Genomic DNA, 55344 nt, shown 5'->3' on the forward strand with positions numbered 1-55344 from the left:
GCGTAATCTGATGAAATCTCATCGATCAGATGGTGCTAACTTGGGGGAAAGGTCAAGTGCGATTCGGGCGGAGGCCGCGGGCGGACTCCGGTTCATCCCTGAACGCCTGTTATTAATAGTCAGTATGCTGATCTATTGGCGGAAGCTGACCGCTCCAATGAGGATCAAGAGCAATTGTTGTGCCAGCCCCAGGCCCGCCAATGTCCGACTTTTTTGTATACTAGAGCACTTTATTGGTGCTATTGCACCGCTTTGATTCATATGGCGGGTCGGTTGCCCGCCTTTTTACCGCGCCGGCAGGCCGGCGGCGTTTAAAGTTTCAAAAGCCGCTTGGCGTTGTCGCGGCACACCTTGGCGCGCACTTCGTCGCTCATCGGCGCATCGTCGATAAAGCGGGTGGCCAGCTCCGTGGATTCGTAGGGGTAGTCCACGGAGAACAGCACGCCGTCCTCGCCCATCTCGCCGATGGCCGCCATCAGGGTCGGCGCCGAGCACACCCCGGACGTGGTGATCACGATATTGCGGCCGAAATACTCGGACGGTGCCCGCTCCAGCGTCACGCCCTGGGCGTACACCGGGAAGCGGCTGTCGAAACGCCAGCGCATGAACGGCAGCCCCTCGCCCATATGGCCGAGGATGATTTTCAGGTTCGGGAAGCGATCAAAGACACCGCCGAACAGCAGCCGCAGGGCGTGGGTGCCGGTTTCCACGCCCCAGCCCCACACGGCGCCGGCCAGTTCCGGATGGCCGCGCATGGAGTCCACTTCCTTCCAGGGATTGATCGGGTGCAGATACAGCGGCACGTCCAGGTCCTGCATGCGTTCCCAGAAAGCGTCGTAGGCCGGATCGTCGTAATAGACGCCGTTGGTATGGCCGTTCACCAGTGACCCCTTGAAGCCCAGTTCGCGCACCGCGTATTCCAATTCATCGGCGGCCGCCGCCGGGTCCTGCATGGCCAGGGTGGCGAAGCCGGCAAAGCGGTCGCCGTGGGGGGCGATGCGGTCGGCCAGATAGTCGTTGTTTTCCCGGGCGCGGCGAATCGCCCGTTGGGTGTCGGCTTCCGCCTGCACGCTCGGGCCGGACTGGGACAGCACCACGGTTTCGATGCCGTGGCGATCCATTTCTTCCAGCCGCAGCTGGTCGAAGTCGTCCAGTCGGGCGGCCAGTTCCCGCTGATCCGCCGATTCGATCTTGTCGAAGAACATGGCGGTGTATTCCTGGAAGCCCGGCGCCATGAAATGTTCTTCCAGGGCGATTTTCTTGATCGTGGTCATGGGGTCGTTCCCGCTTGCTTGAGATGGTCGAGGAAATCGGCGGTGTCGATCACATCGCCGTACTTGCCGTTGATGTCGAACAGGTTGGCCTCGTGGGGCGCCGGGTGGCGGTCGCCGACGGCGTCGCGCAACACCATCACGCGGAAGCCGTGTTGCAGGCCGTCCACCGCCGAGGCGCGAATGCAGCCGCTGGTGGAGCAGCCCACCAGCACCAGGGTGTCCACGCCCAGGGCGGTGAGCGTGGCGGCCAGGGAAGTGCCGAAGAAGGCGCTGGCGTATTGCTTGGTGATCACCAGCTCGTCGTCGAGGGGCAGCACCTGTTCGCAGAATTCCGCCAGCGGATTGCCGTTCACCATGGCTTTCATCACCGGCGCTTTCTTTACCCAGACGCCGCCGTCCAGGAACCGGCCGGGCTGATAGCGGATGTTGGTGTGGATTACTGGCAGGCCGGCGTCGCGGGCGGCGGCCAGGGCACGGGCGGCCGGGGGCAGGGCGGCCACCACGCCGGGGGCGTACAGATCGGCGCCGTCGGTGGTGTAGGCCTTCATGAAATCGATGCTGATCAACGCCGGGCGCCGGCCGAAGCCGATGCGCGTGTCCCAGACGCCGGCGTAGTTGTCGCTGGCGGAGGTCATGACGCCTTTGCCTCCGGGGTCGGGTAGCGGCCGCTCAGCAGGGCGCCGGCACCGGGCACCACGGGCTCCAGGCCAAGCCGGTCGAGCATGCCGCGTACCGTGCACACGGCGGTGGACACCACCGGAACGCCGAGCGCGTCCTCCACGGTCTGGATCGCCGGCAGCGAGGGCATCTGCACGCAGGCGGACAGCACCACCGCGTCCACGCCGCTGGTCTTCAGCTCGGCCACGTCCTCGATCAGTTTGAGCGGGTCGCGGCGGCCCACTTCCAGGTTGTCGGGAATTTCAAAGCAGCGCCAGTCAGTGACCTGCACGCCTTCGTGCTCGATGTAGGCCACCACTTTTTCGGTGAGCGGTTTCATGTAGGGCGCCAGCAGGGCCACTTTCCTGGCGCCCAGAATGTGCAGCCCTTCGACCAGCGCGCCGGCGGAGGTCATCACCGGCGCGTCGCAGTGATTTTCCCGGGCGGCCTGGCGCAGCTCTTCCTCGGTCTGGCGGTGGTAGCCCAGCCCCTGGGCCATGATCGCCACCAGGCAGGCGGTGCTCATCACGTCCACCCGGGCGTCGGCCAGCTCGGCGGCGCAGCGCACGCCCTGGGCGTTCATGGCTTTCAGCTCCTCCGGGGTCACCTTGTGCATGCGCATGCGGCTGGAATGGAAGGTGAAGCGCTCCGGGAAGCGGCTTTCCCGGGCGCGCAGCATGGCCGGGATTTCCGTTTCCATGGTGGTGTTGGAGCTGGGGACGATCTGTCCGATGCGATAGGGGGTCATGGCGTGGGTCCTCTTCTTATACGGGCCGTTGTACCCGGGGCGGTTAAAGCGGCTGATCGAGCAATTCGGAGAGGGCGCGGAAGAAACCTTCCAGATCGTCCCAGGGGATCATGTGCCCGGCGTCCGGCGCGCGGCTGATGCGCAGGTCCGGCAGTTGCTCGCGCAACTCCGCTTCGTCCTCGGGCAGGATCACATCGCCCCGGCCGGCCACCATCAGGCCGGTGCGGATACCGGTCAGGGCGGGCAGATCGGCGTGCACGTCGTCCTGGTGAAAGCCGTCGTAGCTGGTGCGAATGGCGCGCAGGTCGCAGGTGTGCAGCCACTCCGCGCGCAGGCGCAGCTGCTCCTCGCTCCAGGTGGCGCAGTAGTGGCGCATGCGCTCCGCGTCGATGCCCTGCTGGCATTCCCGAATGGAGTCCTCATACCAGGGCCAGGCGCTGGGGTAGGCCCGGCGGCCCGGGCCGGAGACCGGCGGGTCCACCATGATCAGGTGCGCGATACGGCTGTCCGCGCCGCCTCGCTTCACGGCGCGGATGCCGTGGCGGCCGCCCATGGAATGGCCGACCAGGATTACCTGGTGCAGGTCCTGGGCGCGGATCAGGGCCAGCACGTCGTCGGCGCAGGCGTCCAGGCCGTAGTCCAGATGTTCGCCGCTCTCCGACAGGCCACGGCCACGCACGTCCAGCACCCAGGTGTCGAAGTGCCGGCCCAGGCGTTCCGCCACGAAACCCCAGGTCACCGCCGGGCTGGTGATGCCGGGCACCAGCAGCAGGGCCGGGCCGTGGCCGCCGTAACGCAGTACGTGCTGGCGGATACCGTTGGCGTGGACATGGCGCCCGTACAGAAAGGTGGTGCCGGTCATGGACTGCTCCTGATTATTCCGCGATTGCTCGCAATATATATCAGTATACTTCCTAATTTCAAGGAAGAGTCCGGCGCCAGATTTCTCTATAAGTTATTGTATTTTATAGTTTTATCCATTGTTGGCGGCTTTTCGTGTCCGGCTAATAGTCAGTGTGCTTCCCAAATGACAAGACCCGGACGGAAAACGGCGCGGCTCGGCTCAGGTGGGATGGAACACGGCGCGGCCCAGGTGATTGTTGGCGCTCACCAGGCGCATCAGCATCATGATGAAGGCGTTCTGGTCTTCCGGCGGCAGCGGTGCCAGCAGCTTGTCCTGGGCGCGGCGCATGCTGTCGTACATCCGCCGGGTGATGCGCTCGCCTTCCTCGGTGAGGCGGCTGAGCTTCATGCGGCGATCGCGCTGGCTGGGGTGGCGGCTGACCAGGCCACGTTTTTCCAGGCGGCGCAGGATGTCGGCGGCGTTGCTGCGGTCGATGCCCACTTCCTGGGCCAGGGAGATCTGATCAATGTCCGGATGCTCGCGCAGCTCGGTGAGCACGCCGTACTGCACCGGGGTCAGGTCGAATTCCTCGCATTCGCTGAGGAACATGGCGTAGTGGATCTGGTTGAGCCGGCGGATCAGAAAACCGGCCCGGCTCCATAGCGGCATGGTTTCCGAATCCAGTGGCAGTGGATTCATGGGGGCGCTGTCTTGCTTCTTCATTACCCGGATTTCCTCCGATGATGGTGGCCGGCGAAGGCGCCGGCAGGGGCGGTCGGACGGACCGCCCGGTCTCTGGGCTTGCAAATATTGCCTATTTTTCAATCCGTCGTCGAACCGCCGGCCCGGTCGGCGCCGTGATCGCCCATTTGGCCCGCCGCCCCGGGACGTTTATCATAGGCGCCCCTTTCTCCCCGCACGCTTTCGCAGGAGCGGCTGACCATGTTCACAGGCATCATTGAGGCCCAGGGCCATATCGCGGCGCTGCTGCCCGACAACGGCGACGTGACCTTGCGCATCCAGAGCGCGGAACTGGACTTCGGCGACGTCAAGCTGGGCGATTCCATCGCCGTCAACGGCGTCTGTCTGACGGTCACCGCCCTGAGCGGCGGCGACAGCTTCAGCGCCGACGTGTCCGGCGAGACCCTGTCGCTGACGTCCCTGAAGCAGCTCAAGGCCGGCAGCCGGGTGAACCTGGAGAAGGCGATGACGCCGTCCACCCGCATGGGCGGCCACCTGGTCAGCGGCCATGTGGACGGTCTCGGCACGGTCCGGTCCCTGACCCGGGACGCACGCTCCGTGCGCATCGACATCGAGGCGCCGGCGGAGCTGGCCCGCTACATCGCCCAGAAGGGCTCGATCACCGTGGACGGCATCAGCCTGACGGTGAACAGCGTGGACGGCGCGGTGTTCTCCCTGAACATCATTCCCCACACCCAGCAGGTCACCACCATCCAGGATTGGGCGGTGGGGACGCCAGTGAATCTGGAAGTTGATATTATTGCGCGCTATCTGGAGCGGTTGCTGCTCGGCGAGCGCGCCGCCCAGGCCGGCTCCCAGGGCATTTCCATGGCGTTTCTGGCCGAGCACGGTTTTCTGAACGGCGTCTGACCCGGGGTCGGACGCGGACAAAGGCAGCTACATGCAACTCAACAGTATTGAAGAACTGATCGAGGACATCCGTCAGGGCAAGATGGTGATCCTGATGGACGACGAGGACCGGGAAAACGAGGGCGACCTGGTGATGGCCGCCGAGCACGTGACCCCGGAAGCGATCAATTTCATGGCCAAATACGGTCGCGGCCTGATCTGCATGCCCATGTCCCGGGCCCGTTGCGAGCAGCTCGATCTGCCGCTGATGGTGCGCGCCAACGGCAGCGGCTTCGGCACCAAGTTCACGGTCTCCATCGAGGCCCGCGAAGGCGTCACCACCGGCATTTCCGCCGCCGATCGGGCGCGCACCGTGCAGGCCGCGGTGGCCCGTGACGCCAAGGCATCGGACATCGTCCAGCCCGGCCACATTTTTCCGCTGATGGCGGAGCCCGGTGGCGTGCTGCGCCGCGCCGGCCACACCGAGGCGGCCTGCGACCTGGCGGTGATGGCCGGCTGTGAAGCCGCCGGCGTGATCTGCGAGGTAATGAACGAAGACGGGTCCATGGCGCGCCGCCCGGACCTGGAGGCGTTCGCCGAGCAGCACGGCATCAAGATCGGCACCATCGCCGACCTGATTCAGTACCGGGCGCTCAACGAGCAGACCATCGAGCAGGTTTCCGAGCACCCGCTGGACACCTGGTACGGTGAGTTCCGGCTGGTGGCCTTCAACGACACCGTGGACGGGCACCTGCACGTGGCGCTGGTGAAGGGCGAGATCCGGGAAGACAAGGAGGTGCTGGTGCGGGTGCATCAGGTGGACCCGCTGCGCGATCTGATGAGCGCCAAGCTGGACGGCCGCACCGGCTGGAACATGCACCGGGTGCTGGAAGCCCTGTCCGAGGCGGAGGCCGGCGTGGTGATCCTGCTGGCCCAGGACGAGGACGCGGAGCCCACCCTCAACCGCCTGCGGGCGTTCTTCGAGGGGCAGACCCAGGCGCCCAAGGGGCAGTCCCGGGCCTACCGCAATATCGGTACCGGCTCGCAGATTCTCAAGGCACTGGGTGTGCGCAAGATGCGCCTGCTCAGCTCGCCGATGCGCTTTAACGCGCTCTCCGGCTTCGGCCTGGAGATTACCGAATACGTGGAAGCGGACAGCTGACAGAGACGGCACTCGCGCGCCGCGCGGGCCAAAAAAGGAAACACGACATGCACGACATCAAGACCTTCGAAGGCACCCTGAACAACGTGGGCGGCCGTTACGCCCTGGTGGTGACCCGTTTCAACAGCTTCGTGGTGGAAGCCCTGCTGGCCGGCGCGGTGGATGCCCTGGTGCGCCACGGTGTGAGCCGTGACGACATCGAAATCATCCGCGTGCCCGGTGCCTGGGAACTGCCGGTGGCGGTGAAGAACCTGCTGGCCAAGCGCGACTACGACGCGGTGGTGGCGCTGGGCGCGGTGATCCGTGGCGGCACCGCCCATTTCGAATACGTGGCCGGCGAAGCGGCCAAGGGCCTGGCGGCGGTCCAGAACGACTCCGGCGTGCCGGTGGCGTTCGGCGTGCTGACCGTGGACAGCATCGAACAGGCCATTGAGCGCAGCGGTACCAAAGCCGGCAACAAAGGCGCGGAAGCCGCCCTGTCCGCGCTGGAAATGGTTTCCCTGCTCAAGGCGCTTTGATGACCGTTCCGTCTTCCCCCTCCGCGCGCCGCAAGGCGCGCCGTTACGCTCTGCAGGCGCTGTATCAATGGCAGCTGGCCGGCAGCGCGCTGAGCGACATCGAGGCGCAGTTCCTGGCCACCAACGATATGGAAAAGGTGGACCGCGTCTATTTCCACGACCTGCTGCACGGCGTGCCGGGTCAGGTCGGTGAACTGGACGAGGCGCTGCGGCCGTTTCTGGACCGCCGCGTGGAGGAACTCTCCCAGGTGGAGAAAGCCCTGCTGCGACTGGGCGCCTTCGAGCTCAAGGAGCGCCTGGACGTGCCCTACCGGGTGGTGATCAACGAGGGCATCGAGCTGGCCAAGGTGTTCGGCGCCGAGGATTCCTTCAAATACGTCAACGGCGTGCTCGACAAGCTGGCGCGGCGCCTGCGCTCCGCGGAAACCGCCCATCGCCGCCGTGAGCCGGACAATACGGATCAGGACAGCGGCGACCGGGACGGCGGCGACGCCTGAGCCGCCCGGGAGCGGGCCATGGATGAATTCTCCCTGATCGAACGCTACTTTCGCCGTTCCGGTGGCCCGGGCGGCGAAGGCGTGCTGCTGGGCCCCGGCGACGACGCCGCGCTGCTGGCCCCGCCCGCCGGCGAACAGCTGGTGATGACCCTGGACACCAGCATTGCCGGTCGCCACTTCCCCGAGGATCTGCCCGCCTTCGAGACCGGTCACCGCTGTCTGGCGGTGAACCTGTCCGACCTGTACGCCATGGGCGCCCGCCCGCTCTGGTTTCTGCTGTCGTTGACCCTGCCCCGGGTGGAGGAAGCCTGGCTGGCGGAGTTCAGCCGGGGCCTGTTCGCCCTGGCGGACCGGGCCGGCATCGAGCTGGTGGGCGGGGACATCACCCGGGGCCCGCTGAGCGTGGCGATTCAGGCCACCGGCGCGGTGCGCGCCGACCGGGTGCTGCGCCGCGACGGCGCCCTGCCGGGGCAGGTGCTGGCGGTGGGTGGCGTGCCCGGCCTGGGCGGGCTGGGGTTGCGTCACTGGCAGGCCGGTCGCCGGGATTCGTTCAGCGCCCGCCATTTCGCCGCCCCGGACCTGGACCTGACCCTGGGCCAGCGCCTGGCCGGCCGCGCCGGCGCCTGCATCGACATCTCCGACGGCCTGCTCCAGGACCTGGGCCATGTGCTCAAGGCCAGCGGCGGGCTGGGCGCGGTGATCGACACCGCGGCGCTGCCGGTGAACGAGGAACTGGCCGCCCTGGACGCGGACGATCGGTTGGCGCTGCAGCTGTCCGGCGGCGACGACTACCGGCTGCTGTTCACCTGGCCCGCCGACGAGCCCCTGCCGGAGGGCACCGTTGCCATCGGCCGCATTACCGGCCCCGGCCCGGTGCGCCTGCGCGACCCGGACGGCACCGAGCGCCCCGCCGACATCCCCGGCTGGCGCCATTTTTCGTAGAAACGCCGCTCCTGCAATAGCCGCACGGAATCCAACCAAGGAAACGCCCTATGCATCCGGAATCCTTTCTCGTCCTGCTGGCCCAGGGCCTGGGCGCCGGTCTTTCCCCCTGGGCGCCGGGCACGGTGGCCTCGTTGCTGTTTCTGCTGCTCTGGTGGCCGTTGGCGAGGCTTTCCCGGCCGCGCTATCTGCTGGTGGTGTTGCTGGTGGCGGTGGCCGGCGTGCCGCTCTGCGGGCTGGCGTCCGGGACGCTGGGCGTCCATGACGCGGCCTCGGTGGTCTGGGACGAGCTGGGTGGGTTGCTGCTGGCCCTGGCGGTGGTGCCCCGGCATCCGGGCTGGGGCCTGGCGGGCTTCGCGGCGTTCCGTTTCTTCGATGTGCTCAAGCCGGGCCCGGTGGGCTGGGTGGACCTGCACCTGAACGGGGGGCTCGGCATCGTGCTGGACGATCTGGTGGCGGGCGGGCTGGCCCTGGTGGTGCTGTGGTTGATGGTATGGGGGCGCGGCAGGGGCGGTTTTAGCCGAGATGGCCATACAGATTGATCGCGGCTAAAGCGGATTGCCACCCAGCCGCTCCTGCTAAACCGGACTGTCGTCATGGCTACCACCGCCGTTGTGGCGGAACGCCGCCGCCCGCTCTACAACGGCGCCTGCCGCTAAGCGGACTCAGGCCCGGTGGGGCAGGGCGCTTTCCAGCCGCTTGAGGCGTTCGCGCACGCTGGCCTCGATGCCGGCGGCGTCCAGGCCGTGCTGGGCCAGCAGCTCGTCGCGCTTGCCGTGATGGATAAAGTGGTCCGGCAGCCCCAGATTGAGCACCGGCACCGCCAGGCCCTCGTCCAGCACCAGTTCGTTCACCGCCGAGCCGGCGCCGCCCATGCGTTGATGGTCTTCCAGGGTCACCAGCAGGCTGTGGCGGGCGGCGGCGTCCAGCACCGCCTCGCGGTCCAGGGGTTTCACCCAGCGCATGTCGATGACGGTGGCGTCCAGCTTCTCCGCCGCCTCCCGGGCCGCCGGCACCAGGGCGCCGAAGGCGAGCAGGGCGGCCGGGCCCTTGCCCTGGCGCAGGGTGCGGCTCTCGCCCACCGGCAGGGCGGTCATGGCGTACTGAATGGCGGCGCCGGGGCCGGTGCCGCGCGGGTAGCGCACCGCCGCCGGGCCCTCATGCAGCCAGGCGGTGTAGAGCAACTGGCGGCACTCGTTTTCGTCGGAGGGCGCCGCCACGATCATATTGGGCACGGTGCGCAGGTAGGCCAGATCGAACACGCCGCCGTGGGTGGCGCCGTCCTCGCCCACCAGGCCGGCCCGGTCCAGGCCGAAGGTCACGTCCAGGTTCTGCAGGGCCACGTCGTGGATCAGCTGATCGTAGGCGCGCTGCAGGAAGGTGGAGTAGATCGCCACCACCGGCTTGCGGCCCTCGCAGGCCATGCCGCCGGCCAGGGTCACCGCGTGCTGCTCGCAGATCGCCACGTCGTGGTAGCGGTCCGGGAAGCGACGGGCGAAGTCCACCATGCCGGAGCCTTCACACATGGCCGGGGTGATGCCGATCAGCCGTTCATCCTTCTCCGCCAGGTCGCACAGCCAGTCGCCGAACACCTGCTGGTACTTGGGCCCCTTGGGCGCCGCCGGTTTGGCCACCTGGACCTTGGGTTTGGGCTCGATCTTGTTGATCGCGTGGTAGCCCACCGGGTCCGCCTCGGCGGGGCCGAAGCCCTTGCCCTTGGTGGTGTAGACGTGCAGCAGCTGCGGGCCTTCCAGGTCGCGCATGGTGGCCAGGGTGGCGGTGAGCTCGTCCAGGTCGTGGCCGTCGATGGGACCGATGTAGTTGAAGCCGATGGCCTCGAACAGCATGTCCGGGCTCACCATGTTCTTCATGCTCTCTTCGGTGCGGCGCGCGAAGTCCCAGGCGGCCGGCATGGCGGAGAGCACCTTCTTGCCGCCCTCGCGCAGGGCGATATAGGTCTTGGAGGCCCAGATGCGGGCGAAGTAGTTGGCCAGCCCGCCCACGTTGTGGCCGATGGACATGGTGTTGTCGTTGAGCACCACCAGCAGGTTGGCGCGGGTGTGGGCGGCGTGGCTGAGCGCCTCGAAGGCCTGGCCGGCGGTCATGGCGCCGTCGCCGATCACCGCCACCGTGCGGCGCTTCTCGCCGGCGTTTTCGGCGCCCAGGGCCATGCCCAGGGCGGCGCTGATGGAGGTGGAGGAGTGGCCCACGCCGAAGGTGTCGTACTCGGATTCACCGCGCTTGGGGAAGCCGGACGGTCCGCCCTGCTGACGCACCTTGAGCAGGTCGTCGCGGCGGCCGGTAAGAATCTTGTGCGGGTAGCACTGGTGGCCCACGTCCCAGACCAGCCGGTCGTGGGGCGTCTCGAACAGGTAATGCAGCGCCAGGGTCAGCTCCACCACGCCCAGGCCGGCACCGAAGTGGCCGCCGCTGCGGCCCACCGCGTAAAGCAGGTAGGCGCGCAATTCGTCGGCCAGCCGCTCCAGTTGCGCCTCCGGCAGCTGGCGCAGGTCCGCCGGCGCCGCGATGCGGTCCAGCAGTGGCGTGTTCGGGCGGGTCAACGGAATGTCGGTGAACGTCTTTGGCATGGATTCGAGCCTGAATCAGTCAGCGGCGGCATGACAAGGGCGAAGTATAACGGTCACGGCCGGGGTGCGTCAGTGGCCGCGCCGTCAGTGCGTGCGCTGCACGATAAAGTCCGCCAATTGTTGCAGAGGCCGGGCGGCGGCGCCGTAGCCGTCCAGGGCGGCGAGGGCCTGCTCGCACAGGGCCTGGGCCCGTTGGCGGCTGGCGTCCAGGCCGAGCAGGGCCGGGAAGGTGCTTTTACCGTGTTTTTCATCGGAGCGGCTGGGCTTGCCCAGCTGATCGGTGTCGGCGGTGACGTCGAGAATGTCGTCCTGAATCTGGAAGGCCAGGCCGATGGCGTCGCCGAAGGCGATCAGGGCGGCTTCCAGGTCGGCGTCGGCGCGCTCCGCCGCGTGGTAGCCGAGCAGCAGGCTGGCGGTGATCAGGCGCCCGGTCTTCAGGTAGTGCATGCGTTCCAGGGCGGCCAGGTCCTGCAGGCGGCCGTGGGCGGCCATGTCCAGCATCTGGCCGGCGGCCATGCCGGTGCCGCCGGCGGCCCGGCACAGCACCCGCACCATGGCCACCCGGGCGGCGTCGGAGTAGTCGCCGCTGCCGGCCAGCAGATCGAAGGCCAGGGTGTGCAGGGTGTCGCCGGCGAGAATCGCGGTGGCCTCGTCGAAGGCCCGGTGGCAGGTGGGTTTGCCGCGCCGCAGGTCGTCGTCGTCCATGGCGGGCAGGTCATCGTGAACCAGGGAGTAGGCGTGGATCGCTTCCACCGCCACCGCCGCCACGTCGGCGCGCTCCGGCTCGCCGCCGGCCAGCCGGCAGGCGGCGTACACCAGCATCGGGCGGATGCGCTTGCCGCCATTCAGCGCCGCGTAGCGCATCGCCTCGGCCAGCCGCGGGCTGGCGCTGGTGGCCGGGTCCGGCAGCAGGCGCTGCAGCGCCGCCTGGAGCCGGGCGCGGGCTTCGTCGGCGAACGGCTCGAGCCGGTTCGGGTCACTGTTCATCGCGGTCTTCGAACGGCGCGGGCTCCGCGTTCGGGTCCTGGTCGAGCAGAATGCGCACCTTCTGCTCGGCCCGGGTCAGGGCCTGCTGGCATTCGCGGGTCAGCTTGACCCCCTGTTCGAAGGCCGCCAGCGATTCCTCCAGGGTCAGGTCACCGGACTCCATCCGCTCCACCAGGGCTTCCAGGCTGTCCAGGGCTTCTTCCAACTGCGGGGCTTTACTGGCCATGGGTCTCTCTCTCGGAATGCGGCGCAACAGTACTGGAGCGCCGTGGGGCGGTCAATCCGGCGGGGGTTCCGGTGCTAGGCGCCCGGGAGCCCGGCGTACTTCTTGGCGCCGATGCCGGGCTCGTACCATGCGGCCCGGTCTTCCCAGAAAATGTGGTCGTTGGGGTCCATATCCGGGGACTGATCCAGGCCGCCGGCGGGGATTACCGCCACGTCGCTGCCCCGACTCAGGTGGGGCACCATGCTGCCGCACTCACTGCAGAACGCCCGGGAGAAGGACTTCGCTTCGGGCAGGTCAAAACGCCGCACCAGGTCCTCGCCGCTGAGCCATTCCAGGCTGTCCGCGGGGGCCATCAGGTTGGCGGCGTGGGCGGTGCCGCTGAAGCGCCGGCAGCGGGAGCAGTGGCAGAGGTGAAACTGATGAAAAGGGCCATGGATCCGGTAACGCACCTTGCCACACAGGCAACCGCCATCATGGGTACTCATGGGCAAAATCCTCATTCCAAAAGGGTCTAACCACGGCCTTCCGCCGGGGTGCCGGGCCACCTATAGTGAAATGCCCGCCGGGTCGTCGCAAGCGGCTTCTTCCTCTGATCTCCTTATATCTATGGCGTTTCGCTTGCGGTGCCGGCGGGGTCTCAATGCTGCATTGTTTTACCTTTGCGCGCTTGGCGTCCGCCCCGCGCCCTTCCTAGACTGACCCGGAACGTTTCAAAAACACGGCCGCAGGACGCGGTCCGTCCGTCGACGACGAAGGAGTGCATCATGAGCGACGAACATTTTCCGCCGCAGCACCAACAGCACCAGCCGGGCCAGGAACACCGCATGGACCCGGAACCGAAATACATCCGTGACGATTACCGGGGCGCCGACAAGCTGAGTGGCCGGGTGGCGCTGATCACCGGCGGCGACAGCGGCATCGGCCGCGCCGTGGCGCTGCATTTCGCCCGCGAGGGCGCGGACTGCGCGCTGGTCTATCTGGACGAGGAAACCGACGCCGAGGACACCGCCCGGCTGGTCCGCGAGGAGGGCCGCCGTTGCCTGACCCTGCGCGGCGACGTGGGCGACCCGGACTTTTGTGAGGAGTCGGTGCGACGCACAGTGGAGGAACTGGGCGGCCTCAACGTGCTGGTTCTCAACGCCGCCGAGCAGTACGACTGGAAGCGCATCACCGAACTGGAAAACGACCAGTTGGAGCGTACCTTCCGCACCAATGTGTTCAGCCATTTCTACCTGACCAAGGCGGCGCTGCCTCACCTGGAGGAAGGCGACAGCATCATTTCCACCTCCTCGATCAATGCCTTCAAGGGCAACGACACCCTGCTGGACTACACCGCCACCAAGGGGGCGGTGCAAGCGCTGGTGCGGTCGTTTTCCGGCGCCTTGCTGGAGCGCGGCGTGCGCGTCAACGCGGTGGCACCGGGGCCGATCTGGACGCCGCTGATCCCGGCCAGCTTCGACGCCGACAAGGTGGCGCAGTTCGGCGGTCAGGTGCCGATGAACCGGGCCGGCCAGCCCTGCGAGGTGGCGCCGGCTTATGTGTACCTGGCCAGCAATGACGCCAGTTACATCACCGGCCAGACCATCCACGTCAACGGCGGCGCCGTTCTCAACACCTGACCGGGCTCAACCGCGAAACGGGTGCTAGACTACGCGCCCATGAAACTGATCCTCGCCCCCATGGAGGGCCTGGCGGACTACTGGGTCCGTCAGGCCCTCACCGCCTCCGCCCGCTACGACTGGTGTGTCAGCGAATTCGTCCGCGTCAGCGGCGAAGTGCTGCCGCCGCGCGTCTTTTATCGCTGGTGCCCGGAGCTGCGCCACGGCGCCCGCACCCTGGCGGGGACGCCGGTGCATTTGCAATTGCTCGGCTCCGACCCGGCCTGCGTGGCGGACAACGCGGCGCGGGCGGTGGAGCTGGGGGCGCCGGCCATCGACCTGAACTTCGGCTGCCCGGCGAAAACCGTGAACCGCCATCGCGGCGGCGCCGTGCTGCTGGACGAACCGGAGCTGGTGCACGCGGTCACCGCCGCCGTGCGTGCCGCCGTGCCGGCGGCGGTGCCGGTGTCGGTGAAGATGCGCCTGGGCAATGCCGATGACGGCCGGGCTCTGGACAACGCGGTGGCGGTGCAGGACGCCGGCGCCGCCTGGCTGACCGTGCACGGGCGCACCAAGCGCCAGGGCTACCGGCCGCCGGCCTACTGGGATCGCATCGGCGATATTCGCCGGGCGGTGGCCCTGCCGGTGATCGCCAATGGCGAGATCTGGACCCGCGAGGACGCCCGCCGCTGCCAGCGCGAGAGCGGCTGTGACGATCTGATGCTGGGCCGGGGCGCGGTGGCCGATCCGCTGCTCTGCCGGGAAGTGCGTGGTGGCCCGGCGGCGGGTTGGGACGAGGTGCTGGCGGTGCTTTGCCGGTTCGCCGATGCCATCGTCGACACCGGCACCGACGCCCAGCTGTGCGGTCGGGTCAAACAATGGCTCAGCTATTCCCGACGCCGCTGGCCGGAAGCCGGCCCCCTGCTGGAATCCGTGAAACGGGAAACCCGTCTTGCCCCTCTGACCGCCGCGCTGTACCGCGCCGCCGGTACCCAGCCGGCCTGAGCCCGCGCCGCCCCTCCCCTGCGTTCGACTAAAGTCATACTGTGGCCGCTCGCGCCTTTGTTTAGTCTCTGCGGCAAGACTCGCAAGAGTTTTTCAGTCAGTACGCAGAGGGGTAGACCAATGAAAGAAGAAAATGCCCGCGCCTACTGGGCCGCCAACGTCCGGTTGATTCTGAGTTACCTGGTTGTCTGGTTCGTCGTGTCCTACGGTTGCGGCATCCTGCTCGCGGATGCGCTCAACAACATTCAGTTCTTCGGTTTCAAACTGGGCTTCTGGTTCGCTCAACAAGGCTCGATCTATGTGTTCCTGGCGCTGATCATCATGTACGCGCGCTCGATGAACAAACTGGATCGCAAATTCGACGTCCACGAAGAGTAATAAAAAGAGGACCGGAAAAATGGATGTTCAACTTCTGACTTATCTGTTTGTGGGCGGGTCGTTCGCGCTGTACATCGGCATTGCGATCTGGTCCCGGGCGGGTTCCACCAAAGAGTTCTATGTGGCCGGTGGCGGCGTGTCGCCGCTGGCCAACGGCGCGGCCACCGCCGCGGACTGGATGTCGGCGGCATCCTTTATCTCCATGGCGGGGATCATCGCCTTCGCCGGTTACGATGCGTCGGTTTACCTGATGGGGTGGACCGGCGGCTATGTGTTGCTGGCCATGCTGCTGGCGCCCTATCTGCGTAAGTTCGGCAAGTTCACCGTGCCGGACTTTATCGGCGACCGTTACTATTCCAACGTGGCCCGCACCGTGGCGGTGATCTGCGTGATCTTCGTTTCGTTCACCTACGTGGCCGGGCAAATGCGCGGCGTCGGCATCGTGTTCGCCCGCTTCCTGGAAGTGGATGTGAACGTGGGCGTGATCATCGGCATGGCGATCGTGTTCTTCTATGCGGTGCTGGGTGGCATGAAAGGCATCACCTACACCCAGGTGGCGCAGTACTGCGTGCTGATCTTCGCCTTCCTGGTGCCGGCGGTGTTCCTGTCCATCATGATGACCGGCCATGTGCTGCCGCAGACCGGCTTCGGCGCCACGGTACTCGATGCCGCCGGCAACGACACCGGCGTATACCTGCTCGACCGGCTGGATCAGATCGTTCAGGACCTGGGCTTCGGCGCCTATACCGACGGCTCCAAGAGCACCATCGATGTGTTCTTCATCACCGCCGCCCTGATGTGCGGTACCGCCGGTCTGCCCCACGTGATCGTGCGCTTCTTCACCGTGCCGACGGTACGCGACGCACGCATCAGCGCCGGCTGGGCCCTGTTCTTTATCGCTCTGCTGTACACCACCGCGCCGGCGGTGGGCGCCTTCGCGCGCACCAACCTGATCGAGACCGTCAACAACACCGAGTACCAGGAGCTGCCCGGCTGGTTCTATAACTGGGAAAACTCCGGTCTGATCGGCTGGCTGGACAAGAACAACGACGGCCGCGTGCAGATGGCCGCCGGCGACCCCTTCAAGGGCGCGCCGACCTTCGCGGGCAGCCGTGAGGAAGCCACCGGCGACGTGGGTCAGCGGGTGATCACCAACGCGCCCACCGACAACGCCTCCGAGATCTACGTGGACCGGGACATCATGGTGCTCGCCAACCCGGAAATCGGCAATCTGCCGGCCTGGGTGATCGCCCTGGTGGCCGCCGGTGGCGTGGCCGCGGCGCTGTCCACGGCGGCCGGGCTGTTGCTGGTGATCTCCTCGGCGGTGTCCCACGACCTGCTCAAGAAGACGCTCAAGCCGGACATCAGCGAGAAGCAGGAGCTGTTGGCCGCGCGGCTGGCGGCGGTGGTGGCGATCATCATCGCCGGCTACTTCGGCATCAATCCACCGGGCTTCGTGGCGCAGGTGGTCGCCTTCGCGTTCGGCCTGGCGGCGGCCAGCTTCTTCCCGGTGATTCTCATGGGCATCTTCTACAAGCGCATGAACAAGGAAGGGGCGATCGCCGGCATGGCCGTGGGCCTGGCCTTCACCTTCTGCTACATCGTTTACTTCAAGTTCGTGTCGCCGGAGCTGAACACCGCGGACAACTGGCTGTTCGGGGTGTCACCTGAGGGCATCGGTACCGTGGGCATGATCCTCAACTTTATCGTCGCCCTGGTGGTGTCCCGCGTGACCGCGCCGCCGCCGGAGCACATCCAGCATATCGTCGAGGACATCCGTGTACCGCGCGGCGCCGGAGCGGCCCAGGCCCACTGACGCCCGCCACGGTAAACGGAGTAAACTGAAATCGGGGTGGCGCGTGGCGCCGCCCCGATTGCCGTTTGGACACCGGTGCATCGCCATGATCGACGTGGATTTCGAGCAACTGCCGTTCTCCCTGCTGGAGGACGAGCACCGCGAGCGTCTCAAGGCGGCCATGGAAATGGCCTTCTTCGAGGCCGGGCAGGTGTTGCTGGAAGCACGCCGGCCCGCCGATTACGTGTACGTGGTGCACAAGGGCGCGGTGCTGGAGCTGGACCCCACCCTGCCGGCGGACGCCGGCCGGCTCGGGGTCTACACCGCCGGCGATGTGTTTGGCGCGCTGAGCGTGCTGAACGGCCGCAGCCGGTACCGGTTCGTCACCGAGGAAGAAACCCTCTGCTATCTGATTCCCGCCGCTCTGTTCAAAACCCTGTGCGATGAACAGCCGGCGTTCGCCGACTATTTCCGTCAGCGCCTGGCCAGCAAGAACCGCCTGCTCGCCGAGCGCCGCGAGGGCGGCGTCACCATGGCCGGTTTCATGCTCGCCAACGTGCACCAGTGCATGCGCGAGCCGCTGGTGCTGCCCAGCGGGGGCACCGTGCAGCAGGCGGTGGCGGCGCTCAATGAACGGCAGGCGGACAGTCTGCTGGTGGAGCGGGACGGCCATGTCGGCGTGATCACCAAAACCGACCTGCTGCGCGGGCTGGTGGACGAAGGGCTGACGCCGGCCTCGCCGGCCCTGTCCCTGGCCACCTTCCGGCTGGTCAAGGTGCCGCCGGACGAATACCTGTTCGCCGCCCTGGTCAGCATGACCCGCCATGAGGTGGAGCGGGTGGTGGTCATGGAAGGGCGCAAGCCGGTGGGGGTGGTGGAGCTCACCGATGTGCTCAGCTTCTTCTCCAGCCGCTCCTATGTGGTGGGGCTGGAAGTGGAGCGCGCCGACAACCTGCAGGCGCTGTCGCTGGCCAGCGCGCGCCTGCCGGAGCTGGTGCGGGCGCTGATGGCCCAGGGCGTGAAGATGCGTTTCGCCATGGACCTGCTGGCCGCGCTCAATGGCCGCATCATCAGCAAGGCGTTCCAATTCGTGGTGCCGGAGGCCCATCAGGAACACGGCTGCCTGCTGGTGTTGGGCAGTGAAGGGCGCGGTGAGCAGATTCTCAAGACCGACCAGGACAACGCCCTGATCCTCGACGACGCCGCGCACTGGCCGGAGCGCGACGAACACATGCGCCGTTTCACGGAAACCCTGCTGACCCTGGGCTACCCCCGTTGCCCCGGCAATATCATGGTGTCCAACCCGGAATGGGTGGGGTCGCTGTCGGACTGGCGCGAGAAGGTGTCGCGCTGGGCCGGCCAGGGCGACGACGCGGCGATGATGAACCTGGCGATTCTGATCGACGCCCATCCGGTGGCCGGCCGGGCGGAACTGGTGGAGTCGCTGCGCGAGACCCTGTTCCAGCGCTGCAGCGGCGACCAGATCCTGCTGTCCCGGTTCGCCCGGCCGTCGCTGAAGTTCGCCACCCCGCTGAACTGGTTCGGCGCCCTGAAAAAGCCCGACCAGGGCATCGACATCAAGAAGGGCGGCCTGTTTCCGGTGGTGCACGGGGTGCGCGCCATGAGCCTGGAGCATCGGGTGCGGGACACCGGCACCCTGGCGCGGCTCAACCGGCTGGTGGACGCGGGCCAGATGGACGCGGGCTTCGCCGAGGAACTGGGCGAGGCCATGGCCCTGTTCGCGGAACTGCGCCTGCGCCAGCAACTGGCCCGTCTGGAAGGCGAGGGCGGCCAGGACCCGGCGGGGTTGCCCGGCAATCAACTGCTGGTGGACCGGCTTTCCGCCCTGGAGCGGGACCTGCTGCGCGAATCCCTGCAGGTGGTCAACGAATTCAAGAAGCGTTTGTCCCGGCGCTTTCATCTGGAGTATTGAGCGATCCGGAGTATCGATGTGCTGAAAAGACTGGTACAGAAACGGCGCCACGGCAGCGGGCCCTACGGTCATTTGTTCCGCACGCCCAATGGCCGGGAGCTGATGGCCCTGGATTGCGAGACCACCGGGCTGGACCCGCGCCGGGCGGAGCTGGTGTCGGTGGCGGCGGTACCGATCCGCGAAGGCCGGGTGCGCGCCGGCGCCGCCCTGGAGCTGCACCTGGCGCCGCCGGCCAGCCTCAGCGGGGACTCGATCCGCATCCACCGCCTGCGTGGCGTGGACCTGGAACAGGGGGTGACCGTCGACCACGCCCTGGAGCAACTGCTGGCGTTCATCGGCAACCGGCCGCTGGTGGGCTGGTGCCTGGACTTCGACCTGGCGGTGATCAATCGTTACCTGCGGCCGGCGCTGGGCTTTGACCTGCCCAACCCGGTGGTGGAGCTGTCCGATCTGTACCGCAAGCGCGAACGCTACCGCAGCCCGGACGCGCTGCCGGACCTGCGCTTCGAGCGCGTGGCCGGCAAACTGGGGGTGCCGGTGATCGGCCGGCACACCGCCCGCGGCGACGCCACCACGGCGGCGCTGATGTATCTGAAACTGAACCCCGCCGTCGCCGACCAATAAGGAGAATCCTCATGGCGTACCTGCAAGGCGTGCTGTTGCTGCTGGGCCTGACGCTGGTCCTGTTCGCCTACGGACATTACATTCATCGCACCGGCGACTGGGGCGGCGTGCTGCGTTTCTGGACCCGGGGCATGACACTCTCGGTGGTGGAGTTCAAGATTCAGCGCGCCGGCCTGTTGGTGCTGATCCTGGCGGTGGTGGTACGGTTCTGTCAGGTTCTGTTTCAGTGGTGATCCCTTGCTGAGTCTATGGCAGCTCGGCCTGCTGGCCCTGTTGTATGTGATGGTGCTGTTCGTGATCGCCTGGTGGGGCGACCGTGCCGAGCGGCGCGGCCTGCCGGTGGTCAACAACGCCTGGACCTACAGCCTGGGGCTGGGGGTGTACTGCACCTCCTGGACGTTCTACGGGGCGGTGGGCGAGGCGGCCCACAGTGGCTGGACCTACCTGCCCATTTATCTGGGCCCGATTCTCACCATGCTGCTGGGTGGGGAGCTGATCTACAAACTGGTGTCGGTGGGCAAGCAGCACCACATCACCTCCATCGCCGACTTCCTGGCGGCGCGCTACGGCAAGTCCCGGCAACTGGCGGTGCTGGTCACGGTGGTGGCCATCGTCGGCGTGCTGCCTTACATCGCCTTGCAGCTCAAGGCCGTGACCCTGTCCTTCGAACATGTGGTGGGCATCAACGCCACGCCGCCGCTGGACATCGCCCTGGCGGTGTCCGCCCTGATGGCGGTGTTCACCCTGCTGTTCGGCACCCGCCATATCGACGCCACCGAGCACCAGTCCGGGCTGATGCTGGCGGTCAGCTTCGAGTCCTTTATCAAGCTGGTGGCGTTCGTGATCATCGGCCTGTTCTGCCTGTTCGTGGTGTTCAACGGTCCTCTGGATCTGTGGCGCAACATGATGGCCTCGCCGCGGATTCGCGGCACCTTTGAACCGGCGCTGTTCTCGCAGAACTTCGTCACCGCGCTGCTGCTGTCGATGCTGGCGATTCTCTGCCTGCCCCGGCAGTTCCACGCCGGGGTGGTGGAGAACAACGACCTGCAGCATTTGCGCAAGGCGCGCTGGCTGATGCCGCTCTATCTGGGCTTGTTCGCCCTGTTCGTATTGCCGATCGTGGCCGCCGGCCTGCTCACCCAGTCCCACGGCGGGCCGGCGGACATGTACATGCTGTCGCTGCCCATGGCCACGGGCAACAACGGCATGATGCTGCTGGCCTTTATCGGCGGCATCGCCGCGGCCACCGGCATGGTGATCATGTCGACCATGGCCCTGGCGATCATGCTCACCAACGAGGTGCTGATGCCGGCCTGGGTGCAGTATCGGATCCAGGGCGACGAGGAGCTCTCCGACCTGAGCAATCAGGTGCGTCTGCTGCGGCGGCTGAGCATCGTGGTGCTGCTGGCGCTGGCCTTTCTGTTCCACATTCTGATCGACCGTTTCGAGGGCCTGGCGCGCATCGGTTTGTTGTCGTTCGCGGCGGTGGCGCAGCTGGCGCCGGCGCTGCTGGGCGGCCTGTACTGGCGGCGCGGCCATCAGAGCGGCGCCTTTGTCGGCCTGATCCTCGGTTTCCTGGTCTGGTTCTATTGCCTGCTGCTGCCGCTGGTGCTGCCGGTGAGCTGGGTGGACTACCTCAACCAGAGCGGGCTGCTGGGCCTGGGCATTCTGCGGCCCTATGCTCTGTTCGGTATCGAGGGCCTGGAACCGCTCACCCACGGGGTGTTCTGGAGCCTGAGTCTGAACCTGCTGGCCTATGTGTCGTTCTCCCGCCGCGCCCGGCACAGTCCGCTGGACGAAACCCAGGCCACCCGCTTCGTCGATACCCCCACCGACTGGTGGCGGGAGGGCATGGGCCACCCGCTGATCACCACCGGTGAACTGCTGCAGGTGTGCGAGCGGGGGCTGGGTCACCCCCGGGCCCGGCCGCTGTTCTTCGATTATCTGCACCGGCGTCAGATCTCCGAGGACCCGTCGCTGCCGGCGCCGCTGCATCTGGTGCGCTATGTGGAGCGCCTGCTGGCCGGCGCCATGGGCGCCTCCACCGCGCGCATCGTGATGGGCTCGCTGCTCAGCAAGCAGAGCGTGCGCCGCGACGACATGGTGCGGATCATGGACGAGGCGTCCCAGCTGATTCAGTTCAACCATCAGCTGCTGCGCACCACCATCGAGACCATCAGCCAGGGCATCTGCGTGGTGGACCGGGACCTGAACATCGTCGCCTGGAACCAGGCCTACGTGGCCCTGTTCGGCTACCCGGAAGGTTTTATCCGGCTGGGCCGGCCCATCGAGGAGGTCTACCGGCACAACGCGGAGCGCGGCTTCTACGACGGCCGTGATCTGGATGAGGACGTGCGCAAGCGCGTGCAGCTGCTGCGCGAGGGCAGTGCCCACCGCTTCGAGCGGGAGCTGCCCAACGGCGTGATCGTCGAGGTGCGCGGTAACCCCATGGAAGGCGGCGGCTTCGTCAGTACCTATATGGACATCACCGAGCGTAAGCGCGACGAGATCGCCCTGCGTCAGATCAATGAGAACCTGGAGCAGATGGTCTCCGAGCGCACCCGGCGTCTGTCCGAGGTGAACAGCCAGCTGGAGCAGGCCAACGAGGGCAAGACCCGCTTTCTGGCCGCCGCCGGCCACGACCTGATGCAGCCGCTCAACGCCGCCCAGCTGTTCGCCTCCTCCCTGGCCCAGCGGCTCGGCCAGCGCGGCGACGAGTTTGGCTATGAAAGGCAGGTGCTGGGCCATATCGACAGCTCCCTGCGCGCCGCCGAGCAGATCATCTCGGCGTTGCTGGAAATCAGCCGCCTGGACACCGGCACCATGCAGGCCCATCCCTCGGTGGTGGCGGTGCGCCCGCTGATGGAACAGCTTGGCGAGGAATTCAGTGTGCTGGCCCGGGCCGAAGGGCTGGATCTGCACACCGTGTTCAGCGACCTGCGGGTGCGCACCGACGAGGCGTTGCTGCGGCGGGTGCTGCAGAATCTGCTGTCCAACGCGGTGCGCTACACCGAGCGGGGGCGGGTGCTGTTCGGCTGCCGCCGGCGGGGCGACACCCTGCGCATCGAAATCTGGGACACCGGCCCGGGCATCCCGGAGGATCAGCACACCCGGGTGTTCCATGAGTTCATGCGGTTGCCGCAGCAGGGGCGCCGGCAGGTGAAGGGCCTGGGCCTGGGGCTGGCCATCGCCGACCGCATCTGCCGGCTGCTCGGGCATCGCATCACGGTGGACTCCTGGCCCGGGCGGGGCACGGTGTTTTCCGTCTATGTGCCCCTGGCCGGGGCGGAGGCGCCACCGGCCCTCCCGGCGGCGCCCGCGCCGGCGGTGGAGGACCGCCGCCATCTGGCCGGTACCCGGGTGTTCTGCGTGGACAACGACCCGGGGCTGCTGGCCAGCCTGGAGGCGCTGCTGCGCGCCCTGGGCTGCGACCCGGTCACCGCCCGCTCCCGGGAGGAAGCCCTGCGCCGGGCCGCCGGCGCCCCGGAACCGGATCTGCTGCTGGTGGATTATCAACTGGATGACGGCGAGAACGGCTTCCAGGTGATCGAGGCGTTGGACGGTTACTGGGAAGAGGTGGTCCCGGCGGTGCTGATCACCGCCGACCGGCGCGTGGAGATCCGCGCGGAGGCCGAGGAGCGGGGCGTGGGCTTTCTGCAGAAGCCGGTCAGCGAGGAAGCCATTCTGCGTGTGCTGCGGGGGCTGTAGCCCCCCGGGCTCATTCCAGCCCGGGGGGCTCGATGGCCAGGTCCTTGAGCGCCAGCACCGCCTGGGTGCGGTTGCGCACGCCGAGCTTGCGGAAAATGGCGGTCATGTGCGCCTTCACGGTGGCCTCGGACACCTCCAGTTCGTAGGCGATCACCTTGTTCTGCATGCCTTCCATCAGCATGCCCATGACGCGGAACTGTTGCGGCGTGAGCTGGGTGATACGCTCGCGCATGCCGGCGAACTCTCCCGGGTCCGGCGGCGCGTGCCGGCGGGCGTACTCCGGCACCCAGCGTTCGCCGCCGATGATCCGGGACAGGGCCCGGGTCATGGCGTCCACCGAGGCGGATTTGGGGATGAAGCCGTCGGCGCCGAACTGCAGGGAGCGCTGCACCACTTCCACCGCTTCGTTGGCGGAGATCACCACCAGCGGTACCTTGCGATACAGCTCGCGCAGATAGATCAGGCCGGAAAAGCCATGGGTGCCGGGCATATGCAGATCGAGCAGGATCAGATCGAAGGGCACCTGGTCCTCGCCCAGTTTTTCCAGGGCGGCCAGGGAGTCGGCTTCGACAATGTCGGCGCGCGCGAAACTGACGTCCACGGCCTGGCGCAGAGCGGCGCGAAATAAGGGATGGTCGTCGGCGATCAGTATTTTCATTATTGGGGCCTGTGACTCGTTATCCCGCCAGTATACACGGCCAGGACCCGGCTGCCGCGCCCTTGACCGGCATCCGGCGGAGGTCGGCGCCGGGCAAAAAAACGGAGCAAAAAAAAAGAGGAGGGCCCCTCCCGGAGGAAGGGCACCGTGGAAACTCTCCAGAGCCGTTAACAATGTCGGTGCAAGGCAAGGTTCACCGGTACGTGGCGGTTTCCCGGGCCGCCGCGAAAGTGGTTGTACTATGGCTAAAATCCAGGGGCGCCTGAATTAGACCTTGGTCGACGCCTGGCGCACCCATAAAAAAAGCGGAGCCCGGGGGCTCCGCTTTCGGTGTTCGCACCGAACCAACCGGAGGATCAGTCCAGGTCGGCGGGGTAAACGCCGTTTTCGTCGTGGACTTCCTTGCCGCTCAGCGGGGGGGTGAAGGCGCAGGCCACCACCATGTCTTCGTTCTCGCCACCGTAGAGATAGTGCTCGTCGTGCTGGTCGAGCAGATAAATGGTGCCGGGGGTGAGTTCGTGCACATCCCCGCTCTCGACCATCTCGATTTTGCCCTTGCCGGAAATCACATAGACGGATTCCCAGTGGTTGGCGTATTTGATGTGGGTTTTGGTGCCCTTGAAGATGGTGGTGATGTTGAAGGAATGGCCCATGCCATCTTCCTTCAGGGACAGGCGCACGGACTGCCAGTTGCCGTTCTCGGCGACCACGCGACGTTCCGTTTTTTCAGCTTCCGCCAGGGTACGAACAATCATCTGGACCTCCAAAGGATTGGAATAAAGGGAAAGGGATAAAAAACCGGCCGCCGGGAAGGCGGCCGGTGTCGGCGTTTTGAATCAGCCCGCCAGGCTGGAAACGGAGTGCGCGTCGCCCCGTTTGATCCGGTCTTTCATGACTTCGGCCACGCTTTCCTTGAGGATGTCCATGGCTTCGTTCAGCTCGTCCTCGGACACGGTCAGCGGACACAGGGTCTTGATCACCTGGTCGTCGGCGCCGGAGGTTTCGATCACCAGCTTGCGACGGAAGGCCGCCTTGGTGATTTCCTCGGCCAGCTGGCCGTCGCGGCACACCAGGCCCTGCATCATGCCGCGGCCGTTCAGGTAGAACCAGTGATCCTCGTAGGCGCCGGCGATATCGCGGAAGCGCTCGGTGATCAGGTCGCCTTTCTTCTGCACTTCCTTGGCGAAGGTGTCATCGCTCCAGAAGTGGGCCAGTGCCTTGGCGGCGGTGGCGAAGGCCAGGTTGTGGCCCCGGAAGGTGCCGTTGTGCTCGCCCGGTTTCCACTGGTCCAGCTCCGGCTTGAGCAGCACCACCGCGAACGGCAGGCCGTAGCCGCTCAGGGACTTGGACAGGGTGATGATGTCCGGCTTGATGCCCACGTTGTCGAAGCTGAAGAAGGTACCGGTACGGCCACAGCCGGCCTGGATGTCATCCAGGATCAGCAGCATGTCGTGCTTGCGGCAGACCCGTTCCAGGTTGCGCAGCCACTCGAAGCTGGCCGCGTTGATGCCGCCCTCACCCTGCACGGTTTCCACGATCACCGCGGCGGGATGGTCGACGCCGCTGGAGGAGTCGCAGAGTACCTTGTCCAGGTATTCGGTGGTGTCGAAGGCATCACCCAGATAGCCGTCGTAGGGCATCACGCTGACGCCGCCCATGGTCACGCCGGCCACGCCACGGTGGTGGCTGTTGCCGGTGGTGGACAGGGCGCCCAGGCTGACGCCGTGGAAGCCGTTGGTGAAGCTGATGATGTTCTCGCGGCCCTTGATGTTGCGGGCGATCTTCAGCGCCGCTTCCACGGCGTTGGTGCCGGTGGGGCCGGTGAACTGCACCACATGGTCCATTTCACGGGGCTTGAGAATGTACTCGTCCAGCGCTTCCAGGAAGTCACGCTTGGCCACGGTGTGCATGTCCAGGCCGTGAACGATCTTGTCGTTCTGGATGTATTCCAGCAGCACTTCCTTGAGCACCGGGTTGTTGTGCCCGTAGTTCAGGGTGCCGGCGCCGGCCAGAAAGTCCAGGTAGCGATTACCTTCCTCGTCGTACAGATAGCTGCCCTGGGCCTTGTCGAATACCACCGGGAAGCTGCGTGCGTAACTCTGTACCTCGGATTCGATATTCTCAAAAATTTCCGTATCCATGGCTTGTCTACCTCTCTTTCGCTGTCTGGTCGGATTCAGTCGATTCAGTATTCAGGCGTTCTTCGCGTTCAGGCGTCGTCCCGGTTGAACGGGCCGATCCGCAGAAGGTGTTCATCGTTGTGCTGCCCGGCGAAGTGGATGCGCGAGTCGAACAGGATGAACTCCTCGGTGGGCATCCGCCGCTCATAGGCGAAGCTGCGGAACATGCCCCAGGATGCTTCATTATCCGGGGTGATGGTGGTGTCGATGAACTGCACGTCCCGGCTCTCGTCCCGCTCGATCAGGTTGGCCAGCATGCGCTTCGCCAGACCGTGACCGCGGGCCTTGGCGTGCACCGCCACCTGCCACACGAACAGGGTGTTCTGCTGTTTGGGCGGGATGTAGCCGGAAATAAAACCCACCAGTTCGCCGTCCATCTCGGCCGCCACGGAGGTGTCCGCGAAGTGCGTGCACTGCAGCAGGTTGCAGTACACGGAGTTCTCGTCCAGCGGCTTGCACTCGGCGATCAGCTTGTGCACGCGTGGGCCGTCCTGACTTTCAGGCTTGCGCAGAATGATCTCTTTTTTGATGTCGGCGGGGGTCGAGGCCCCTTTTTGATCGTCTGATGGCATTCGGTTCACTTCCGGTCAGGTTGATAGGATGAAGAGTCGCGACGCCGGCGCTGGCCGTCGCCGTTGGGCTGGATGCGGTCGATGGCGCCCAGATCCAGCACCGGCGAGGCGTCGATGTCGCCGGCGTTCATCATCGCCGCGACACGCTGCAGCGAGCTGAGAATCAACGACTGCTCCCAGTCCTCGAGCCGCTCGAAGCGGGCCATGAACTCGTCCTGAAGCGGCGTCGGGGCCCGCTCCATGATGTCGCGGCCGGCCGTGGTCAAATAAGCATAGACCCGCCGTTTGTCCCGTTCACCCCTTTTGCGCTCGATCAAGCCGCGCTTCTCGAGGCGATCGAGGATGGTGGTCACGGTGGCCTGGCTGACCGACACCTCCGTGGCGATGTCCCCCATGGTCATCTCACCCCGCGAGGCAATCGCCTGCAGGATCAGCAGCTGGGGCGCCGTGAGGCCGGCGACCTTGCTCAGCTTGCGCGAGTAAAGGTCGGTGGCGCGGATGATTTGGCGTAGAGCAATCAGCACTTCGTCGTGTCGGGCCATGGTCGTTAATTCTCTGGATAACAAACTAATATGACCGTGTCGCGTCAGCGTCATTTTGATGTAAAAACAGGTTTTACATTTGCTTTTCGGCTGCAGAGCAACGGCATGGCCGAGCGATTCCTTGCGAATAGTGGTAGGCTAGTTTAGAGATATAATATTTAGATGTCAAAGTACTTATGTCCGCTGGGGTAGTAGAGATCCATGAACAACGCCTTCAAGGGGCTGCTGACCGCGCTGGCCGCGTTTGATCGCGTCATCGGTGTGGTCGAGCGGCTGGTCATCGGCGGCACCGTGCTGTTGATGGCGCTGCTGATGAGTGTCCATGTGGTGGGGCAACTGGTGTTCGACCGGGGCATCCCCGGCACCTATGAAGTCACCGAAATGCTGATCGTGGTGATGACCTTCGTGGGCGTCAGCTACGCCGCCCGCCATGCCCGTCACATCCGGATGTCCGCGCTTTACGAGCAGCTGAGGGGCCGCGCCCGCAAGGGGCTGTTGATGCTGATCTGCCTGGGCACGGCGGCGCTGATGTTCTATTTCGCCTGGAAGTCCGGCCAGTACGTGATCGACATCCACGACCGGGGCCGGGTCAGCTCGTCCCTGGGCCTGCCCATGTGGATCGTCTACCTGGCACTGCCCGCCGGGTTCGGCCTGGCCGGCATCCAGTACCTGCTGACCCTGGCCCGCAACGCCCTGTCACCGGGTATCTGGCGCTCGTTCAACGAACGGGAAACCTATTCGGATACGCCGGTGCACGGCGGGGAAATGGGAGGGGCCGGCGATGACCGTGTCTGAATCGCGAACCGGCCGGAGGGCGCCCACATGCTGATCGCCCTGGTTCTGATCATGCTGGTCCTGCTGCTGCTGGGCTATCCGATGATGGTGCCGCTGGCGGTGGGCACCCTGTTCATGATGTTCTCCGGGCTGACCTTCTTCGGCCCCGAGCAGGCGGTGACCTGGATGATCACCGGCGTGGGCAGCTGGGTGCTGGCGGCGGTGCCCATGTTCATCTTCGCCGCCGACATCCTCACCAAGGGGCACACCGCCAACCGTCTGCTGGACCTGGTGGACTCGTTCAGCCGCCACTGGCGCGGCGGGCTGCCGATCACCACGGCGGCGGGTTGCGCGGTGTTCGGCGCGGTGTCCGGCTCCACCCAGGCCACCGTGGTCGCCATGGGGGGGCCGATGCGGCCGCGCCTGCTGGCCAAGGGCTACTCGGACAGCTTCGCGCTGGCGCTGATCATCAATGCCAGCGACATCGCTTTGCTGATCCCGCCCAGCATCGGCTTCATCGTCTACGGCGTGGTGATGGGCACCTCCATCGGTGACCTGTTTCTGGCCGGCATTCTGCCGGGCATCCTGATTCTGCTGATGTTCGCCGCCTACTGCTGGGTCGGCGCGCGTGTCCAGGGCATCGAGCCGGAGCCGCGGGCCAGCTGGGCGGAACGTTTCAAGGCCCTGCGCGGCGCCATCCTGCCGCTGGGCTTCCCGGTGCTGGTGGTGGGCGGCATCTATCTGGGCTTTTTCAGCGCCGTGGAGGCTTCCGCCGTGGCGGTGGCCTACGCCCTGTTGCTGGAAGTGGTGATCTACCGGAAAGTGAGCCTCCGCGATCTGGGCGGTCTGGCCCTGTCCTCGGGGATGATCACCGCGGTGGTGTTCATTCTGGTGGCCATCGGCGCCGCCTTTTCACACACCCTGGGCACCGCCGGCATACCGGAACAGGTGCTCGGCCCCGCCATCGAGGCCATCGGCGATAACAAAACGGCGGCCCTGGCACTGATCGCGGTGGCGTTCTTTATCGGTTGCATGTTCGTGGATCCGATCGTGGTGATCCTGATCCTGGTGCCGATCTTCAAGCCGCTGGTGCAGTCCGCCGGGCTGGATCCGGTCCATGTGGGCGTGATCGTGACCCTGCAGGCGGCCATCGGCTCGGCCACGCCGCCGTTCGGCTGCGACATCTTCACCGCCATCGCCGTGTTCCGCCGGCCCTATCTGGAAGTGATTCGCGGCACGCCGCCGTTCATTTTGATCCTGATGCTGGCCACGGTGATTCTGGTCGCCTACCCGCAGATTTCCCTGTGGCTGCCGTCCCTGGGCAGTCCGTGATCGCGGGCCCATCAAAAAGCCCGGCGCCAGGCCGGGCTTTTTGAGGGAGCGGTCGGGTCGGCGGGTCAGGATTGATCGCCGGCCTGGTCGAACGCCTGGAGCAGGGTATCCAGGGCCCGCTGGCCGCGCTCGCCGACTTCGTCGATATAGATCTGGCGTACCGGCCGGGCCTGTTCGCGGAAGGCCTCGCGCTGGGCGTCGTTCAGTTCGATGATCTCGATGTCGCTGTCCTTGCGGATCGCCTTGAGCCGCTTCTTGTTGAAGCCGGTCTGCAGCTCGTGGCCTTCACGCACCAGTTTACCGACCACCTTGTCGACCATGGCCCGGCGCTCCCCGGAGAGGCCGTCGTACCATTGCTCGTTGCCCATCAGGGTCGCCACGAACTGGGATTGGCGGGCGAAGATCATGTACTGCTGCACCTCGTAGAACCCCATCTCCTGATGGGCGAACACCGGCTGGATATTGGCCTCCGCCTGGCCCTGCTGCAGGGCACTGTACAGCTCGCCGTAGGCGATGGTGGTGGGGGCCGCGCCGTAGGCCTGGTAGGTGGCGCGCAGCAGGCTGTTGTCCATCACGCGGATCTTCAGGCCCTTCATGTCCGCCGGCTCGCGGATGGCCCGGTTGGCGGTCCACACCTGGTAGCCCTCGGGCAGCTCGGCCAGCGGTACCAGGTCGCGCTGGCGGAACGATTGCTGCCAGGCGTCGCTTTTCAGAAAGGCGTCGGAGTTCAGTACCCGGGCGGTGCGCCACTCATCGGCGGGCATCACGAAGTTCAGGTTGAGCAGCTGGCTTTCCGGCACCGTGCCGCCCAGGGCGCCGGAGCCGAACGCCATCTGGATGGCGCCATTCTGCACCGCGTCGTAGAGCGCGGTGTAGGTGGAGCCCCAGGTCCCGTAGGGCAGCAGTTGCACGGTGATGTCGCCGTCGCTGCGTTTCTCGATCAGTTCCTTGAAGCGCTCCGCGTAGCGGTGCTGGACGCTGCCTTCGATCTCTTCCAGGCCGAGGCGCCAGGTTTCCGCCGTGGCGCCGGCGCTGAACGCCATCAGCAAGAGCGCCGCGGCGGCGCCCATGAGTCGTGGGATTCTCATGAAACTCCTTGGTGTTGGCATGCGGGATCAACTCACTACATGGCATCGCGGGAAGCCTGTCAAGCGCGCTCCGGTTCGCTTTTGCCCGGTTCAGGCTGGCGGCGGGCGGGTCTTAATGCCACCATACTCGCGGCGTCGGCCGGTGGCGGCGCCCGCGCGCCGGCCACCCGTGATGAATCCGAATTGAAGATCTGAGAGAAAGAGGAAGCGGTCTTGTTCAAGCGTTGCCTGAAGGCGGGAATCTGGGTGCTGTTGCTGACCATGAGCGCCATGGCGGGCGCCCAGTCGGAACCCGCCGACCCCCGTCCGGAGTCGGAGAGCGAGATCGAGAAGGGCCCGGTGATCTCCCAGTTCCGCGAGAACTGGATTCTCGGTGAGCTGCGCGCCATCCGTCAGGACATGATGGAATACCGCAACGACATGAACCGCATCGTCACCGACCGCGAACTGGAGGTGGCGGACAAGGCCATGGGTTACGCCACCAACACGGTGACCTACTTCTTCTATCTGATCGCCGGTGCCGCCTCGATCCTGGCCCTGGTGGGCTGGTCCACCATCCGTGACCTGAAGGACAACATCCGGGTTTACGCCGAGAAGGAGATGTCCCGGCTGACGGTGGAGTACGAGTCGCGGCTGGCGGACCTGGAGCAGGAGCTGCGCCAGAAATCCCGCACCATCGCCGAGAACCAGGAAGAGATCGAGCGCACCAACGAGATCCATAGCCTGTGGCTGAAAGCCACCAAGGAAGGCAGCTACAAGGAGAAGATCGAGCTCTACGACCGGATCCTGGAGCTGCGCCCGGACGATCCGGAGGCGCTGGCCTGGAAAGCCGACGCCGCCCTGGAGCTGGGCGAGCAGCGCTGGGCCCTGAGCCTGTGCGACCGGGTGCTGGAGGTGGACGAGGACAACGCCCACGCCCTCTACCAGCGGGCCTGCGCCTGGGCCGGCCTGGGCGAGAACGACAATGCCCTGCGCGACCTGCAACAGGCGGTGAACATTTCCGAGGCCCTGCGGCGTCACGCCCGGGCGGAAGAAATGTTCGTGCCGTTGCGCGATCTGGAGCGCTTCCAGGAAGTGGTGGGCCGTCCCGAGGACGACCCGGAGTCGCTGCTGTAGGCGGCCGGAACGCCCTGTTTACCCTGCTATGGGCGGGCCCGGATTGATAGACCGGGCCTGTCACCGCCATTGCCAAACCCCGCCCGCCGGAAGGTCTATTTGTGCGGGTGATTCTGCTACACTTCGCGTCCCTGTGTGATCGGGCGATGACAATCAGGTTGCCATTTCATTCACCTGATCGGCGTCATGATGCGCCGCCGTCGTCCCTACGGAGATTCCCATGAAGCGCGATAGTGGTGCAGATACCACCAAATCCATGCCCGATGTGGCGACCAATTCCATGGTGGACCACCTTCACAGCACCCTGGACTGGGTCGGCATGAGCGAGATACATCTGCCCGCCCGGATCAGCGACACCCTGGCCGGCGAACGGCCGGTGAGCACCTCCATCCAGGCCTACGTGAGCCTGTCCAATCCGGACGCCAAGGGCATTCACATGTCCCGGCTGTACCTGATGCTGGAGGAGACGTTCGGGGACCACTCGGTGAGCGCTCACTCCATCGAGACGCTGCTGGATAACTTCCTGGATACCCACGACGGCCTCAGCGACAAGGCCTTCGTGCAGTTCGATTTTGAATACTCCATGCGCCGCCCGGCCCTGAAGAGCAGCTACGCCGGCTGGAAGAGCTACCCGGTGACCATCAAGGCCACCAAGGCGCCGGACGGCCTGCGCATCGAGCTGGCCGTGGAAGTGCCGTACTCCTCCACCTGCCCCTGCTCCGCGGCTCTGGCCCGGCAGTTGATTCAGGAGCAGTTCCGCGAGGACTTCGGCAAGGACAGCCAGGTGGACGTGGACAAGGTGTTCGAATGGCTGGGCACCGAGGAAGGCATCATGGCCACGCCGCACAGCCAGCGCTCCGTGGCCCAGGTGCGGGTGCTGCTGGATGCCGGCTGTGACGAGGCGTTCCCGATCACCGCGCTGATCGACACCATCGAGGGCGCCCTGAAGACGCCGGTGCAGACCGCCGTGAAGCGGGTGGACGAGCAGGAGTTCGCCAAGCTCAACGGTCAGAACCTGATGTTCTGCGAGGACGCCGCCCGGCGCCTCAAGCAGGCCCTGGACCCGCAGCCGTGCTATCAGGATTTCTGGCTGCGCGTGAATCACCTGGAAAGCCTGCACGCCCACAACGCCGTGGCGATCGTCACCAAACAGGTGGATGGCGGCTATCTGCCGATTCCCTGATTCATCGCCCGCACACCGGCCATAAAAAAGCCGCGCTCTTCAGCGCGGCTTTTTTGTGCCCGCGGTCGCGGGTGGCGGGTTCAGAACCTGCCGTTCAGACCCACGCCGATGTTGTTGATCTCATCGCCGCCGCTGTCCACCGCGCGCAGATACTCCACGCTCAGGAACACCACGTCGGTGAGACTGATGTCGGCGCCCAGGCCCAGGGACAGGCCGCTGTAGTTGTCGCCGCTGGAGCCGCCGTCGGGGTAGTCAACGGTGGTTTCCACGCGGGTCAGCCCGATCAGGCCGTAGGGGCGCACCGGCAGGGTATTGGGGAACTGGCCACGGAAATAGGCGCCGTAGTAGCGGTCGATTTCCACGTCAACGCCACCGCCCAGGCTGTCGTCGCCGATGCCCAGGCCCAGGCGCAGCTCGCCGCCCAGGGTTTCGTTGCGATTGATCCAGCTGCCGAACTTGAATTGCAGAGCGGAGGGATCGGCGCTGCCGCCGTGATCGGGATTGATGTCCGCGCTGACGTAATCCAGGCCGGCGTAGCCCGCCGCCAGTACCGGGGCGGACAGAACGGAAAAGGGCAGGGCAAGGCCAGCGGCCAACAGCCATCGTTTCATGGGAGACTCCGAGTTCCACTGCTTTGAGGACGAGACTCATTGTAGTGAAAAGCGGTGCCCATGGCGACGCGGCAAGAGGGGCGACGCGGTGTATCGCGGCTAAAGCCGCTCCTACAACAATATCGTAGGAGCGGCTTTAGCCGCGATCAGGCCGACGATCAATGCTCGTGATCGTGGTCGCCGTCTTCCCCGCCGTGGTCATGGGCCGCCACGGTGCCGGTCCAGGCCAGCCCGGTGGGGGCGAAGTCCAGATCCACGGTGTCCACCGACAGCGCTTCCAGATCGACGATGTGCAGGGCCCGTGCCGCCGGGTCGCTGACGAACGCCTGGTCACCGCTGCCGCTCACCGCCAGCGTCGGCGCCGGGCCGGCACCGGGAACCGTGTCGAGCAGGGCCAGGGCGGCGCGGTGGGACCAGTCAGAGGTCTCCAGCACGTGCAGGTCGCCCTCGCTGTCCAGCACCAGCAGATGCTCACCGTGAGCGTCGAACGCCTGGGCCTTCGGTGCCACCGGGGCGCCGCCGCCGTCCACGGCGCCGTCCCGCCAGTCCACCTGGGTGGCGGTGCCCGCCTCCGGGTCGATGGCGTACAGGTTGCCATCCGGGTAGGACACGCCGATCAGCGCTTCCACGTCCGGGTGGCCCAGCACCGTGGCGATTCGCTCCGGCACCGCCACCTTGGCGTCGTGGAAATGGTCGCCGTGCAGTTCCGCCACCAGCACCCCGTCCTGGCAACCGAAGACACTGTAGACGCCGTGGCTGGCGGCGCCGTGCAGGCCCGGGCAGGCGGTGGCCAGCTCGCCCTCGCCGTGGAAATGATCGCCGTGCAGTTCGAACACCGTGACGCCGTCCGCCGGGCCGCCGCTGGTGGCGGCATGGCTGGCCAGCACCAGCCCCTCCTGGGGCTCGGCCACGCCGTGGTGGGCGGTGTCCAGGGTCTGGGACGCCAGCACGCCACCGTCGGTGAGGCTTTCGTCGCTGAACAGCTGGAAGCGGCTCATCTGCGCGGTGGCACTGTCGCCGTCAAAGTAGAGGGCGGCGTGTTCACCGTTGACCCGGTAGTGGGTGGGGGCCACGCCGTTCAGGGTGAAGCCGAGCATGGACGGCGCGTCTTCGTGCACGTGGTCGTCGTGCAGATGGATGCCGCTGTCCAGGAATTCCACCTGATCGTTGTCGCGCTGCACGATGACCGCGTAGCGGCCTTCGGGGCTGGTGTAGACGCCGGTGGCCGGGTGCACCAGGGCGAAATCGTTGATCGTTTCGCCGCTTTCCAGGTCGTGCACATAGACCCTTGAGTTGGCGCCGTCGGCGTGGGTGAACACCAGCCGGCCGGCGGCTTCGCCGTGTTCATGCTCGTGATCGTGGTCGTCGCCGGGCAGCTCGGTGCTGCCGGTGTCGTTGTTACAGGCGGCAAGCAGCACCGAGGCCGCCAGCAGGGCGGCGCCGGTGGGAGAAAAATAGCGTTTCATCGTGGTCTCCGAATTCGTTTTTCAGTGGATCGCGTCAAAAGGTCATGCGCACGCCGGCGGTCAGGTTGCGACCGGGTTCCGGGACGGTGCGCGCCAGGAAGGACGCGTGGTTCCACACTTCCTCGCCGAGCAGATTGCTGGCCCGCAGGAAGACGTTGTATTGGGGTTGGCCGGTGAAGGTGTAGCTCACCGTGGCATTGAGCATGTCGTGGCCCGGGGTGCGGGTCTCGAAAGCGGCGATGTCGTCCTGGGCGAACACCCGGTAGAACTCCACTTCGCCGTCGAACGCGCGCCAGAAGGTGTTCACCCGGGCGCCCAGACGGTGGGCCGGGATGCGCGGCAGGCTGTCGCCGCCGTCCTTGAACTCCCCGCGTACCGTGTCGCCGAACAGGGTGGTGGAGAAGCGTTCGGTCCACTGGTAGGTGGCCTCGGCCTCGGCGCCGGTGAATTCCACGTCCGCCTGGCTGTACTTGATCAGGCGGAATTCCTCGATCTGATCCAGGGTGCGGGCATAGACGTAGTCGTTCACCCGGTTGTGGAACAGGCCCAGGTCGAAGGTCAGGTCGCCACTCACCTTGCGCAGGTTGATGCCGGCGTTGTAGGAGGTCTCGGTCTCCAGACCGGCGTCGTTGCCGGCGCCGCCGCAGGTGAAGCTATCGGCGAGCAGGCCGCACTCATAGGTGTTGGTGGCCAGATGCACGCCGCGCGCGTAGACCTCCTGGGCCTGGGGCAGCCGCTCGGAACGGGCCAGGGACACGGACACGTTGTAGTCCGGGCGGAATGCCCAGGTCAGCGCCGTGGACAGGGAGGTGGCGGACTCGCTGTAGGAAGGCAGCGGCCGGTCGGCGTCGTCCGGGTCCAGCTTCTGATGTTCGAAGCGGGCGCCGGCTTCCAACTGCCAGCGCTCGTTGAAGCGGTAACGTTCCACGGCGAACACCGCCGCGGTGCGGGTGTCGGTTTTCGGTACCACCGCTTCCTCGCCGCTGGTCTCGATCTGGCCGTCGGTGATCTGGGTGCCGAAGGTACCGCGCCAGCCGAGGATCGGCGCGTGCTCCGCTTCCACCCGGGCGTCCACGCCCCGGTGCCGGAAGGTGGTGCCGATCACGTCTTCCTCGATCTCGTGGTGGCGATAGTCGGTGTGGCTGGCGCGCAGGCGTACCGCCTCGATGCCGGCCACCGGCTGCCGGTATTCGCCGCGCAGGTCCACCCGGCGGCTGTCCAGGTCCACGAACGGGGCCTCGTGGGCACCGTGTTCGTGGTCGTGCTCTTCCTCGGCGCACTCCAGGGTGGCGCCGTTGGCGGTGCAGCCCTCGAACTCGTGGCTGTGACCGGGCAGGCCGTACTGGTCGCCCCGATAGGAGTAGGCCAGACCCAGGTAGCCCCGGTCGCCGATCCAGGACAGGCCGACGCTGCCGTTGTTGCTTTCCGCCCAGGTGCCGTCGATGGTCGGATCGGTGAAGCCGTTGACCTCGTAGTCGTCCGCGTCCCGGCGGGCGCCTTCCACGTGCAGGGCCAGGTTTTCACCGGCGCGGGTGGTCAGGCCGAAGGCGGCGGCGGCTTCATCGGCCACGGTGTTGCCGCGACCCTCGAAGAACCCTTCCACCGGTCCGTCCGGCATGCGGGTGGGAATCTTGTTGTCGAGCACATTGACCACGCCGCCGATGGCGCCGCCGCCGTAGAGCAGGGTGGACGGGCCGCGCAGCACTTCCACCTTGCGGCTGAGCATGGGCTCCACGGTGGTGGCGTGGTCCGGCGAGATGGCGGACATGTCGAACAGCTGGGCACCGTCGGACAGCACGCTGACCCGGGGCGCGGTCTGGCCGCGAATCACCGGCCGGCTGCTGCCGCCGCCGAAGGTGTCGGAATGCACGCCGGGCAGGCCGTTGAGGGTGTCGCCCAGGGTCGCTTCGCTTTGCTGGAACAGCAGTTCGTCTTCCAGCAGGTCGTAGGACGCCGGGGTCAGATTGGCGTCGCTGCCCAGGGGCAGGGCGGACACTTCCACCGCGTCGAGGCGGTTTTCGTTGGAGTCAGCGGGCTGGGCAAACGCCACGGGCCCGCCCACGGCGGCCAGGGTGGCGGCCGCCATGGGGAAAATTACGCGTTTCATGGTCTCTCCTGGATACAGGCACGGCCGGGGCGTTACGCCTGGACGGTCCGTGTGAACAACATCAAAGGGTCGTGATCAGGAGAAAACCGGTGGGGCGCGGGCGGGGTGCACCCGGGGGCGCGGAAGATCGGGGGCGCCCACCGGATAAGGGACGGTGAGCGGGGGGGTGAAGCGTGCCGGCGGCAGATCGGCCACCGGCGAGCAGGCCAGGCCGTGGCCGTGCAGCGCCTGACAGTCCTGCTGAGCGACCGGGCCGTGGCCATGGCCGTCGAGAATGTGGCTGGGGCCATGCCAGACCACCAGGGTCTGCGCCACCAGCAGCAGGGCGGCGAGCAGCAGATGACGACGCAGGCGGCGCTCAGTCATGGTCGGTCTCGCGGCCGGGGACCGGGTCGAACCCGCCCGGGTGCCAGGGGTGGCATTTGCAAAGCCGCCGGGCCGCCAGGGCGCTGCCGCGCAGGCTGCCATGGGTCTCCACCGCCTGCCGGGCGTACTCCGAGCAGGTCGGATAGAAGCGGCACTGGTTGCCCACCCAGGGGCTGAGCACCAGTTGGTAAAACCGCAGACCGGCAAGCAAAACGGGTTTCACGGCGACATCCGCAGACGGAGGTGAATTCAACGGCGCATCATAAACCGAACACTATAACAAAAACCAGCACGGCCCCCGCCCGCTTTCCGCCCGGCGCCGGCCTCAGCCCCGGGTCCAGCGGGTGCCTTCGCGGGTGTCCTCGAGCTGGACGCCGGCGTTCTTGAGCTGGTCGCGGATCTCGTCGGCGCGGGCGAAATCCCGGTCTTTCTTGGCCTGATTGCGCTCTTCCACCAGGGCATCGATGGTGGCGCTGTCCAGCTCATCCTCGCCGCCGCCCTGTTTGTTCTGGAACCAGCCGGTGGGGTCGGCCGCGAGCAGACCCAGCAGGCCGGCGCCGGCCAGCAGTTCCGCCTTCAGGGCCGGTTTGTCGTCCGGCTCCGCCTTGTTCAGGCGGGCGGCCACCGCGTGCAGGGCGCTGATCGCCTCGGCGGTGTTCAGATCGTCGAGCAGGGCGGTGACCACCGGGTGGTCATCGGGCAGCCGGTAGTCCGGATCGGCGCGCACGATACGGCCCCGGCCCAGCAGGGCGTAGTAGAGCGAGTCCAGGCTGCTGCGGGCCTGCTCCAGCAGCTCCACGGAAAAATTCAGCGGCGAGCGGTAGTGGCTGGACAGCAGCGCGAAGCGCAGCACCTCACCGGGGTAATGCTGGAGCAGATCGCGCACCAGCCGGAAGTTGCCCAGGGACTTGGACATCTTCTCGCCGTCGATATTGATGTAGCCGTTGTGCATCCAGTAGCGCACGTACTCGGTGCCGTGGGCGCAGCAACCCTGGGCGATCTCGTTTTCGTGGTGCGGGAAGATCAGGTCCTGGCCACCGCCGTGGATGTCGATCACATCGCCCAGATGACGGTGGATCATGGCCGAGCATTCGATGTGCCAGCCCGGGCGGCCGCGCCCCCAGGGCGAGTCCCAGCCGGGCTGGTCGGCCTCGCTGGGCTTCCACAGCACGAAGTCGCCCGGATGGCGTTTGTAGTCCGCCACTTCCACCCGGGCCCCGGCCAGCATGTCTTCCAGGTTGCGCCCGGAGAGCTTGCCGTAGTCGGGCATGGACTCCACCGCGAACAGCACGTGGCCCTGGGACTCGTAGGCGTGGCCCTTGGCGATCAGCGTTTCGATCATGGCGATCATGTCGCCGATATGATCGGTGGCCAGCGGGGTGATCGACGGCTCCAGCGCCCCCAGGGCGGCCATGTCCTCGCGGAAGGCGGCGGTGAAGCGGCCGGTCAGGGCTTCCATGGATTCGCCGGTGTCGGCGCAGGCGTTGATGATCTTGTCGTCGATGTCGGTGATGTTGCGGGCGTAGACCACCTTGGGATACAGCCGTGCCAGCAGCCGATAGAGCACGTCGAACACCACCACCGGGCGGGCGTTGCCGATGTGGACGTAGTTATAGACCGTGGGTCCGCACACATAGAGCGTCACGCGCTCCGGATCCAGCGGCTGGAAAACGTCCTTCTGCCCGGTGAGGGTGTTGTGCAGTGTCAGCATGGAACAGGCACTTCGTCCGTGGTCAGTTTTTATAAAGGTCCGCCGGGTCGATCAGCGGCGTTTTGTCGATGGTGGCGCGGTCGCCGTCGAGCTTCCAGTAAAAGCAGTCCCGGCGCCCGGTGTGGCAGGCCGGGCCGGTTTGTTCCACCCGCGCCAGCAGCACGTCGCCGTCGCAGTCCGCGCGCAGTTCGCGCAGGGTCTGTACCTGGCCGGAGGATTCCCCCTTGCGCCACAGAGTGCGCCGCGAGCGCGAGTAATAACAGACCCGGCCGGTACGCAGGGTTTCCTCGATGGCCTCCCGGTTCATCCAGGCGAACATCAGCACCTCGCCGGTGTCGTGTTGCTGGGCGATCACCGGAATCAGGCCGGCGTCGTTGTACGCCAGATCATCCAGCGCCTCGCCCAGCGATACGCTGAACCCTTCCGCCTGCTGCTCGTTCTCTTTGAACATCGTGCCTCCTGCCTGGCCGCCGCAGGAGCGACGACATCGGGGCCGTCAGATCGGTGCGCGGGTGGCCTGGGCCAGCTGTTCCACCGCCTCTTCCAGGGACAGCTCCTCGGTGTCCTTGGAGCCCAGGCTGCGAATCGCCACCTTGCGCTCCTGGGCTTCCTTCTCGCCGACCACCCAGATGCGCGGGGTCTTGGTGCGGGAATGCTCGCGCACCTTGAAGCCGATTTTCTCGTTGCGGGTATCCAGCTCCGCCGGAATGCCCTTGGCCTTGAGCAGCGCCACCGCCTCGGCGGCGTAATCGTCCACCGCGTTGGTGATGGTGCACACCGCCACCGGAGTGGGCGCCATCCACAGCGGCAGATGGCCGGCGGTGGATTCGATCAGAATGCCCAGGAAGCGCTCCAGGGAGCCCAGCACCGCACGGTGCAGCATCACCGGACGCTGGCGGGAGCCGTCCTCGGCCACGTATTCCGCGTCCAGGCGCTCGGGCAGCACGAAGTCCACCTGCAGGGTGCCGCACTGCCAGTCCCGCCCGATCGCATCGCGCAGCACGAACTCCAGTTTCGGCCCGTAGAAGGCACCTTCGCCCGGGTTCAGTTCGCATTCCAGGCCCAGGGATTCCACCGCGTCGCGCAGCGCCGCCTCGGCCTTGTCCCAGGTCTCGTCGGAACCGGCCCGCTTCTCCGGACGGTCGGAGAACTTGATGCGGAATTCCTGAAAGCCGAAGTCCTCGTAGACCTCGCGCAGCATCTGGATGAAGGTGGCGGTTTCCGGATTGACCTGGGCTTCGGTGCAGAAGATGTGGGCGTCGTCCTGGCTGAACGAACGCGCCCGCATCAGCCCGTGCAGGGCGCCGTGGGCCTCGTTACGGAACAGGGCGGTGAACTCGCCCAGGCGAATCGGCAGGTCCCGGTAGCTTTTGATGCCCTGGTTGAAGATCTGCACGTGGCCGGGGCAGTTCATCGGCTTGATGGCCATTTCCCGGTGGTCGTGGGTGCAGACGGTGAACATGTCGTCGCCATATTTGTCCCAGTGGCCGGACTTCTCCCACAGGATGCGGTCCATCATCTGCGGCGTGGACACTTCCTCGTAGCCGTATTTGACCATCTTGTCGCGGATGTAGTTTTCCAGGTTCTTGCGCAGTCGCCAGCCCTTGGGGTGCCAGAACATGCTGCCCACCGCTTCCTGCTGGATATGGAACAGGCCCATCTCCCGGGCCAGTTTGCGGTGGTCCCGCTTTTCCGCTTCCTCAAGCTGCTTGAGGTAGACGTTGAGTTCCTTCTTGTCCCGCCAGGCGGTGCCGTAGACGCGCTGCAGCTGGGCGTTGTCGGCGTTGCCGCGCCAGTAGGCGCCGGCCACCTTCATCAGCTTGAAGCCGTCGCCGAGCTTGCTGGTGGAGGGCAGGTGCGGGCCCCGGCACAGGTCGATGAACTCGCCCTGGCGGTACAGGGATACTTCCTGGTCGGCGGGCAGCTCACGGATGATTTCCGCCTTGAAGTCCTCGCCCTTATCCAGGAAGAAACGGACCGCCTCGTCCCGGTCCCAGACCTCCCGGCGGATGTCCTCGTTGCGGCGGACGATCTCCTGCATGCGCTTCTCGATGGCCTGCAGGTCTTCCGGCGTGAACGGGGCCTCCCGGTGGAAGTCGTAATAGAAACCGTTCTCGATGGTCGGCCCGATGGTCACCTGAGTATCGGGAAACAGCTCCTGGACCGCCTCCGCCATCACATGGGCGGCGTCATGGCGAATCAGCTCCAGGGCGTCTTCATGGTCCCGGGTGATGATTTCCACTTCGGTCCCGTCGGTGAGCGGCAGATAGACGTCGGTCAGGCGCCCGTTGGCCTTCACGGCCAGCGCCTGCTTGGCGAGTTTCTTGCTGATCCGCTCGGCGATCTCCAGGGCGGAGGCCGGCTGATCAAACTCCAGGGTTGCCCCGTCGGGCAGTCGGTATTGCGCGCTCATGAATGAAATGGGATCCGAGGCTGAGGGTTGCAGAACCGGAGAATGGTAGGCAATCGCCCCCCGCCGTTCAAGCGAGCACGCTTTACCGTTACGACAGCCTGTGCCTATGCTTGGCGCCAACGTCCAAGGAATCGACGCGATGAGCAAGCTGGAACGGGTGCCCGGCACCCAGTTGCCGCCGCTGTTGCGGGTGGCCCGTCAGATCAATGCGCAGAGCGATCTGGCGCCGCTCACCCGTACCGTTTTGGAGGAGGCGCTGGAGCTGGCCCGCGCCGAGGCCGGCGTGCTCTGGTTGCGGCGGGACGACAACCGGGAAGAGTGGCTGGAGTGCGCCCGCCAGGCCACTGCCGGCGAGGCCGGCAGCGTCGGGCCCGGCCCGGACCAGCCGCGCCTGCCGCTGGACGACGCCCACCGGGGGCACCCGGCGGCGCGGGTGGTGCACGGCGGCGAAATGCTGCACCTGACCGACCCGGCGGCGCTGTCCGACGACGACCGGTCGCGGCTGGTGCCCGGGCTGGTGACCCGGGTGGTGTCCCTGTTGCTGGTGCCGTTGACCAACCATGAGAACCGGGTGGTGGGCGTGCTGCAGCTGGTCAACGCCCGGGGCGAAAGTGGGCCGGGCCCGTTCCCGGCGCGCACCCGCACGCTGCTGGGGGCGCTCGGCGGCTATGCCGGCATCGCCCTCAACAATCTGCTGCTGGTGCAGGAACTGAAGGACCTGCTGGACGCCTTCGTGCGGGTGTTCGCCCGGGCCATCGACGCCAAAAGCTCGCACACCAGCGCGCACTGCGAGCGGGTGCCACTTCTGACCGAATTGCTGGCCCGCGCCGCCTGCGACGACGGCGGTACCTTCGCGGACTTCCAGCTCGACGAGGACGAGTGGTACGAGCTGCGGGTGGCCGCCTGGCTGCACGATTGCGGCAAGCTGGCGATCCCCGATTCGGTGCTCGACAAGGCCACCAAGCTGCACGGCCTGCACGACCGTATCGAACTGGTGGCGGCGCGGTTTTCGGCCCTGCGCGCGAACATCGAACGCCGCTACGAGCGGGAGTCGCTCAGCGATCCGGCCCGGGAGCCGGAACACCGGCGTCGCCTGGAGAAGGACATCGCCGACCTGGAATCCGATCTGGCCTTTCTGGAGCGCATTAACAAGGGCGGCGAGGCCATGGCCGCCGCCGACAAGGCGCGGGTGCGACGCATCGCCGAACAGCCCTGGACCGACGCCCACGGCCAGACCCGGCCGCTGCTCACCGAGGACGAGGTGGACAACCTGTGCATCACCCGGGGCACGCTCACCGACCGGGAGCGGGAGATCATCAACGGGCACATGGACGTGACCCTGGAGATGCTGGAATCGCTGCCGTTCCCGCGCAATCTGCGGCGGGTGCCGGAGTATGCCGGCGGCCATCACGAACGCATGGACGGCAGCGGTTTTCCCCGTGGTCTGACCCGCGAGCAGATGTCGATCCCGGCGCGCATCATGGCCATCGCCGATGTGTTCGAGGCCCTCACCGCCCGTGAACGCCCCTACAAAATCCCCCTGAAAATTTCCGAGGCGCTGGGCATCATGCAGCGCATGCGCGACAATCGGCACCTCGATCCCGACCTCTACCGGCTGTTCCTCGATGCCGGGGTGTGGCGTGACTACGCCCGCGTCGCCCTGGACCCGGAGCAGCTGGACGTGGTCGATCCCGCGCCTTTCCGTTAACGGACCCGAACAGTAATGTCATCAAACGCTGAAACGGCGACGATGCCGGCGTGGCTGGTATGGATGCTGGCCACCGCCTGCGGTCTGATCGTCGCCAATATCTATTACACCCAGCCCCTGGTGGGCCCGATCGCCGAATCCCTGTCCCTGTCGCCGGCCGCCGCCGGCCTGATCGTGACCATGACCCAGGTGGGCTATGGCGTGGGCCTGCTGCTGATCGTGCCGCTGGGGGATCTGATCGAGAACCGCCGCCTGGTGATCTCGGTGATCCTGCTGGCCGCCGTGGCGCTGGTGGGGGCCCTGTTCGCCCGCCAGGCCACCCTGTTCCTGACCGCCGCCCTGTTCGTCGGCTTCGGATCGGTGGCGGTGCAGATTCTGGTGCCCTACGCCGCCCACCTGGCCCCGGCGGCGCGCCGCGGGCAGGTGGTGGGGACGGTGATGAGCGGCCTGATGCTCGGCATCATGCTGGCGCGACCGGTGGCCAGCGCGCTCACCGAGGCGTTCGGCTGGCAGGCGGTGTTCGTGCTGTCCTCGCTGCTGATGGTGGTGCTCAGCCTGGTGCTGGCGCGGGTCATGCCGCAACGGCGACCGACGGCGGCGCTGGGCTACGGCGGCTTGCTGCTGTCCATGGGGCGGCTGGTGCGCACCACGCCGATCCTGCGCCGGCGGGCCCTCTATCAGGCTTTTCTGTTCGCTGCCTTCAGCGTGTTCTGGACGGCGGTGCCGCTGCTGCTGGCCAGCCCGGTGTACGGCTTTTCCCAGGGCGACATCGCTCTGTTCGGCCTGGCCGGCGTGGCCGGGGCGGTGGCCGCGCCAATCGCCGGCCGGCTCGCCGACCGCGGGCTGACCCGTCCGGCCACGGTGACGGCGATGCTGATTGCCAGCGGCGCCTTCCTGCTCACCCTGATCGCCGAGCCAGGCACGGCGTTGGCGGTGGCACTGCTGGTGGTGGCGGCGGTGGTGCTGGATTTCGGTGTGTCCGCCAACGTGGTGCTGGGGCAGCGCGCCATCTACAGCCTGGGCGACAGCTACCGGGGCCGCCTCAACGGTCTGTACATGGCCACCTTCTTCACCGGCGGGGCGATCGGTTCGGCCCTGGGCGGCTGGTCCCAGGCCCACGGCGGCTGGGGACTGACCGGCTGGATCGGCGCCGCCCTGCCGCTGCTGGCGTTGCTGTACTTCCTGACCGAACTGGCGTTCGGCGTGCCCGAGCCGTTATGGATGGAAGGCGGTGAGGCGGAGGCCGGGGCCGGACGCTAGCGCCCTAAAGCGTCGCCACCCGGCCCTGGTCGCTCATGTAGGCCACCCGGTTGCGGCCGGCGCCCTTGGCCTGATAGAGCGCCTCGTCGGCGCACTTGATCAGGGTGGTGGCGTCGGCGGCCCGCTCGCCGGCGCACACCACCCCGACGCTGATGGTGACCACCTGACTGACCCGCGAGCCGCTGTGGGGCAGGCCCAGCTGTTCGATGCGGGTGCGCATCCGTTCGGCGAACACCAGGGCGTCCTTGAGACTGGTGTTGGCCAGCACCACCATGAACTCCTCGCCGCCGTAGCGGGCCACGAAGTCCTTGTCGCCCTGGGTCAGGGCGCGCGGAATGGAGGCCACCGTCTTCAGGCATTCGTCGCCGGCCTGGTGCCCGTAGGTGTCGTTGTACTGCTTGAAAAAATCGATATCGAACAGCAGCACCGAGGCGCGCTCGCCGGCACCGCCCCGGCCGAACCCGTGCAGCAGTTCGTCCAGCCGGGCCTCCATGCCGCGCCGGTTCAGGCAGCCGGTGAGGCCGTCCACGGTGGCCTGGCTCTCCAGTACGCGGTTGGCGGAGTGCAACTCGTCACGGTGCTGGAACAGCACGTTCTCGGACAGGAAATGCTGCCGCAGCAGGCGCTCGTAAATGTACTGCCCGAACAGGCTCATGCTGGCGCTGGCCAGGGACAGCAGCAGCAACACCAGCGACAGTTCCAGGCCGATGTGCGGGCTGGCGCGCAGACTGGCGGCCAGCGCCGCGATCAGCGCCACGCTGCCGGCCACCGCTCCGTAGAACGGAACCCGCAGCAGCACCGACATCAGCAGGATCGCCAGCGGGGTCTGCAGGAACAGGCTGAATCCGAGCGGGTGATTCACCGCCACGCCCATCCAGTCGCCGGTGAGGGCCACCGCGAAGGCCAGGGCCAGGCTCACCGTATGCAGCCAGCGCCGCCACTCCGACCGCCGCGCCACCAGAATGGTGGCCACCGCCAGCATCGCGCACAGCAGCCGGGGCCGCCAGGTGCGCGCCGCCACCTCCGGTGAGATGTAGCATTCCAGCGCCAGCGCCAGCGCCAGCAGCAGGATGACATTGAGCGCCGCCCAGGGCGCCACGGTGGCGACGCTGTTGCGGAAGAACTCGGCGAAATCCCGCTCCAGTGGACCCGGCAGGCGCAGGTGCCAGGGCAGGCGCAGATCGCTGCCGCTGGGCAAAACGCTGATCCGTTGCGATTCGTCTTTCAAGGTGTGTTCCATCCCCCCGACGCGGCCCCGCGGCCCGTCGCGACAAGCGGGTAAAAAAGACGGAAGTAGAGTAACAGCAAAGGTGCTCCGAATGCTTCCCTGGCGCGCCCTATGGGCGGCGGCCCCGGCGTCAGTCCAGCAGCCCCAGCAGGGCGCGCTGACGGGCCGGGGTGAGCCGCCGGAAGCGTTGCAGCAGCACCTGCTCCTCGCGGCCCACCGGGATGGCGTGCTGCCCGGTGGTCTCCACCGTGGGCCAGTTGGCCAGGCTGTGCTGTATTCGGGCGACGATCTCCGCGTTCATGCTGCGGTGATTGCGCGCCGCGGTTTCCGTGATGCGACCGCGCATGCCCGACGGAAACCGCACCACGAACTTCTCCGCCTGGCTGCTTGCGTCCTGCTTCATAGTCCCCACCGACCTGAAAAAAAGAAGGGACCAAAATACGCACTTTTTTTCATCCGGGCGAGTGGCAAAGCGCCATGATCTGCCGGGACAGTGACGGAGTTAACAGGGGGCGGTGCTATACTCGTCCGGTTTTCCGGTTTTCGTCGAGCTCCTTCATGAACATCGCCAGCGCCGATCTCAATCTGCTCAAGTACCTGGATGTGCTTCTGCGCGAAAAGAACGTGACCCGCGCCGCCGAGCAATTGGGCATCACCCAGCCGGCCATGAGCAACAGCCTCAAGCGGCTGCGGCTGATGTTCGGCGACCCGCTGCTGATTCGCACCAGCGAAGGCATGACCGCCACCGACCGGGCCCAGGAGCTGCAGCCGCTGGTACGGCAGCTGATCGCCCAGGCGGAGTCCCTGTTCACGCCGGAGGACGGCTTCCGGCCGGCGGAAAGCCGCCGGGTGTTCCGCATCATGACCAGCGATTACGCCGAGGGCACCCTGGTGCCGCACATCGTGCGCCGGCTGCGCGAGGAGGCGCCCGAGGTGGTGCTGGATTTCGTCACCCCGTCGGACGTGAGCTACCCGGACATGGAGCAGGGGCGGGTGGACATGGCCATCAACCGCTTCAACGAGATCCCCGGCTCCTTCCACCAGGTGACGCTGTGGCGGGACGCCTTCTCCTGCCTGCTCAACCGGGACAACCCCATCGCCCGCCATTTCGACCTGGACAGCTACCTGTCCGCCCAGCACATCTGGGTGTCCAAGACCGGTTTCGGGGTGGGTTTCGGCATGAACCCGGAAAAGCTCGGCGGCCTGGGCTGGATCGACCATGCCCTGCAGCGGCTGGGCCGCAGCCGCAAGATCACCATCTTTACCCGCCACTATCAGATGCCCGGTCTGCTGGCCATGAACAACGACCTGGTGGCCACGCTGCCCAGCCGGGTGGCGCGCATGCAGGCGCAGAACCCGCAGCTGATCATCAAACCGCCGCCGTTCGAGATTCCCGAGTTCGAACTGAAAATGGCCTGGTCGCCGCTGCTGCATCACAACGCCGCCCACCGCTGGCTGCGCCGGCTGATTCAGGAAGAAGCGGAACGGATTCTGGCGGAAGACCCCTGACGCCGGCCTAAAAGACCGACGAGCCGGTGAGCCAGCCGCCCTTGGCCAGGCGCGGATTGTCCTCGCCGGCCTCGGCGATGGCGCCCTTGCCCACGCCCTCGAAGGCGCGCACCCGGAACCGTTTGCCCGGTGCCTCCCGGGCCAGTTCCCCGGCGATGTGTTCGGCCAGGTTCTCCACCGTGGAATCGCAATCCACCAGGTAGCAGTGGTCCTCCGGAATCACCAGCTCGAAGTGGCCCTGGGGGGCGTCGTAGCGGAACCGGTGATGCGGCGTTTCCTCCACGTAATAGGTGCCTTCCAGGTCTTCCCGCGTGCCGATGTAGATGTCTTCCCAGCGGTCCGCCCAGAGCTTTTCCCAATAGCGGCTGCGGCGGCCGTTCTCGAAAATCTCAATGCCGGAACGGTGGCCGTGGGCGATGCGCTGGCAGTTGCCGTCGTGCTTCTTGAGGCCGTGGGAGTAGTGGTAGAAAGGCGCGGTGCCGGTGTCCTGCTCGCGCAGGATCACGTGGATCTCGCTGACGTTGTCCGGCACCGCGTCGCGGATCAGGTCCATCAGGTAGAGGGTGACGCCGGCCTTGCTGATCTCATGGCCGGGCAGTTCCAGCACGCCTCCGGCGGGGGTCACCATGCGGATTTCCCCGGCCAGGTACCGCCAGGTCAGGGCCAGATGGCCGTCGTCCCGGGTGTGAAGATCGAGCTGATCGTTGTCGGCGGGCACCAGCAGCCGATGGTCGACGCGCTCGTCCACGGTGTGTTTGACGGTTTTCTTGATGCGTCCGAAATCGAACACCATGCCCTGGGCATCCAGATCGCCGGACAGCTCCAGGTCGACGATCCAGGACTCCCCCACCATGCCGCGTTTGGCGTGCAGATAGGAGAAGTCCACCACGGTCAGGTTTTCGACGAACAGGGTGGCCATAAGCTCTTCATTGAAAGGGGTTGCAAGCAGGGCGGCCATTATAGTCGCAGCGATGCTCCGGTCTCACCCCGGGTTTTGTAAATTGCCGTTCCCGCATGGTCATGGTGTGACCCGGAACACGCATCGACGTGAAGGCCGCCGTGTTCTATGGTTGGGCCTTTCACGCCAGAGGCCGGAGAGAACGAGCATGAGCGAGACCATCTTTTCCAAGATCATCGACCGGGAGATTCCCGCCGACATCGTCTACGAGGACGATCAGTGCCTGGCCTTCAAGGACATCAATCCGCAGGCGCCCACCCATTTTCTGGTGATTCCGCGCAAGCCGATCCCCAAGCTGTCCGACGCCGACCAGGAGGACAAGGAACTGCTCGGCCATCTGCTGCTGGTGGCCGGCCAGGTGGCCCGCGAACAGGGGCTCGAGGATTTCCGGCTCAACGTCAACAACGGCGCCGGCGCCAGCCAGACCGTTTTCCACCTGCACGTGCACGTACTGGGCGGGCGCCCGTTCTCCTGGCCCCCGGGCTGAACTCGCGACGCGTCGACGGGTCTCAGAGCACGGCCCGGGTCGTCCCGGCCCGGGTCCGAAGGACGACCACCCCGAACAATAAAAAAGGAGTGTACCCATGAAACGCCTGCTGATTTCCGCCCTGGCCCTGTGCCTGGCCGGCCCGGCCCTGGCCGTGGCGCCGGAAAACCCGGAACGGATCAACGGCATGATCGCCGAGCTGGAGTCCCTGCACGCCAGCGGCCAGGCCCTGAAGAAGGGCTACGACCCCGCCGACGAGAGTGCCCTGAAAACCTGCCGCGCCGAGCACGGCGCGCTCCACGAGCAGGCGGTGGCCCTGCGCGACCGCGCCGCCAAGCTGCCGCAGCTGGCCTACCGGGTCAATCTGACCATGGCCGCCAGCGCCGCCGCCGATTGCGTGGCCTGTGACCAGGGCGCCGACCGGTGCGACGCGGTGGCCCCGGCCCTGGCCCGCACCCGTCAGCAGATGGAAACCCCCGCCGCCAAGCCGCAATAAAGGAAGGCGCCGCGCGGCCTGCGTCGCGCGGCGCCTTCCGCTATGCTCAAGCTTCTGTTATCACGCCGGGAGCCGCCATGGCCCGCTGGATCGAACCGGTCATCCTGGAAGGCGATCGGGTCACGCTGGAGCCGCTGACGGCGGCCCACGCCGACGACCTGATCGACGCCTGCCAGGATGGCGAACTCTGGAAACTCTGGTTTACCTTCGCGCCGTCCCCGGACCGGGTGGCGGCCTACATTGATGCCGCTTTGGCCGGCCGTGATCAGGGCGATCTGCCGTTCGCGGTGCGCCACAAAGCCAGCGGCCGGGTGATTGGCAGCACCCGCTTTTTCCGCGTCGACGAGGACCATCGCCGCCTGGAGCTGGGGCACACCTGGTACGCCGCCGCCCACCAGCGCACCGGCGTCAACACGGAGTGCAAATGGCTGTTGCTGCGCCACGCCTTTGAAACCCTGGACGCCATCGCCGTGGAGTTCCGCACCCACTGGCACAACCGCGCCTCCCGGGCGGCCATCGCCCGGCTCGGCGCCAAGCAGGACGGCGTGCTGCGCAACCACACGGTGAGCGAGGACGGCGTCTACCGGGACACGGTGGTGTTCTCGATCATCAATCAGGAATGGCCGGCGGTGCGCCAGAATCTGCGCTTTCTGATGGCGCGGGGCGGGCCGTGAACTACTTCGCCCATCTGGCCCTGGCCCAGCCCACCGCCGAATCCAAGGTGGGCAATCTGCTCGGCGATTTCATGCGCGGCGTGCGCGAGGAGGCCTTGCCCGAGCCGGTGCGGCGCGGCCTGCTCAATCACCGGCTGGTGGACCGGGTCACCGACGACCACCCGCCGGTGCGCCACAGCCGGCGGCTGTTCGCCGCGCCCCGGCGGCGCTTCGCCGGGGTCGCCCTGGACGTGCTGTTCGATCATTTTCTGGTGCGTCACTGGGACCGCTTCCACGATGAGCCCCTGCACCGGGCCATCGACCGGGACTACCGCCTGCTGGGCGAAGGGCGGGCACTGATGCCGGTGCCCATGCGGGCGGTGGTGGAGCGCATGGTGGCCCAGGACTGGGTGCGCCATTACGCCGAACTGGACACGGTGGGGCGGGCGCTGGACCGCATCGCCGCCCGGGTGCGCTTCGCCAACCGGTTCCAGGGCTGCCAGGCGGATATCGAGTGCCACTACGAGCGTCTGGAGGCGGTGTTCCTGGACCTCTACCCCGGTCTGCAGCGCACCGTGGCCGAGCAGGCCCTGGAGCGGGCGCCCTTTACAGGGGATTGATGCCCAGCAGCTTCATGCTTTCCCGGTAGAGTTTTTCGCCGCTGGCCTTGTTGCGCGCCCGCGGTGACCGGGCGGCCGGGCCCTTGGCGTCGAAATAGCCGCCGGTGACGCCGTTGTAGCGGTCGTCCAGGGCCAGGCTCACCGGCAGGCGCGCGGCGTTTTCCGGGGTGGTCAGGGTGGGGCGGATGGCTTTCATCAGCAGTTCCGGCGTGTACCGGAAAATCGGCGTGTCCACGCCGCCCGGGTGCAGCGCGTTACTGGTGATGTCCTGGGCGGCCAGGCGCTGGGCCAGCACGTCGCTGAACAGAATATTGGCCAGCTTGGACTGCCCGTAGGCGTCCAGCATCAGATAGGGCCGGCGCCCGCGCCAGGTGCCCGGGTTGATGCGCCCCAGCCAGTGGGCCACCGAGGCCACATGCACCACCCGCGCGCCGGGACGCTGCTGCAGCAGCGGCAGCAGCAGATGGGTGAGCAGCACCGGCGCCAGGTAATTGACCCCGAACTGCATCTCGAAGCCGTCGGCGGTGAACTGCTGCCGGCGCGGCACCACGCCGGCGTTGTTGATCAGCACGTCCAGGCCGTCCAGTTCGTCGTTGAGCTGGCCGGCCACGCCGCGCACCCGGTTCAGGTCCGCCAGATCCAGGCTCACCACCCGTACCCGGGCGTCCGGGCTGTTGTGCTTGATGCGTGCCAGGGCCGCCTGCCCCTTGGCCCGGTCGCGGCAGGCGAGAATCACTTCCGCGCCGCGGGCCGCCAGTTGCTCGGCGGTGCACAAACCAATGCCGGAATTGCCACCGGTGATCAGAACCCGTTTGCTCATGGTGCGGCTGTCTCCTGGAAAGAGGGAGGTTCGATCCTAGCAAATTCGCGGTGATCGCCGGGGCCTGAACGCCGCCGGCCCCCTGTCAGTGGGGCAAGGTGGCCAGCCACTGCTCGATGGCGTCCACCACCGCCGGCCAGTGGCGGCCCTGCAAAAGCAGGTGCGGGCCGTCGGCGAAGTATCGATAATCGCCCCGTTCGCCCAGGTGCTGGTTCAGCCGCCGGATGCCGATGGCCGGCACCGAGGTGTCCTCACCGCCGTACAGCACCAGGGTGGGGCGGGTCAGCCCGGGTGCCGCGTCGCTGGCGCTGTCCGCCAGCTTGATCAGCCCCCAGTAGGCGTCCATGCGCACCCGGCGCATCACCTGGGGGTCGTCCGCCAGGCGCCGGGCGGCGGCGGGCGCCAGCCGGGGGTCGTCCGGCGGGCGCGACACGTTCAGTTTGTAGCCCGGCGCCAGGGTGGCGGCGGTGGCGATCAGAACGTTCCAGCCGTAGCGCAGTCGAATGCCTTCGCGCACTGCCGGCGCGGCCAGAATCAGGCCGTCCACCGGCAGCTCCGGGTGGCGCGCCGCCACCAGGATGGCCACGGCGCCGCCCAGGCTTTCGCCGAGCAGATAGAGGGGCTGGTCCGGGTGCTGGCGGGCCGCCCGCCGCACCAGGTCGGCGGCGTCCGCCACCAGCCGCTGCTCGCCGGCCCAGCGGCCATCCAGGAGAGTGCGGTCGCCGAAGCCGGCCTGGTCGAAGGCGTACACGGTGTAGCCGGCGTCGGCCAGGGCCGGCGCCGCCAGATTGAAGGCGTCGTCGTGGTCGCCGAAACTGTGCAGAGCGACCAGCACGGCCCGCGGCGGGCCCTCGGCGGACCAGATCCGGGGTTCCGGCGGAGGCGGCGCGGGGACCGTGGCGCAGGCGGAAAGGGCGAACGGCATCAACAGACAAACCAGGAATCGCGATGACATCGACAAAGTATGCCGACATCGAGGTGAAGGGCGGGTTCAGAACCCAACCGGCGCGCCGGCTCCGGGCGGCCGCCGCGTTGCTGGCCGTGCTGGCGGTGGCGGCGCCGTGGCCGGCGACGGCGCAGCATCCCCCCGCCGAAGCGTTCAAGGAAACCACCACGGTCACCGCCACCGCCTACAATTCCCTGGAGGGCCAGGGCGGCGGCAACGACCACAGCGTGGCCGCCTGGGGCGATACCCTGGTGCCCGGCATGAAGGCCATCGCCGTGTCCCGGGACCTGATCGGCGCCGGCCTGGATTACGGCACTCCGGTGCGCATCGAGGGCCTGGACGGAGTCTGGTACGTGCGCGACAAGATGCACAGCCGCTGGCAGAACAAGATCGACATCTACATGGGCGAGGACCTGGACGCGGCCCGCGATTGGGGCCGCCGCCGGGTGGTGATCCACTGGGGCGAGGAATAGCCGCGCCGGTCAGCGGCTCAGCCGGCGCATCAGCTCCCGGGTGACCCAGCGCGGCGCCAGTTTTTCCAGTAACACCGTGACCCGGAACGGCAGGCCCACCGGGGTGTGGACCTTGCCGCTGTCCAGCGCCTGTTCCGCCGCCCGGGCGACGTCGTCGGCGTTCAGCTTGACCCCCATGCGGTCCACCACCGCCGCCCGGTAGCGCTGGCCGGTGACCATCGGCGTGTTCACGAACGGCGGCATCAGATCCTGCACCACGATGCCGTGCCGCCGCCATTCCAGATTGAGCGCCTCGGTGAGGCCGCGCACCGCGAACTTGGAGGCGGAATACACCGCCAGGTCCGGCACGCCGTACAGGGCCGAGGCGGAGCTCATGTTCAGCACCCGGGGCCGGGTCGACCGCTTGAGGTGAGGCAGGCACGCCAGGCTCATGTGCAGCACCCCTTTCACGTTGATGTCCAGGGTGCGGTGGTGGTTCAGCAGGGACACCTCTTCCACCGGTCCCATATGCAGCAGCCCGGCGCTGTTGAACAGCACGTCCAGGCCGCCGGCCTGGGCGGCGAAGGCGTCGGCGGCGGCCCGGCAGGCGGCCGGATCGGTCACGTCCACCGCCTGGAACCAGGTGTCGGCGCCCAGTTCGGCGTGCACCGAGCGCAGGGCATTGTCGTTGACGTCCACCAGCCCCACCTGCCAGCCCCGGGCGTGGAAGCGCTGGGCGGTGGCCAGGCCGATGCCGCTGGCGGCGCCGGTGATCAGAATGCGGTTCATGGGCGTGCCTCCCCGTGGAAATGGCCGGCCAGGAAATCGCGGATCGAGGTCAGCGCCCGGTCCGCGTCGGCCAGCACCCCGGCGTGCAGCTGGAACACATGCCAGCGACCCGCGAACCGTTGGTAGCGGCCCTCGGTGTCCGCCCGGTCCAGGGCGTCGGCCAGCCGTTCGCTGTCGGCGCCGAGAATCTCGTCGCCGCCGCACTGGATCAGCAGCGGCGGCAGCCCGTTCAGATCGCCCAGCAGCGGCGACACCTCCGGCCGGTCCCGGCGCTCGCCGGCGTAGGCCCGGGCGGCGAAATCCAGCCAGGCGCGGCTGAGCATGGCCTCGCCGGCCACGTGCTCCGGCGTGTGCGCCAGGGTCAGATCCAGCCACGGCGACAGCAGCACGCCGGCCGCCGGCAACGGCAGCGCGCCACCGTCCCGGAGGTGCTGCAGGAACGCCAGGCTCAGGCCGCCGCCGGCGGAATCGCCGGCCACCGCCAGCCGCTCCGGCCGGTGGCCGTGGTCCAGCAGCGCCCGGTACACCGCCAGGGTGTCGTCCAGGGCCGCCGGGCTGGGATGCTCCGGCGCCAGCCGGTAGTCCACCACCATCACGGTGGCGTCCAGCGCCTTCGCCAGCCGGGTGGTCAGGGCCCGGTGGGTGGCCGGGCCGCCGGCGATGTAGCCGCCGCCGTGCAGGTACAGCACGGTGCCGGCGCGGCCCTGGCCCACCACCTCCACCGGCACCCCGGCGAAACGGGTCGGGTGCCGGGGCACGCCCCGGGCGGGCAGGGTGGCCCGCGCCACGGTGGCCAGCCAGCGCCGCTGCAGCGACACCGGCGCCCGCGCCTGGAAGGCGGGGCTCAGCAGGCTTTTCAGGGCGCCGCGCAGGGTGGCGGCGATCAGGCGTTGCGACGGCCCCGGGGCCTCGCCGCCGTTTTCACGGATACAACTCATAATCGCGGGGATCCAATCGTCGGGTGCGGCGCCGGTACTGGAAGGTGAAACCGGGCCAGTTGTTGGTGTTCTTGCCGCTGGCGGTCTTGTACCAGCTCTCGCAGCCGCGCTCCCAGACGGTATCGCGCAGCCGCCGCTGCAGGTCCCGGTTGAAGCGGTCCTGCACGCCGGCGGACACCTCCAGCCGATCCACGCCGGGCCGTTCCAGGATTTCCAGGGCACTCAGCACATAGGCGATCTGCGACTCCAGCATGTAGACGATGGAGTTGTGGCCCAGGTTGGTGTTGGGGCCGTACAGCATGAATAGATTGGGGAAACCGCTCACGCTGATGCCCAGGTAGGCCTCGGCGCCGTCCCGCCAGGCCTGGTTGAGGTCGCGGCCCTGGCGGCCGGTGATGGTCATGGGCGCCAGAAAATCCGTGGCCTGGAAGCCGGTGCCCAGGATCAGCACCTGGGCGTCGTGATGCCGTCCCCGGGCGTCCACCACCCCGGTTTCGTCCACCGCCGTCACGCCGCCGGCGTGCACCTCGATACCGTGGCGCTCGATGGCCTGGAAATAGTCATTGGAGATCAGGATGCGTTTGCAGCCCATGGGGTAGTCCGGCGTCAGGGTGTCGCGCAGGGCCGGGTCGCTGATGGTGCGCCGCAGGTAACGCCGGAACAGCCACTCGTAGACCCGCATCACCCCCTGCAGGGCGGTGAAACCCAGCACCCGGCTCTCGTTCTGCGCGTAGATGCGCGCCCGGTCCAGGCGCTGCAGCACCGGAAAGCGCCGCATCAGGGCGTGCTCCAGGGCGGAATAGGGCCGGTCCGGTTTGGGAATCACATAGGCGGCGGAACGCTGGAACAGCTTTACCCGGGCCGCCACCCGCGCCACCTCCGGCACGAACTGGATGGCGCTGGCCCCGGTGCCCACCACCGCCACGGTCTTGCCGGCCAGATCCACGTCGTGGTCCCAGCGGGCGCTGTGGAAGGCGGCGTCCTGAAAACGATCCAGGCCGGGCAGCCGGGGCCAGGCGGGCCGGTTCAGCTGGCCGGTGGCGGTGATCAAGGCGCGGGCGGTGAGCGGGCCGTCGGCGGTGTCGATGTGCCAGAGGTTGTCGCTTTCGTCGAAACGGGCGCCGCGCACTTCACAGTGAAAACGCAGATGCGGCGCCAGGTCATGGTCGCGCACGCACTGCTGAAGGTAGTCGAGGATCTCCGCCTGGGGCGCGAAACGCCGCGACCAGTCGAACTTGCGGGAGAACGAAAAGGAATACAGGTGCGAGGGCACGTCGCAGGCGGCGC

The 55344-nt window shown here is 66.9% G+C and carries 57 protein-coding genes (1 of these 57 only partly in view); 26 read left to right on the top strand and 31 right to left on the bottom strand.

Annotated elements, in window-relative coordinates; translation table 11 throughout:
• Positions 1-311: 311 nt before the first annotated feature.
• The 5 genes from IM760_RS13360 to IM760_RS13380 all read right to left on the bottom strand — a co-directional run bounded on the left by IM760_RS13360 (position 312) and on the right by IM760_RS13380 (position 4246).
• A complete protein-coding gene (locus tag IM760_RS13360) occupies positions 312-1274 on the bottom strand; it encodes an amidohydrolase family protein (protein WP_204430151.1) in 963 nt (320 codons plus the stop codon).
• Positions 1271-1909: an isochorismatase family protein gene (locus IM760_RS13365; protein ID WP_204430152.1), complete on the bottom strand. Its 639-nt coding sequence runs from the start codon at positions 1907-1909 to the stop codon at positions 1271-1273. The genes IM760_RS13360 and IM760_RS13365 overlap by 4 nt, the downstream gene beginning before the upstream one ends.
• The gene (locus IM760_RS13370) at positions 1906-2679 is read right to left on the bottom strand and encodes a maleate cis-trans isomerase family protein (protein ID WP_228232100.1); all 774 of its coding nucleotides are present in this window, start codon (positions 2677-2679) and stop codon (positions 1906-1908) included. Before IM760_RS13370 ends, IM760_RS13365 begins: the two co-directional genes overlap by 4 nt.
• Positions 2680-2722: 43 nt before the next feature.
• A complete protein-coding gene (locus IM760_RS13375) occupies positions 2723-3541 on the bottom strand; it encodes an alpha/beta fold hydrolase (protein WP_204430154.1) in 819 nt (272 codons plus the stop codon).
• A 201-nt stretch (positions 3542-3742) separates the two neighbouring features.
• Positions 3743-4246, bottom strand: coding sequence for a MarR family winged helix-turn-helix transcriptional regulator (locus tag IM760_RS13380; RefSeq protein ID WP_204430155.1), 504 nt, complete (start codon positions 4244-4246; stop codon positions 3743-3745).
• A 219-nt stretch (positions 4247-4465) separates the two neighbouring features.
• Between IM760_RS13380 and IM760_RS13385 the strand changes: the two genes are divergently transcribed.
• Genes IM760_RS13385 through IM760_RS13410 form a run of 6 tightly spaced genes read left to right on the top strand, consistent with a single transcriptional unit; the run spans position 4466 to position 8774 of the window.
• On the top strand, positions 4466-5134 hold the full coding sequence (locus IM760_RS13385) for a riboflavin synthase (protein ID WP_204430156.1): 669 nt from the start codon (positions 4466-4468) through the stop codon (positions 5132-5134).
• Between the two features lie 31 nt (positions 5135-5165).
• Positions 5166-6275 carry a bifunctional 3,4-dihydroxy-2-butanone-4-phosphate synthase/GTP cyclohydrolase II gene (ribBA, locus tag IM760_RS13390; protein ID WP_204430157.1) on the top strand — a complete coding sequence of 370 codons (1110 nt, stop codon included), beginning with the start codon at positions 5166-5168 and terminating at the stop codon, positions 6273-6275.
• A 47-nt stretch (positions 6276-6322) separates the two neighbouring features.
• A complete protein-coding gene (gene ribH, locus IM760_RS13395; RefSeq protein ID WP_204430159.1) occupies positions 6323-6793 on the top strand; it encodes a 6,7-dimethyl-8-ribityllumazine synthase in 471 nt (156 codons plus the stop codon).
• Complete coding sequence (gene nusB / locus IM760_RS13400) at positions 6793-7290, top strand: transcription antitermination factor NusB (RefSeq protein WP_204430161.1); 498 nt, start codon at positions 6793-6795, stop codon at positions 7288-7290. The genes ribH and nusB overlap by 1 nt, the downstream gene beginning before the upstream one ends.
• 18 nt (positions 7291-7308) lie before the next feature.
• Complete coding sequence (thiL, locus tag IM760_RS13405) at positions 7309-8232, top strand: thiamine-phosphate kinase (protein WP_204430163.1); 924 nt, start codon at positions 7309-7311, stop codon at positions 8230-8232.
• Between the two features lie 50 nt (positions 8233-8282).
• Entirely contained in the window at positions 8283-8774 is a 492-nt protein-coding gene (locus IM760_RS13410) for a phosphatidylglycerophosphatase A family protein (RefSeq protein WP_204430165.1), read from the top strand.
• Positions 8775-8897: 123 nt separating this feature from the next.
• Here the strand turns inward: IM760_RS13410 and dxs are convergent, their stop codons facing one another.
• From dxs to IM760_RS13430, 4 genes are all read right to left on the bottom strand, one after another.
• Complete coding sequence (gene dxs / locus IM760_RS13415; protein ID WP_204430167.1) at positions 8898-10820, bottom strand: 1-deoxy-D-xylulose-5-phosphate synthase; 1923 nt, start codon at positions 10818-10820, stop codon at positions 8898-8900.
• A gap of 84 nt (positions 10821-10904) precedes the next feature.
• On the bottom strand, positions 10905-11807 hold the full coding sequence (locus IM760_RS13420) for a polyprenyl synthetase family protein (RefSeq protein ID WP_204430169.1): 903 nt from the start codon (positions 11805-11807) through the stop codon (positions 10905-10907).
• Complete coding sequence (locus IM760_RS13425) at positions 11797-12033, bottom strand: exodeoxyribonuclease VII small subunit (protein ID WP_204430172.1); 237 nt, start codon at positions 12031-12033, stop codon at positions 11797-11799. Before IM760_RS13425 ends, IM760_RS13420 begins: the two co-directional genes overlap by 11 nt.
• Positions 12034-12107: 74 nt before the next feature.
• On the bottom strand, positions 12108-12518 hold the full coding sequence (locus IM760_RS13430; RefSeq protein ID WP_204430174.1) for a GFA family protein: 411 nt from the start codon (positions 12516-12518) through the stop codon (positions 12108-12110).
• Between the two features lie 279 nt (positions 12519-12797).
• On the opposite strand from IM760_RS13430, the gene IM760_RS13435 reads away from it, so the two are divergent.
• The 8 genes from IM760_RS13435 to IM760_RS13470 all read left to right on the top strand — a co-directional run bounded on the left by IM760_RS13435 (position 12798) and on the right by IM760_RS13470 (position 23074).
• Entirely contained in the window at positions 12798-13652 is an 855-nt protein-coding gene (locus IM760_RS13435) for an SDR family oxidoreductase (protein ID WP_204430176.1), read from the top strand.
• 39 nt (positions 13653-13691) lie between these two features.
• Positions 13692-14636 carry a tRNA-dihydrouridine synthase gene (locus tag IM760_RS13440; RefSeq protein ID WP_228232106.1) on the top strand — a complete coding sequence of 315 codons (945 nt, stop codon included), beginning with the start codon at positions 13692-13694 and terminating at the stop codon, positions 14634-14636.
• A gap of 120 nt (positions 14637-14756) precedes the next feature.
• On the top strand, positions 14757-15014 hold the full coding sequence (locus IM760_RS13445; protein WP_204430179.1) for a DUF4212 domain-containing protein: 258 nt from the start codon (positions 14757-14759) through the stop codon (positions 15012-15014).
• A 19-nt stretch (positions 15015-15033) separates the two neighbouring features.
• On the top strand, positions 15034-16830 hold the full coding sequence (locus IM760_RS13450; RefSeq protein WP_204430181.1) for a sodium:solute symporter family protein: 1797 nt from the start codon (positions 15034-15036) through the stop codon (positions 16828-16830).
• Between the two features lie 85 nt (positions 16831-16915).
• Positions 16916-18742, top strand: a complete 1827-nt coding sequence (locus tag IM760_RS13455; protein ID WP_204430183.1) for a DUF294 nucleotidyltransferase-like domain-containing protein — start codon at positions 16916-16918, stop codon at positions 18740-18742.
• Positions 18743-18760: 18 nt separating this feature from the next.
• On the top strand, positions 18761-19366 hold the full coding sequence (locus tag IM760_RS13460; protein ID WP_316252384.1) for a 3'-5' exonuclease: 606 nt from the start codon (positions 18761-18763) through the stop codon (positions 19364-19366).
• An 11-nt stretch (positions 19367-19377) separates the two neighbouring features.
• Complete coding sequence (locus IM760_RS13465) at positions 19378-19599, top strand: hypothetical protein (RefSeq protein WP_204430185.1); 222 nt, start codon at positions 19378-19380, stop codon at positions 19597-19599.
• 4 nt (positions 19600-19603) lie between these two features.
• Positions 19604-23074 carry a hybrid sensor histidine kinase/response regulator gene (locus IM760_RS13470; RefSeq protein ID WP_204430187.1) on the top strand — a complete coding sequence of 1157 codons (3471 nt, stop codon included), beginning with the start codon at positions 19604-19606 and terminating at the stop codon, positions 23072-23074.
• A gap of 10 nt (positions 23075-23084) precedes the next feature.
• Here the strand turns inward: IM760_RS13470 and IM760_RS13475 are convergent, their stop codons facing one another.
• The 5 genes from IM760_RS13475 to IM760_RS13495 form a co-directional block, all read right to left on the bottom strand.
• Positions 23085-23735 (bottom strand): response regulator, encoded by a 651-nt coding sequence (locus IM760_RS13475; RefSeq protein WP_204430340.1) that lies wholly within the window; start codon positions 23733-23735, stop codon positions 23085-23087.
• 353 nt (positions 23736-24088) lie between these two features.
• Positions 24089-24487, bottom strand: coding sequence for an ectoine synthase (locus tag IM760_RS13480; RefSeq protein WP_014993249.1), 399 nt, complete (start codon positions 24485-24487; stop codon positions 24089-24091).
• An 81-nt stretch (positions 24488-24568) separates the two neighbouring features.
• Positions 24569-25873, bottom strand: a complete 1305-nt coding sequence (ectB, locus tag IM760_RS13485; RefSeq protein ID WP_204430189.1) for a diaminobutyrate--2-oxoglutarate transaminase — start codon at positions 25871-25873, stop codon at positions 24569-24571.
• A gap of 68 nt (positions 25874-25941) precedes the next feature.
• On the bottom strand, positions 25942-26484 hold the full coding sequence (gene ectA / locus IM760_RS13490; RefSeq protein ID WP_204430191.1) for a diaminobutyrate acetyltransferase: 543 nt from the start codon (positions 26482-26484) through the stop codon (positions 25942-25944).
• Positions 26485-26489: 5 nt separating this feature from the next.
• Positions 26490-27026 (bottom strand): MarR family winged helix-turn-helix transcriptional regulator, encoded by a 537-nt coding sequence (locus IM760_RS13495; protein ID WP_204430193.1) that lies wholly within the window; start codon positions 27024-27026, stop codon positions 26490-26492.
• Between the two features lie 201 nt (positions 27027-27227).
• Between IM760_RS13495 and IM760_RS13500 the strand changes: the two genes are divergently transcribed.
• Both IM760_RS13500 and IM760_RS13505 read left to right on the top strand, forming a co-directional pair.
• On the top strand, positions 27228-27821 hold the full coding sequence (locus tag IM760_RS13500; RefSeq protein WP_204430195.1) for a TRAP transporter small permease: 594 nt from the start codon (positions 27228-27230) through the stop codon (positions 27819-27821).
• Between the two features lie 27 nt (positions 27822-27848).
• Positions 27849-29132, top strand: a complete 1284-nt coding sequence (locus tag IM760_RS13505) for a TRAP transporter large permease (protein ID WP_204430197.1) — start codon at positions 27849-27851, stop codon at positions 29130-29132.
• A 65-nt stretch (positions 29133-29197) separates the two neighbouring features.
• Here IM760_RS13505 and dctP read toward each other — a convergent pair whose 3' ends face one another.
• A complete protein-coding gene (gene dctP, locus IM760_RS13510) occupies positions 29198-30220 on the bottom strand; it encodes a TRAP transporter substrate-binding protein DctP (RefSeq protein WP_204430199.1) in 1023 nt (340 codons plus the stop codon).
• Positions 30221-30433: 213 nt separating this feature from the next.
• On the opposite strand from dctP, the gene IM760_RS13515 reads away from it, so the two are divergent.
• Both IM760_RS13515 and folE2 read left to right on the top strand, forming a co-directional pair.
• A complete protein-coding gene (locus IM760_RS13515; protein WP_228232112.1) occupies positions 30434-31336 on the top strand; it encodes a tetratricopeptide repeat protein in 903 nt (300 codons plus the stop codon).
• 220 nt (positions 31337-31556) lie between these two features.
• Entirely contained in the window at positions 31557-32519 is a 963-nt protein-coding gene (gene folE2, locus IM760_RS13520) for a GTP cyclohydrolase FolE2 (RefSeq protein WP_204430200.1), read from the top strand.
• 80 nt (positions 32520-32599) lie between these two features.
• On the opposite strand, the gene IM760_RS13525 is transcribed toward folE2, so the two are convergent.
• From IM760_RS13525 to thrS, 8 genes are all read right to left on the bottom strand, one after another.
• Entirely contained in the window at positions 32600-33130 is a 531-nt protein-coding gene (locus tag IM760_RS13525) for an outer membrane beta-barrel protein (protein ID WP_204430202.1), read from the bottom strand.
• Between the two features lie 158 nt (positions 33131-33288).
• Entirely contained in the window at positions 33289-34596 is a 1308-nt protein-coding gene (locus tag IM760_RS13530; RefSeq protein ID WP_204430204.1) for a hypothetical protein, read from the bottom strand.
• A gap of 34 nt (positions 34597-34630) precedes the next feature.
• Positions 34631-36703 (bottom strand): TonB-dependent receptor domain-containing protein, encoded by a 2073-nt coding sequence (locus IM760_RS13535; RefSeq protein ID WP_204430207.1) that lies wholly within the window; start codon positions 36701-36703, stop codon positions 34631-34633.
• Positions 36704-36778: 75 nt separating this feature from the next.
• Positions 36779-37069, bottom strand: a complete 291-nt coding sequence (locus IM760_RS13540; protein WP_204430208.1) for a hypothetical protein — start codon at positions 37067-37069, stop codon at positions 36779-36781.
• Complete coding sequence (gene yidD, locus IM760_RS13545; RefSeq protein WP_204430210.1) at positions 37062-37292, bottom strand: membrane protein insertion efficiency factor YidD; 231 nt, start codon at positions 37290-37292, stop codon at positions 37062-37064. The genes IM760_RS13540 and yidD overlap by 8 nt, the downstream gene beginning before the upstream one ends.
• 102 nt (positions 37293-37394) lie before the next feature.
• Positions 37395-38780, bottom strand: a complete 1386-nt coding sequence (gene cysS, locus IM760_RS13550; RefSeq protein ID WP_204430212.1) for a cysteine--tRNA ligase — start codon at positions 38778-38780, stop codon at positions 37395-37397.
• A 22-nt stretch (positions 38781-38802) separates the two neighbouring features.
• Positions 38803-39231 carry a phosphoribosyl-AMP cyclohydrolase gene (gene hisI, locus IM760_RS13555; RefSeq protein WP_204430217.1) on the bottom strand — a complete coding sequence of 143 codons (429 nt, stop codon included), beginning with the start codon at positions 39229-39231 and terminating at the stop codon, positions 38803-38805.
• A 45-nt stretch (positions 39232-39276) separates the two neighbouring features.
• Positions 39277-41193, bottom strand: a complete 1917-nt coding sequence (gene thrS, locus IM760_RS13560; protein WP_204430221.1) for a threonine--tRNA ligase — start codon at positions 41191-41193, stop codon at positions 39277-39279.
• A 139-nt stretch (positions 41194-41332) separates the two neighbouring features.
• On the opposite strand from thrS, the gene IM760_RS13565 reads away from it, so the two are divergent.
• Entirely contained in the window at positions 41333-42901 is a 1569-nt protein-coding gene (locus tag IM760_RS13565) for a GAF and HD-GYP domain-containing protein (protein WP_204430223.1), read from the top strand.
• A gap of 15 nt (positions 42902-42916) precedes the next feature.
• Positions 42917-44161 carry an MFS transporter gene (locus IM760_RS13570; RefSeq protein WP_204430225.1) on the top strand — a complete coding sequence of 415 codons (1245 nt, stop codon included), beginning with the start codon at positions 42917-42919 and terminating at the stop codon, positions 44159-44161.
• 4 nt (positions 44162-44165) lie between these two features.
• On the opposite strand, the gene IM760_RS13575 is transcribed toward IM760_RS13570, so the two are convergent.
• Both IM760_RS13575 and IM760_RS13580 read right to left on the bottom strand, forming a co-directional pair.
• The gene (locus IM760_RS13575; protein WP_228232128.1) at positions 44166-45389 is read right to left on the bottom strand and encodes a GGDEF domain-containing protein; all 1224 of its coding nucleotides are present in this window, start codon (positions 45387-45389) and stop codon (positions 44166-44168) included.
• 130 nt (positions 45390-45519) lie between these two features.
• Entirely contained in the window at positions 45520-45792 is a 273-nt protein-coding gene (locus IM760_RS13580) for an Arc family DNA-binding protein (RefSeq protein ID WP_204430229.1), read from the bottom strand.
• A gap of 155 nt (positions 45793-45947) precedes the next feature.
• Here IM760_RS13580 and IM760_RS13585 point away from each other — a divergent pair, with 155 nt between their 5' ends.
• Entirely contained in the window at positions 45948-46898 is a 951-nt protein-coding gene (locus IM760_RS13585; protein ID WP_204430231.1) for a LysR family transcriptional regulator, read from the top strand.
• Positions 46899-46905: 7 nt separating this feature from the next.
• Here IM760_RS13585 and IM760_RS13590 read toward each other — a convergent pair whose 3' ends face one another.
• A complete protein-coding gene (locus IM760_RS13590) occupies positions 46906-47817 on the bottom strand; it encodes a 6-pyruvoyl trahydropterin synthase family protein (RefSeq protein WP_204430233.1) in 912 nt (303 codons plus the stop codon).
• A gap of 187 nt (positions 47818-48004) precedes the next feature.
• Here IM760_RS13590 and IM760_RS13595 point away from each other — a divergent pair, with 187 nt between their 5' ends.
• The 4 genes from IM760_RS13595 (at position 48005) to IM760_RS13610 (ending at position 50112) form a co-directional block, all read left to right on the top strand.
• Entirely contained in the window at positions 48005-48343 is a 339-nt protein-coding gene (locus IM760_RS13595; RefSeq protein WP_204430235.1) for a histidine triad nucleotide-binding protein, read from the top strand.
• A gap of 97 nt (positions 48344-48440) precedes the next feature.
• Positions 48441-48839 (top strand): hypothetical protein, encoded by a 399-nt coding sequence (locus IM760_RS13600; protein ID WP_204430237.1) that lies wholly within the window; start codon positions 48441-48443, stop codon positions 48837-48839.
• A gap of 77 nt (positions 48840-48916) precedes the next feature.
• Entirely contained in the window at positions 48917-49513 is a 597-nt protein-coding gene (locus IM760_RS13605; protein ID WP_204430239.1) for a GNAT family N-acetyltransferase, read from the top strand.
• Positions 49510-50112: an ACP phosphodiesterase gene (locus tag IM760_RS13610; RefSeq protein WP_204430241.1), complete on the top strand. Its 603-nt coding sequence runs from the start codon at positions 49510-49512 to the stop codon at positions 50110-50112. The genes IM760_RS13605 and IM760_RS13610 overlap by 4 nt, the downstream gene beginning before the upstream one ends.
• Here the strand turns inward: IM760_RS13610 and IM760_RS13615 are convergent.
• Together IM760_RS13615 and IM760_RS13620 are read right to left on the bottom strand one after the other, a co-directional pair.
• Positions 50099-50932, bottom strand: a complete 834-nt coding sequence (locus tag IM760_RS13615) for an SDR family NAD(P)-dependent oxidoreductase (protein WP_204430245.1) — start codon at positions 50930-50932, stop codon at positions 50099-50101. The two genes, IM760_RS13610 and IM760_RS13615, sit on opposite strands and share 14 nt — an antisense overlap.
• Before the next feature lie 85 nt (positions 50933-51017).
• Positions 51018-51857 (bottom strand): alpha/beta fold hydrolase, encoded by an 840-nt coding sequence (locus tag IM760_RS13620; protein ID WP_204430249.1) that lies wholly within the window; start codon positions 51855-51857, stop codon positions 51018-51020.
• 23 nt (positions 51858-51880) lie between these two features.
• Between IM760_RS13620 and IM760_RS13625 the strand changes: the two genes are divergently transcribed.
• Positions 51881-52351 (top strand): 3D domain-containing protein, encoded by a 471-nt coding sequence (locus tag IM760_RS13625; protein WP_239549837.1) that lies wholly within the window; start codon positions 51881-51883, stop codon positions 52349-52351.
• Between the two features lie 9 nt (positions 52352-52360).
• On the opposite strand, the gene IM760_RS13630 is transcribed toward IM760_RS13625, so the two are convergent.
• The 3 genes in view from IM760_RS13630 to IM760_RS13640 are tightly spaced (each overlapping or abutting the next) and all read right to left on the bottom strand, a layout consistent with a single transcriptional unit that may run on beyond the window.
• On the bottom strand, positions 52361-53119 hold the full coding sequence (locus IM760_RS13630; protein WP_204430251.1) for an SDR family oxidoreductase: 759 nt from the start codon (positions 53117-53119) through the stop codon (positions 52361-52363).
• Positions 53116-54057: an alpha/beta hydrolase gene (locus IM760_RS13635; protein WP_204430253.1), complete on the bottom strand. Its 942-nt coding sequence runs from the start codon at positions 54055-54057 to the stop codon at positions 53116-53118. Before IM760_RS13635 ends, IM760_RS13630 begins: the two co-directional genes overlap by 4 nt.
• A protein-coding gene (locus IM760_RS13640; protein ID WP_204430255.1) for a flavin-containing monooxygenase crosses the window boundary here: on the bottom strand, positions 54041-55344 show its 3' portion. 151 nt of this gene lie beyond the right edge of the window; only the last 1304 of its 1455 coding nucleotides appear in the window; its start codon lies beyond the right edge, outside the window — the gene reads right to left on this strand; it ends in the stop codon at positions 54041-54043. The genes IM760_RS13635 and IM760_RS13640 overlap by 17 nt, the downstream gene beginning before the upstream one ends.

The organism is Alloalcanivorax marinus (genome assembly GCF_016906305.1).
In the GTDB taxonomy this organism is placed as follows: Bacteria; Pseudomonadota; Gammaproteobacteria; order Pseudomonadales; family Alcanivoracaceae; genus Alloalcanivorax; species Alloalcanivorax marinus.

Bases quoted from the DNA above. Each gene is read 5' to 3' on its own strand.
- IM760_RS13615 (WP_204430245.1), bottom strand. From the start codon at position 50,932: ATGAGCAAACGGGTTCTGATCACCGGTGGCAATTCCGGCATTGGTTTG.
- IM760_RS13375 (WP_204430154.1), bottom strand. From the start codon at position 3,541: ATGACCGGCACCACCTTTCTGTACGGGCGCCATGTCCACGCCAACGGT.
- IM760_RS13600 (WP_204430237.1), top strand. From the start codon at position 48,441: ATGAAACGCCTGCTGATTTCCGCCCTGGCCCTGTGCCTGGCCGGCCCG.
- ectB (WP_204430189.1), bottom strand. From the start codon at position 25,873: ATGGATACGGAAATTTTTGAGAATATCGAATCCGAGGTACAGAGTTAC.
- IM760_RS13570 (WP_204430225.1), top strand. From the start codon at position 42,917: ATGTCATCAAACGCTGAAACGGCGACGATGCCGGCGTGGCTGGTATGG.
- IM760_RS13440 (WP_228232106.1), top strand. From the start codon at position 13,692: ATGAAACTGATCCTCGCCCCCATGGAGGGCCTGGCGGACTACTGGGTC.
- IM760_RS13385 (WP_204430156.1), top strand. From the start codon at position 4,466: ATGTTCACAGGCATCATTGAGGCCCAGGGCCATATCGCGGCGCTGCTG.
- IM760_RS13585 (WP_204430231.1), top strand. From the start codon at position 45,948: ATGAACATCGCCAGCGCCGATCTCAATCTGCTCAAGTACCTGGATGTG.
- dxs (WP_204430167.1), bottom strand. From the start codon at position 10,820: ATGCCAAAGACGTTCACCGACATTCCGTTGACCCGCCCGAACACGCCA.
- cysS (WP_204430212.1), bottom strand. From the start codon at position 38,780: ATGCTGACACTGCACAACACCCTCACCGGGCAGAAGGACGTTTTCCAG.
- IM760_RS13525 (WP_204430202.1), bottom strand. From the start codon at position 33,130: ATGAAACGATGGCTGTTGGCCGCTGGCCTTGCCCTGCCCTTTTCCGTT.
- IM760_RS13580 (WP_204430229.1), bottom strand. From the start codon at position 45,792: ATGAAGCAGGACGCAAGCAGCCAGGCGGAGAAGTTCGTGGTGCGGTTT.
- folE2 (WP_204430200.1), top strand. From the start codon at position 31,557: ATGAAGCGCGATAGTGGTGCAGATACCACCAAATCCATGCCCGATGTG.
- ribBA (WP_204430157.1), top strand. From the start codon at position 5,166: ATGCAACTCAACAGTATTGAAGAACTGATCGAGGACATCCGTCAGGGC.
- thiL (WP_204430163.1), top strand. From the start codon at position 7,309: ATGGATGAATTCTCCCTGATCGAACGCTACTTTCGCCGTTCCGGTGGC.
- IM760_RS13425 (WP_204430172.1), bottom strand. From the start codon at position 12,033: ATGGCCAGTAAAGCCCCGCAGTTGGAAGAAGCCCTGGACAGCCTGGAA.
- IM760_RS13630 (WP_204430251.1), bottom strand. From the start codon at position 53,119: ATGAACCGCATTCTGATCACCGGCGCCGCCAGCGGCATCGGCCTGGCC.
- hisI (WP_204430217.1), bottom strand. From the start codon at position 39,231: ATGTTCAAAGAGAACGAGCAGCAGGCGGAAGGGTTCAGCGTATCGCTG.
- IM760_RS13635 (WP_204430253.1), bottom strand. From the start codon at position 54,057: ATGAGTTGTATCCGTGAAAACGGCGGCGAGGCCCCGGGGCCGTCGCAA.
- IM760_RS13445 (WP_204430179.1), top strand. From the start codon at position 14,757: ATGAAAGAAGAAAATGCCCGCGCCTACTGGGCCGCCAACGTCCGGTTG.
- IM760_RS13495 (WP_204430193.1), bottom strand. From the start codon at position 27,026: ATGGCCCGACACGACGAAGTGCTGATTGCTCTACGCCAAATCATCCGC.
- IM760_RS13625 (WP_239549837.1), top strand. From the start codon at position 51,881: ATGACATCGACAAAGTATGCCGACATCGAGGTGAAGGGCGGGTTCAGA.
- IM760_RS13590 (WP_204430233.1), bottom strand. From the start codon at position 47,817: ATGGCCACCCTGTTCGTCGAAAACCTGACCGTGGTGGACTTCTCCTAT.
- IM760_RS13505 (WP_204430197.1), top strand. From the start codon at position 27,849: ATGCTGATCGCCCTGGTTCTGATCATGCTGGTCCTGCTGCTGCTGGGC.
- thrS (WP_204430221.1), bottom strand. From the start codon at position 41,193: ATGAGCGCGCAATACCGACTGCCCGACGGGGCAACCCTGGAGTTTGAT.
- IM760_RS13430 (WP_204430174.1), bottom strand. From the start codon at position 12,518: ATGAGTACCCATGATGGCGGTTGCCTGTGTGGCAAGGTGCGTTACCGG.
- IM760_RS13480 (WP_014993249.1), bottom strand. From the start codon at position 24,487: ATGATTGTTCGTACCCTGGCGGAAGCTGAAAAAACGGAACGTCGCGTG.
- IM760_RS13370 (WP_228232100.1), bottom strand. From the start codon at position 2,679: ATGACCCCCTATCGCATCGGACAGATCGTCCCCAGCTCCAACACCACC.
- IM760_RS13360 (WP_204430151.1), bottom strand. From the start codon at position 1,274: ATGACCACGATCAAGAAAATCGCCCTGGAAGAACATTTCATGGCGCCG.
- IM760_RS13605 (WP_204430239.1), top strand. From the start codon at position 48,917: ATGGCCCGCTGGATCGAACCGGTCATCCTGGAAGGCGATCGGGTCACG.
- IM760_RS13450 (WP_204430181.1), top strand. From the start codon at position 15,034: ATGGATGTTCAACTTCTGACTTATCTGTTTGTGGGCGGGTCGTTCGCG.
- ribH (WP_204430159.1), top strand. From the start codon at position 6,323: ATGCACGACATCAAGACCTTCGAAGGCACCCTGAACAACGTGGGCGGC.
- IM760_RS13530 (WP_204430204.1), bottom strand. From the start codon at position 34,596: ATGAAACGCTATTTTTCTCCCACCGGCGCCGCCCTGCTGGCGGCCTCG.
- IM760_RS13365 (WP_204430152.1), bottom strand. From the start codon at position 1,909: ATGACCTCCGCCAGCGACAACTACGCCGGCGTCTGGGACACGCGCATC.
- dctP (WP_204430199.1), bottom strand. From the start codon at position 30,220: ATGAGAATCCCACGACTCATGGGCGCCGCCGCGGCGCTCTTGCTGATG.
- IM760_RS13410 (WP_204430165.1), top strand. From the start codon at position 8,283: ATGCATCCGGAATCCTTTCTCGTCCTGCTGGCCCAGGGCCTGGGCGCC.
- IM760_RS13620 (WP_204430249.1), bottom strand. From the start codon at position 51,857: ATGCCGTTCGCCCTTTCCGCCTGCGCCACGGTCCCCGCGCCGCCTCCG.
- IM760_RS13435 (WP_204430176.1), top strand. From the start codon at position 12,798: ATGAGCGACGAACATTTTCCGCCGCAGCACCAACAGCACCAGCCGGGC.
- ectA (WP_204430191.1), bottom strand. From the start codon at position 26,484: ATGCCATCAGACGATCAAAAAGGGGCCTCGACCCCCGCCGACATCAAA.
- IM760_RS13380 (WP_204430155.1), bottom strand. From the start codon at position 4,246: ATGAAGAAGCAAGACAGCGCCCCCATGAATCCACTGCCACTGGATTCG.
- IM760_RS13420 (WP_204430169.1), bottom strand. From the start codon at position 11,807: ATGAACAGTGACCCGAACCGGCTCGAGCCGTTCGCCGACGAAGCCCGC.
- IM760_RS13565 (WP_204430223.1), top strand. From the start codon at position 41,333: ATGAGCAAGCTGGAACGGGTGCCCGGCACCCAGTTGCCGCCGCTGTTG.
- IM760_RS13540 (WP_204430208.1), bottom strand. From the start codon at position 37,069: ATGACTGAGCGCCGCCTGCGTCGTCATCTGCTGCTCGCCGCCCTGCTG.
- IM760_RS13465 (WP_204430185.1), top strand. From the start codon at position 19,378: ATGGCGTACCTGCAAGGCGTGCTGTTGCTGCTGGGCCTGACGCTGGTC.
- IM760_RS13455 (WP_204430183.1), top strand. From the start codon at position 16,916: ATGATCGACGTGGATTTCGAGCAACTGCCGTTCTCCCTGCTGGAGGAC.
- IM760_RS13500 (WP_204430195.1), top strand. From the start codon at position 27,228: ATGAACAACGCCTTCAAGGGGCTGCTGACCGCGCTGGCCGCGTTTGAT.
- IM760_RS13535 (WP_204430207.1), bottom strand. From the start codon at position 36,703: ATGAAACGCGTAATTTTCCCCATGGCGGCCGCCACCCTGGCCGCCGTG.
- nusB (WP_204430161.1), top strand. From the start codon at position 6,793: ATGACCGTTCCGTCTTCCCCCTCCGCGCGCCGCAAGGCGCGCCGTTAC.
- IM760_RS13595 (WP_204430235.1), top strand. From the start codon at position 48,005: ATGAGCGAGACCATCTTTTCCAAGATCATCGACCGGGAGATTCCCGCC.